A 56854-nucleotide genomic window follows, 5' to 3' on the forward strand; every position below is an offset into this window, starting at 1 on the left:
CTACCTGGTCCGCCCGTACGTCGTCTACCGCTCCCGGGGCGTTCCCGCCGCGCGCGCCAGGGCGGTGACGCGGCGTTAGCGGCACGCCCTCTACAGGTCGACGCCGGGGCGAGGGAAGCCCTCAGCCCCGGCGTCCGGCCCGGCCACGGTCAGTTCAGCGCGCCGTGCAGCGCTTCGACCGCGGAGGACGCGAGCTGCTGGGTCACGCTGTCCTTCTTTCCGATCAGGATGGAGTTGGACTGGCTAAGGCCCTGGTTGACGGTGCTGCCCAGCGGAGGGTTCGCCTCGGTCGCGAGAGCGGGAGCGGCGAGCGCGACGGGTGCGGCGGCGAGCGAGAGGACGACGAGAACACGCTTCACGGAATTCATACGCTGCAAACGATCACCCCACCGCGCCGTCACGCTCCGTGCGACGGCGGTCATGTTTCACGGTCGACGATCAAGGGGACTGGAGAGATCTCATCGCCGCTCACCCCCGTGGAACCGACAAAGGAGTCATCGTGCGCGCCTTGGCACTCGTCTGCACCCTGTCCCCCTCCCCCGCCGCGTCCAGCAGCGAGAAGCTGGCCGGGCAGGTCCTGGCCGAGCTGGAGAAGCGGGAGGTGGCCGTGGAGTCCGTGCGGGTCGCCGACCACGACGTGAAGCCGGGTGTCGAGGCGGACATGGGCCATGGCGACGCCTGGCCCGCACTGCGCGAGAAGGTCATCGCGGCCGACATCCTGCTCCTCGCCACGCCCATCTGGCTCGGCCACCCGGCGAGCATCTGCCAGCGCGTCCTTGAGCGCCTGAACGCCGACTCGTCCGAGACCGACGACCAGGGGCGCCCGCTGTACTACGGGAAGGCGGCGGCCGTGGCCGTGGTGGGCAACGAGGACGGTGCCCACAAGGTGAGCGCCGACGTCTTCCAGGGGCTCAACGACGTCGGCTTCTCCCTCGCTCCGGGCGCCGTGACGTACTGGGTGGGCGAGGCCATGCAGGGCACCGACTACCAGGACCTCGACGAGACGCCCGACGCCGTCGCCTCCACCACGCGGACCCTCGCCGCGAACACCGTGCACCTGGCCCGTCTGCTGCGGGGCGCCCCCTACCAGGCCCCGGCCCAGTAGTTCACGCGGTGGTTCAGCCGTTGGTTCAGCCGTTGGGCAGGATGACCGCCCGGCCGTTCACGCGGCCCTCGTGGAGCGCCTCGTACGCCTTGGGGGCGTCGTCCAGCGCGTACGTCTCCACATGTACGTCGATCACGCCGGACCTGGCGAGGTCCAGGACCTCGATCAGCTCGGCCCTGCTGCCCCAGTACGGGGAGCGGACCGCGGTGTCGTAGGGGGTCGTGCCGAAGCCGACGGCGACGGCCCCGCCGCCGATGCCGACGATGCTGACGTCCGCCTCCACCGCGGCGCACGCGATCGCCGTCGCCGCGGTGGGCGGTGCCCCGACGAAGTCGAACACCGCCTGGGCGCCGAGACCGTCGGTCAGCTCGCGGACCGTGCCTGCCGCCGCCGCGTCCGACAGGACGGCCTCGTGGGCGCCGACCGCGCGGGCCAGCCGCAGCTTCTCCTCGGTGACGTCGAGCGCGATCACCCGTGCCGGGGTCAGCGCGCGCAGCAGCTGGATGGCGACATGCCCGAGACCGCCGGTGCCGATGACCACGGCGGTGCTGCCGGGGGTCAGCTTGGGCAGCGAGGTCCTGATCGCGTGGTACGGGGTCAGTCCTGCGTCGGTGAGCGGTACGGCGGTCACCGGGTCGAGGCCGCCCAGCGGGACGAGGTGGCGCGGGTCGTCCACGATCATGTACTCGGCGATGGCGCCGGGCGCGCCGAGTCCGGGCGGACGGATGCCGAGCTCGGCGGCGCGCGTGCAGTAGTTCTCCTTGCCCTGCGCGCACATCAGGCAGCTGCCGCAGCCCCACGGCCCGTACACGGCCACGGAGTCGCCGAGCACGAACCCGGTGACGCCCTCGCCCAGCGCGGCGACGGTTCCGGCGCCCTCGTGCCCGAGGGTGAGCGGCAGCGGGAAGCCCAGGGCCTCGGCGGGGCTGCTCATCACGGCGATGTCGGAGTGGCAGACGCCGGCGGCGGTGACCTTGAGCAGCACCTGACCCGGGCCTGGCTCGGGGCGTGGGAGGGTGACGACCTCGGGCGCGGCGCCGACGCTGCGGTACTGGACGGCCTTCATCTCGGCGGGCAGGCCGGCGATTTCTTGTCCTGACATGTCTGGGTGCCTCCTCTTCTTGCTTCGGCTTCTTCTTGCTTCGGCTTCTTCTTGCTTCGGCCTCTTCTTGCTTGTCGTCCCGGTCAGCGGGCCGCGTAGCCTCCGTCGACCAGGTGGTAGCTGCCGTTGATGAAGGAGGCGTGGTCGGAGAGCAGGAACAGCGTGAGGTCGGCGACCTCGGCGGCGGTGCCGAGACGGCCCTGCGGGTGGAGCGCGACGAGGCCGGCGAGCTGCTCCTCGTCGCCCCTGAGCAGCGGGGTGTCGATGAAGCCGGGCGCGACGGCGTTCACACGGACGCCCCGGGCCGCGTACTCCACGGCGGCGGTCTTGGTCAGGCCGACGACCGCGTGCTTGGCGGCGGAGTACGCGGCGGAGCCCGCGAAGCCGTTGGTGCCGAGGATCGAGGACATGTTGACGACCGCGCCACCGCCCGCGGCGAGGAGCTGCGGCAGCTCGTACCGCAGGGAGTAGAAGACGCCGTTGAGGTTGGTGTCGATCACGCGCTGCCAGTCCTCGACCGTGTACTCGCCGGTCGGGGCGGTCGCCCCGGCGATCCCCGCGTTGTTCACGGCCAGCTGGAGGCCGCCGAAGGTCTCGACGGTGAAGTCGACCGCGTGGCGCACCGACTCGGGGTCGGTGACGTCGACGCGTACGGCGGCGGCCCGGCCGCCCGACCCGGTGAGCCGGCGGGCGACGTCGCGCGCGCCCTCTTCGTTGTGGTCGGCGACGACCACGGCCGCTCCGGCCGCGGCGAGGCGGCGGGCGACCTCCAGGCCGATGCCGGACGCGGCGCCGGTGACGAGGGCGGTCTTTCCGGCGAAATCGGCCGCCGCGGGGGCGACGGTGTGGGTGCTGGTGCTGACGCTCATGGTGGTGCCTGGTTTCAGGTGGTGGTACGGGGGGCGGGCTCGTCGGCCAGGGCCGCGAACGCCGTGTCGATGAGCTGCGGAAGCGGCGTGCGCGCGCCGGGGGCGATCCAGAACCGCACGGCGGTGCCGAACGCGCCGACCGCCAGCGAGACGGCCAGCGCGGGACGCAGATCGCGTCCGGCGTCGAGGCCGAGCCTGCGGGCGACGATCGCCACCGATGCGGTCTCGGCCTCGTCCTGCACCCGCAGGTAGGCGGGCAGCAGCGACGGCTCCTCGTGGAGCAGCCGCAGCAGGTCGGCCGAGCGGGGCAGGCGGTGCCAGGCGGTCGGTTCGTCGTCCAGCCAGTTCCGCAGGGCCCGGTAGTAGGCCGTGAGGGGGCTCTCGCCGGGGGGCCGGGCGGCGAGCGCCGCGTTGATCCGTGCGAAATCGGCGCGCAGGGCGTCGACGACGGCGTCCTCCTTGCCGGAGAAGTACCGGGAGAAGGTGCGGCGGGAGACGTCGGCGCGTTCACTGATCGTCTCGACGGTGACCTGGTCGAGGCCGTGGGCGAGGACCAGGTCCACGGCGGCGTTCGCCATCGCTTCCCGGCTCTCGCGGACCTTGCGGGTCCGTCGGCCCTGCTCGCTGCTCATGCTTCGACTGTACTCCTCGAAGTGTCCCAGTGAGACACGTGGCTCACTGGGACAGTTCTGAGGGCCGGGGAAGCCGTGCTTTCGGCGCAAACACGGTCCTGTCCGACGGCGTCCCGCATGCCATGGTGGGGAGCCCACTGGCCCGGACCAATCTTCGGCCGATGAGGAGCATGCGCATGCGCGGTACAACGGTCCTGCCGGGTGAGGGCAACAACGGAGAACCGGGCGAGGACGGCATGCCGACCCACCGGCTGCAGGTCCCGATGCCCAACGCCCTGCCCTTCGCCATCGGCACGTTCGACACCATCGGGCCCATGTCCCGCGCGCCGTTCCCGCACCGGCACACCTTCCACGAGATCGTCCACGTCACCGGAGGCACCGGCGGGCACGTCGTCGACCTGAGCCGTTTCACGCTCCGCCCGCCGAACCTGTGCTTCATCGCGCCCGGCCAGGTCCACCAGTGGCAGAACGTCACCGGTCTTGAGGGGCAGGTCATCCTCTTCACCGACGACTTCCTCGTGGACCACCCCGCCGACCGGTACGTCCTGCGGACGCTCGCCCGGCGCTCCTGGCTCGATCTGCCGGAGGACGCGGCGCGGTGGACCACGCGCCTGGTCGCCGACCTCGACGGCGAGTACCGGGCGGGGGCCCAGGGTTTCGAGAGTGTCCTGCGGGCCCTGCTGCACGTCCTGGTCGTGCGCGCGGCCCGGCTCCCGGCGCCCCGTGCGGCGGCGGTACCGCTCGCACCGCCCGACGAGGACGCAACCCTCGCTCCCCCGCACTCGCGCCCCGTCTCGGTGGCCGAGGACTTCGTGACACTGCTCGGCTCGGCGGAAGGCCCGTTGCAGTCCGTGCGCTCGTGCGCGGAACGGCTGGGCGTCTCGGTGAGCTACCTCAGTGAAGTGGTGAAGGCGGCGACCGGCCGCACCCCCGGCGAACTCATCCGGCAGGTCCGGGTGCACGAGGCCAAACGGCTGCTGCTGCGTACCGAGTTGTCGGTACGTCAGGTGGCGGGGCGGGTCGGCTTCGTGGACCCCGCCTACTTCTGCCGCTTCTTCCGGCGCGAGACCGGCGCGAGCCCCGGGAGCTTCCGGCGCGGTGGCGGCGATATTCACCACGACCACCGGCTGGAGTCCATCGCCGGGCCCTCCTCCCCCGCATAGCTTCATAGCCGATCCGGAACCCGCCCACCCCTTTGAGGCTCAGGAGGAGCGATGGACAACGAGATCGGCACGCCAGGAGACGACGGCACCCCCGCAGGGGGCGGCACCGGCGCCCCCGCCGTCAACGGTGGCAAGGGACCCAGCCGCAAGACCGTCCTGAGGGCCGCCGCCGCGATGGGCATCGCCGTGCCCGTCAGCCTCATGGGCGTCCCCGCGCTGGCCAGGACCGCAGGCGAGCGCGGCGAGGCCCCGGAGCTGACCCCCACCTGCGACGACGGTGACGACCCGACGATCCCTCAGACGGAGGGCCCGTACTTCAAGCCGAACTCCCCGCTGCGCACCTCGCTCGTCACGTCCGGCACACCGGGTACGCGGCTCACCGTCACCGGTTACGTCTTCGGACTCGCCTGCAAGCCGATAGCCCAGGCCCTGCTGGACTTCTGGCAGGCCGACACCTACGGGACGTACGACAACGCGGGCTACCGCTTCCGCGGCCACCAGTTCACCGACGCCAACGGCGCGTTCAAGCTCTCCACGATCGTGCCCGGCCTCTACCCGGGGCGCACCCGCCACCTGCACGTGAAGGTGCAGGCACCGGGCCGGCGGATCCTCACCACGCAGCTGTACTTCCCCGGTGAACCGCGCAACAACACGGACTCGATCTTCGACGCCCGGCTGCTGATGAACGTACGGAGCGTCGGCAACGCGAAGGAGGCGGACTTCGACTTCGTCCTGAACGTACCGCAGTAGCCGCCACGCGCCCGCCCCGGAACCTTCCCCGCCCTTGAGGCCTCCCCCGAGCACGAGGGAGGCCTCAGCCCGACATTCCCTCCCTTGTTACACACCTGTGTCATCTCATGCCGCAACGGACTTCGGGTCCGGGCTGTCTAGCAGGTGGAATTCAAGGAATCCGCCGGGACGCACCCGCGGACGGACGACGACGGAAGAGGGCAGCAGTGGGGGACATACGCAGACGAGGAGCCGTGGCGCTGGGCATCACCATGCTGGTGGCCCCGCTCACCATGGCGCTCGGCACCGGCAGCGCGCAGGCCGCGTCGTGCTCGACGCAGACCGGGCCGTACCAGAAGCAGGTCGAGAAGTTCCTCGGCCGCCCGGTGGACGGCAAGCAGTCGGCGGCCGACTGCAAGGCCATCAAGGCCTTCCAGACCAAGCACCAGATCACCCCGAACGCCGGGTACGCGGGCAGCGTCACCTGGGGGGTCATGAACCTCATGAACAAGCAGAAGGCGGTGGGCAACAACCCCAACAAGGCGGGCAAGTGCCCGACGGACAAGGGGCGCATCGCCTGTGTCGACCTCACGCTCCAGCTCAGCTGGATCCAGGACGGCAAGAACCTCAAGTACGGCCCCGTGCCGGTACGCACCGGCCGCAACGGCCACGAGACCCGCACGGGCCTGAAGAAGATCTACTGGCGGGACATCGACCACGTGTCGAGCCTGTACAACGTGCCGATGCCGTACAGCCAGTTCTTCGACGGCGGCCAGGCCTTCCACTCGGTCGGCATCAGCGTCTGGTCCCCGCCGGGCTCGCACGGCTGCGTCAACATGACGAAGAAGGACGCCACGAAGTACTGGAGCATGCTGCGCAAGGGCGACGACGTCTTCGTCTACGGCCGCAAGCCCGGCACCTGATAGCAAGAGCCGCCACGCTCCGGCTCCTCCTGCCGCCTTCGCTCAGGCCAGCACCGCCCGCACCGTCTTTCCGCCGCGGTGGGCGCCCACGACCTCCAGGCGGTACGCGAGCTCCCGCACCATGGCGAGGCCCCGTCCGCCCTCCCTGTCAGTACTCGGTTTCTTCAAACGGGGGCGTTCGGGGCTGGCGTCGGTGACCTCGACGGTCACCCGGTTGCCGGAGACCTCCACGCGAAGGCGGCAGCCGCCCTCGGCGTGCCGCACGGCGTTGGACACGAGCTCGGAGACGATCAAGGTGGCGTCGTCCACGCGCTCGGGGGCCACCTCCGTCTTGCGGCGTCGGGAACCGGCGAGGAACGCGGAGGCCAGCCCCCGTGCCCGGCCCGCCGATGCGAGCTCCTGCGGCAGCGCGTACTCCACCCGTTCCGTCGGCCGATGGGCGCGCTGGTGCGCACGCATGGCGACTCACTCCCCTCCCTGGGACAGACCGGCGTCCACCCGCGATCCACGTCGCCACCGGGGCCGCGGCATATGGTGCGCGACCGGTCCTGCCTCACGGTGATGCCCTCGCAGACTGATCCCCAATCCGCCCGCCGCCACTTCCCTCGGCACGTGTTGACCCTGACGTCGACTTCGACCGAGACTGGCTGATCGTCCGTCGGCACCGGTGTCCGAGGCGCCGGGCCCGCATCCGCCACGCCGGAAACACGCCGGAAAGGTGACTCCCATGAGCCCCGCGCCCCGCGCCTTCAAGGACTACCAGGACGAGATCTACCTCGGCGGTCTTGGCGGAGTCGTCCCCAAGTACCCTATAACGTTCGCCGAGTTGGAGGCGCGCGCCCATGCCGCGATGCCGCCGTCCGTCGTCTCGTACGTCGCCGGGGGCGCGGGCGACGAGCACACCCAGCGCGCCAATGTCCGCGCGTTCGAGGGCTGGGGACTGATCCCGCGCATGTTCGTGGGGGCCACCCGGCGCGATCTGTCCGTCGACCTGTTCGGCCTGCGGCTGCCCTCTCCCCTGTTCATGGCGCCCATCGGTGTCCTCGGTATCTGCGCGCAGGACGGGCACGGCGATCTGGCGACCGCGCGGGCGGCCGCGGAGACCGGCGTCCCGATGATCGCCTCCACCCTGTCCTCGGACCCGATGGAGGCGGTCGCCGCCGAGTTCGGCGAGACGCCCGGCTTCTTCCAGCTGTACACGCCGACCGACCGCGCGCTCGCCGAGAGCCTGGTGCGCCGGGCGGAGAAGTCCGGGTTCAAGGCGATCGTCGTCACCATGGACACCTGGATCACGGGGTGGCGCCCGCGCGACCTGAGCACCTCCAACTTTCCCCAGCTGCGCGGCCACTGCCTCGCCAACTACACGAGCGACCCGGTCTTCCGCGCCCAGCTGTCCACCGACCCCGAGCAGGACCCGCAGTCGGCGGTCCTGAAGTGGACGCAGGTCTTCGGCAACCCGCTCACCTGGGACGACCTGCCGTGGCTGCGCTCCCTGACGTCCCTGCCGCTGATCGTGAAGGGGCTGTGCCACCCCGAGGACGTACGACGGGCCAGGGACGGCGGCGTCGACGGCATCTACTGCTCCAACCACGGCGGCCGCCAGGCCAACGGCGGGCTCCCCGCGCTCGACGTACTCCCCGCGGTCGTCGAGGCCGCCGACGGGCTGCCCGTCCTCTTCGACTCGGGGGTACGCAGCGGCGCGGACATCGTCAAGGCCGTCGCGCTCGGCGCCACCGCCGTCGGCGTCGGCCGTCCGTACGCGTACGGCCTGGGCATCGGCGGGGCCGACGGCGTCATACACGTCCTGCGGTCGCTCCTCGCCGAGGCCGATCTGCTGATGGCCGTCGACGGCTACCCGACCCTCGCCGACCTCACCCGGGAGGCACTCCAGCGCGTGCGGTGACCGGGCGCGGACTCAGGGTGCGGGCTCTCAGGCCCACAGCCAGACCGCGGTGTCCTGCGGAAGCAGCCCCGTAGCCGTCAACGGGCCGCTGGCCAGCAGGGGTTCGGTGCCGGGCGGCAGCGGCACGGCGTCCGGGCCGAAGTTGACCAGGGTGATCCAGGTGGTGCCGGCACGCTCGCAGGCGCGCGCGAAGCAGAGCACCCCGGGCTCGTCCTCGCGCAGCCTCCGCAGCGGCCCCGCCTCACCCGCGCAGCGTCGCAGCCGCAGCGCCGTGCGGTACAGGGAGAGCATCGAGTCCGGGTCGCGCGCCTGCCGTGCGGCCGCGTACCCGGCCCAGCCGGGCGGCGCCGGCAGCCAGCCGGGGGCCGGGGCGCCGTCCCAGGGCAGCGGCACCCGGCAGCCGTCCCTGCCGGGATCGAGCCCGCCGGAGCGCGCATGCATCGGGTCCTGGATGAGTTCGCGGGGAATCTCCGCCTCGGGCAGGCCGAGCTCCTCGCCCTGGTAGAGGTAGACGGAGCCGGGCAGCGCCAGGGTGAGCAGGGCCGCGGCCCGTGCCCGGCGGGTGCCGAGTGCCAGGTCGGTGGGGACACCGAAGCGCTTGCGTGCGAAGGCGAAACCAGTGTCATCGGCGCGCCCGTACCGGGTGACCGTCCGCGTCACGTCGTGGTTGGCGAGGACCCAGGTGGCGGGAGCGCCGACCGGGGCGTGGGTGGTCAGGGTCAGGTCGATCGACTCCCACAGCTTCGCCGGGTCCCAGGGGCGGGAGAGGAAGTCGAAGTTGAACGCGGTGTGCAGCTCGTCCGGGCGCAGGTAGCGGGCGAAGCGTTCCGCGTCGGGCAGCCAGATCTCGCCGATCAGCGCGGCCCCGTACTCGTCGGCGATCCGCCGCCAGGAGCGGTAGATGTCGTGCAGCTCGGGCCGGTCGTGGAAGGGGTGCGGGCCGCCGCCGTCCATCGGGGGCAGGCCTTCGGCCTTGGCGAGCAGCGCCGCGGAGTCGATGCGGACGCCGGCCGCGCCGCGCTCGAACCAGAAGCGCAGCACCTCCTCGTGCTCCGCACGGACCTTCGGGTGGCTCCAGTTGAGGTCCGGCTGTTCGGGGGCGAAGAGGTGGAGGTACCACTCGCCGTCCGCCGTGCGGGACCACGGCACCCCGCCGAACTCGCCGACCCAGTCGTTGGGCGGTTCCTCGGAGTACGGCCGGAAGTGGAACAGCTCCCGCTCCGGCGAGCCGGGGCCCGCCGCGAGGGCCGCCTTGAACCATTCGTGCTGGTCGGATACGTGGTTCGGGACGATGTCCACGATGCAGCGAAGGCCGAGCTCCTGGGCCTCCGTCATCAGCTTCTCGGCCTCGCCGAGGGTGCCGAAGGCCGGGTCGACGGCGCGGTAGTCGGCGACGTCGTAGCCGCCGTCCGCCAGGGGCGAGAGATACCACGGGGTGAACCAGAGGGCGTCCACGCCCAGTTCGGCGAGGTAGGGCAGCCGGGCGCGGACGCCGGCCAGGTCGCCGGTGCCGTCGCCGTTCCCGTCGGCGAAGGAGCGGACGTACACCTGATAGATGGCAGCGCTGCGCCACCACTCCGTGCTGGACAAGAGGAAGTCCTTTCGAAGAAGGGCTCTCAGCCCTTGAGGCTGCCCGCGCCCAGCCCGGCGACGATCTGGCGCTGGAAGACCAGGAAGAGCGCGATCAGCGGAGTCGAGGCCATCACGAGCCCGGCCACCAGGGAGTTGAGCGGGGTGTCCTGCGCCACCCGCTGGAGGAAGACGCTCAGCGGTTGCGCCGCCGGGTCGGGCAGCACGAGGAGCGGCCAGAGGAAGTCCTTCCAGGCCGTGACGATGGACAGGATGGAGACCACCGCGAGGATCGGCCGGGACAGCGGGAGCACGATGCGCCACAGGGTCGTCAGCGTCCCCGCGCCGTCCATCTTCGCCGCGTCGAGCAGCTCGTCGGGGATCCGGTCGAAGAAGTTCTTGAGGATGTAGATGTTGAAGGCGTTGGCGGCGGCCGGGAGCCAGACCGCGCTCGGGCTGTTGATCAGGTTGCGGTTGAACAGGGGGACGTCCACGACGGTGAGGTAGACCGGCACGAGCAGCGCGGTCGTGGGCATCATCAGGGTCAGCAGCATCAGCGCGAGCACCGCGTTGCCGAACCGCGGGCGCAGCTTGGACAGGGCGTACGCGGCGGGCACCTGCACCGCGAGCTGCACCAGCCAGGCCCCGCCGGCCAGGACGACGGTGTTGAGGAAGTAGTCCGTCAGCTCCATCTCCCGCCACGCCTTGGCGTAGTTCTCGGGGTGCCAGGACTCCGGTACGTAGGTGGGCGGGTTCTGCGCCAGTTCCGTGGACGACTTCATGGCGCCGGTCGCCGCCCAGTACAGCGGCACGATGAAGGCCAGCGTGAACAGGGCGAGGGCCAGGGCGAGCGCCGACCAGTAGATCAGTCGTCCCTTACGGGTCCGCAGGACGGCGGGGCGGACGAGGGTACGCATGGAGGCGGACATCCCCTCACTCCTCGGCGGCGCGGGTGACCCGCAGGTAGAGGGCGGAGAAGGCGCCCAGGACGAGCAGGAGGAGCAGGCTGAGCGCGCTGGCGGTGCCGAAGTCGTCGTAGACGAAGGCGTACCGGTAGACCAGGAACATCACGGTCACCGTGGAGTCCTCGGGGCCGCCGCCGGTCATCACGTACGGCTCGGTGAACACCTGCATGGTGGCGACGATCTGCAACAGCAGCAGGACGAGGAGGACGAAGCGGGTCTGCGGGACGGTGACGTGGCGCAGGCGCTGCCACACGTTGGCGCCGTCGAGCTCCGCGGCTTCGTACAGCTCGCCGGGGATGGTCTGCAGGGCGGCCAGGTAGATCAGTGTCGTGGTGCCCATGTTGGCCCAGGTGGAGACGATGACCAGGGAGATCAGCGAGGTGGACGAGGAGTCGAGCCAGGCCGAGGCCGGCAGGTGGAGCGTGCGGAGGATTTCGTTGAGGAGTCCGGGGCCCGGGTCGTAGAACCACTTCCACATCAGGGCCACCACTACGGGAGGCAGCATGACCGGGAGGTAGACCAGGACCCGGAAGTACGCGCGCGCGTGGCGGAACTCGTTCAGGAGGACCGCTGTCAGGAACGGCACGGCGAAGCCGAGCAGCAGCGCGTACAGGGTGAAGAGGCCGGTGTTCTTCCAGGCGGTGAGGAAGAGCGGGTCGTTGAACAGCTTCTCGAAGTTGGCGAGGCCCGCCCAGGTGTTCCCGGTGGCGAAGTTGACGTGCTGGAAGCCGAGGATGACGTTGCGGACGATCGGCCACCACGAGAAGAGCGCGAAGATCACCACGGCGGCGCAGAGGAACCCGTACGCCGTCAGGTTCTCGCGCAGTGCGCGGCGCCGGGCCGCTGCCTGCCGCCGGGGAGCGGGCGGCGGCGGGGGCGCGGCCGTCTCCCGGGGCGGGGTCTTCAGGGACATGGCCATCAGGAGGCGTCGTAGATCGCGTCGACCTTGTCCTCGGCGCTGTCGAGGAGCGCGTCGATGTCGGCGCTCTTCTTGGTGAGGACGGCCTGCATCACGGAGTCGAGGACCGCGTAGACCTCTTGGGCCTTCGGGGGCTCGATGACGCCGGGCACCTTCGGCGCGGCGTCCATGAACGCCTGGTAGTTGCCGGTCGGCATGTTGGCGTGTCGCTGCTTGGCCTTCTCGATCCGGTCGCGGACCGGGCCCTCGAAGACGTCGGGGACGGTGGGCATCGGGATGCCGACCGGGAGCTCGGCCTGGGCGTAGTCGGCGACGTTCTTCTCGATGAGGTCGGGGTTGAGGTAGCGCCACTGGATCCACTTGACGCCGGCCTTGATCTTCTCCGGGGACGCCTTGGGGTTGAACATGTACCCCTCACCGCCGAGGAGCGTGGCCTTCGCGTCCGGCACCGGGGCGAGGGCGTAGTCCTTGTACTTCCCGCCGAACTGCTTGGCGATGACGGTGATGTTGTCGGCGGCCGAGACGTACATGCCGAGCTTGCCCGAGCCCATCATCCGCTGGACGTCCTCGACCTGGAGCAGCTGCTTGCTGCCCATCGAGTCGTCCTTCCAGCGCATGTCGTACAGGTCCTGGAGGGTGGCCCTGCCCTGCGCGGTGTTGAACGCGGCCTTCCGCTTGCCGCCGCTCTCCTGTGCGATCCGGCCGCCGCGCGAGTACAGCTCCGCGGTGAAGTGCCAGCCGCCCTGGTTGTTCTTGGAGAAGTCGGCGTAACCGACGTTGTTGTCACCGAGTCCGGCGATCCTCCTGGCCGCCTTGCGGACGTCCGCCCAGGTCTTCGGCGGCTGGTCGGGGTCGAGGCCCGCCTTCTCGAACAGCGCGCGGTTGTAGACGAGGCCCATCGAGTAGTTCGACGTCGGCAGGCCGTACTGGCGGCCCTGCTCGTCCTGGAAGATCTTCATCAGCGGTTCCTGGATGTCGCCGCGGCGCGGCATGTCCTTGACGGCGTCCGTGATGTCCGCGGCCTGCTTCTTCTCGATCAGGGACCGGGTGTCGGTGAAGTAGACGTAGAAGACGTCCTCCAACTTGCCGCCCGCCAGCTTGGCGTTGAAGGTCTTCGGGTCCATGAAGCCCTCGTGCGGCACGATGTCGATGTCCGGGTTGGCCTTCTCGAACCGCGCCACGTGCCGGTCGAAGAGTTCGCGTTCGAAGGCCTGGGTCTTGGGCGGCTGCCCGTTGACGTCGAGCTTCACCCTGCCGCCCGAGTCCGAGTCGGACGTGTCGCTGCTGGTGCCGCAGGCGGACGCCGCGACCAGTGCGAGAACGGTGACGGTGGCCAGTGCGAGCGTACGGCTGCTCGTGGATGTCATCGGGAGACCCCCTCCGGGTCGTGCTGCACGGTGCGAGGACGCGCCGGGTCGGCGGCGCGAGGGCGGCCCTTGAGGGGCGCGGCCGGTCCGCCGCGGTGCTGTGACTGTCGGGTGCGGCGCACACTCAACCACCGGCGACAGCGCGGCACAATATTCTGCGCAGACATTGCAAAATGCTGATAGCCGTTGCCGGCAGGGGTGTTGAGCCGGTCAGCTGTGGCGGGCCGGAACCTCCGCACGCCCCTTCCCGATGCGGCGCCACATGGCCCAACCAGCGATAACGCGTGCCGGGCAGAGGCAGCGTCACAACTTCGGCCGTCGCTGTAGTCAGATCGACAGTTCTCTGCAACTCTCCAGCATCGCAGCGCGAAAAGTTGCGCACCGATCCCATGTGAGGGAGCTGTGAGACTCGTGAGCCACCTCAGACCCGCACCGAGCACGAGGCCGACGCCGACGCCGACGCCGACGCGAAGACCTCATGGGCTCCGGCCGACCGGCCGCAGGTGGCGGACCTTCGCCGCCGCCCTCACCGCCGCCCTCCTCCTCCTCGGGCTGCCCGCCCTGTCCGCTACCGCGGCGGGCGGCCCCGACCTCGCCGCGGGCAGACCGGCCAAGGCGAGCAGCGCCAAGAGCGAGTACGGGGCGGGGAACATCACCGACGGCAACCCGGCGACGTACTGGGAGAGCTCGGGCAGCGATCTGCCGCAATGGGTGCAGGTGGACCTCGGCCGCACCGTGCGCGTGGACGAGGTGGTCCTCGAACTGCCGCCGTCCTGGGAGGCCCGCAAGCAGACCCTTTCGGTCCAGGGCAGCCCCGACGGCACCGGCTTCAACACCCTGTCCGCGTCGGCCGCGCGCTCCTTCGAGCCCGGCGGCTCCAACGCGGTGAAGGTCGCGTTCCCCGCCGCGCAGGCCCGCTTCGTCCGCGTGCACATCACCGCCAACACCGGTTGGCCCGCAGCCCAGTTGTCCGGGTTGCAGGTGCACGCGGCGGAGGACGTCTCGGGGAATCTGGCTCGGGGCAAGACCCTCAAGGCCAGTAGTGACACCGGGACGCACCTCGCCGCCCTCGCGGGCGACGGCAACCGCGACACCTACTGGGAGAGCGAGAACGGCAAGCTGCCGCAGTGGATCCAGGCCGACCTCGGCGCCTCCCTCCGCGTCAACCAGGTGGTTCTGCGCGTGCCCACCAGTTGGGAGGCCCGCACCCAGACCCTGAAACTCCAAGGCAGCACCGACGGCACGGACTTCACCGACCTGTCCGCCGCCAAGGACCACGTCTTCAGCGACGCGACGGGCCGTTCCGCCACGCTCTCCTTCGACACCGCCACCACCCGTTACGTACGCGTACTGATCAGCGCCAACACCGGCAGACCCGCCGGGCAACTGGCCGAGCTGGAGATCTACGGCCCCACGGGCGGGGACACCCAGGCGCCCACCGCGCCCAAGAACCTCACCCTCACCGAGTCGGAGCCGGGCCGTCCCAAGCTCACCTGGGACGCGGCCACCGACGACAAGGGCGTGACCGCCTACGACGTGTACGCGAACGGGGAGCTGCGCACCAGCGTCGAAGGCGCCGTGCACACGTACACGGACACGCAGCCCACGAGCTCCACCGTCACCTACCACGTCCGGGCGCGCGACGCGGCGGGCAACGCGTCGCCGAACAGCAACACCGTGACCCGCAGGGGCGATTCGGGCGACACCCAGGCGCCGACGGCCCCTTCCCACCTCGCGCTCACCCAGCCCTCGCGCGGCGAGGTCAAGCTGACCTGGGGCGCCTCCACGGACAACGTGAAGGTCACGGCGTACGACGTGTACGCCGACGGCAAGCCGCTCAAGTCCGTCGGCGGCGACGCGACGGCGTACACCGATCAGCGGGCGGCCGGCGAGACGGTCTCCTACGCGGTGCGCGCCCGCGACGCCGCGGGGAACGTCTCGGCCTTCAGCAACACCGTGACACGCCCCGGAGCGGACGACGGCGCGAACCTGGCTCAGGGCAAGCCCATCGCCGCCTCCTCGGTGACCCAGACCTACGCGGCGGAGAACGCCAACGACGGCCTGACGTCCACCTATTGGGAGGGCGCCGCCGGGAGCTACCCCAACACCCTGACCGTGAAGCTCCGGGCCAACGCGGACGTCGACGCGGTCGTCGTCAAGCTGAACCCGGACCCCGCCTGGAGCCCGCGCACCCAGACCGTGGAGGTCCTCGGCCGGGAGCAGAAGGCCACGGACTTCACCACGCTCAAGGAGGCCAAGGAGTACTCCTTCAGCCCGTCCGGCAACCAGAACACCGTCACCGTTCCGGTCTCGGCCCGGGTCGCCGACGTCCGCCTCAAATTCACCGCGAACAGCGGGGCGACGGCGGGGCAGGTCGCCGAGCTCCAGGTCATGGGCACACCCGCGCCCAACCCCGACCTGGAGATCACCAAGCTGGCGTACGACCCTGCCGCGCCGGACGAGACCGACGAGCTGACCCTGGCCGCGACCGTGCGCAACAGCGGCAGGGAGGCGTCCGCCGCCTCCGACGTGACGTTCCGGCTCGGCGGCGACAAGGCGGGCAGGGCCCCGGTGGGCGCCCTCGGGGCGGGCGAGTCGGCGACCGTGGACGTCAAGGTCCCGGCACGCGGGGCGGGTTCGTACTCCTTCGCCGCGACCGTCGACGAGGCGGACGGGATCATCGAGCAGGACGAGGGGAACAACACCCTCACCAGCCCGACGCCGCTGACCGTCAAGCAGGTGCGCAGCTCCGACCTCCTCGCGTCCCCGGTGAGCTGGACGCCGAGCGCCCCCGCGAACGGCAAGGAGGCCGCGTTCAGCGTCGCGCTCAAGAACCAGGGCACGCAGGACTCCGCGTCCGGCGGCCACCGGATCACGCTGACCGTGCAGAACGCCAAGGGCGACACGGTGAAGACCCTGACCGCGACGTACGACGGGACCATCGGCGCGGGTGACACCACCGCCCCGGTCAAGCTCGGCACCTGGACGGCGGCCAACGGCCGCTACACGGTCAAGGTCGTCATCGACGACGACGCCAACGAGATCCCGGCCAAGCGCGTGAACAACACCAGCACCCGGCCGCTGTTCGTCGGTCGCGGCGCCGCCATGCCGTACGACACGTACGAGGCGGAGGCCGGTGTGCTCGCCGGCGGTGCGAAGGTGGTCGGCCCCAACCGCACCATCGGTGACCTGGCGGGCGAGGCGTCCGGCCGCCGGGCCGTCACCCTCGAATCGACCGGTGCCTCAGTGGAGTTCATCGCCGACCGGCCCACGAACACCCTTGTCACGCGCTTCTCCATCCCGGACGCGCCGGGCGGCGGCGGCACCGAGGCGACGCTGAACGTGTACGTCGACGGGGTCTTCCGCAAGGCGATCGACCTCACCTCCAAGTACGCCTGGCTGTACGGCGCGGAGGCCGGGCCGGGCAACTCGCCCGGGGACGGCCCGGCCCGGCACATCTACGACGAGGCGCACGTCCTGCTCGGCGAGACGGTTGCGGCGGGCAGCAAAATCAAACTGCAGAAGGACGGCACCAACACCTCCCGGTACGCCATCGACTTCGTCGACCTGGAGAAGGCCGAGCCCAAGGCGAACCCGGATCCGGCCGCGTACGTCGTGCCGGCCGGGTTCGGGCACCAGGACGTGCAGAACGCCCTGGACAAGGTCCGCATGGACACCACGGGCAAGCTGACCGGCGTCTACCTGCCGCCCGGCGACTACGAGACGTCCGGCAAGTTCCAGGTCTACGGCAAGGCCGTGCGGGTCGCGGGCGCGGGTCCCTGGTTCACGCGCTTCCACGCACCGGCGTCCCAGCAGAACACCGACGTCGGGTTCCGCGCCGACGCCGACGCCGAGGGCTCGTCCTTCACGGGCTTCGCCTACTTCGGCAACTACACGTCACGCATCGACGGCCCCGGCAAGGTGTTCGACTTCCAGAACGTCTCCGACCTCACCATCGACGACATCTGGAACGAACACATGGTGTGCCTGTACTGGGGCGCCAACACGGACCGCATGACCATCAAGAACTCCCGGATCCGCGACATGTTCGCCGACGGGATCAACATGACCAACGGCAGCACGGACAACCTCGTCGCGAACAACGAGGCACGGGCGACGGGCGACGACAGCTTCGCCCTCTTCTCGGCCATCGACGCCGGTGGCGCGGACATGAAGAACAACGTCTACGAGAACCTGACCTCCCTGCTGACCTGGCGCGCGGCGGGCATCGCAGTCTACGGCGGCTACAACAACACCTTCCGCAACATCCGTATCGCCGACACCCTCGTGTACTCCGGGATCACGGTCAGCTCCCTGGACTTCGGCTACCCGATGAACGGCTTCGGCACCGATCCGACGACCCTGGAGAACATCTCCGTCGAGCGGGCCGGCGGTCACTTCTGGAACGGGCAGACCTTCCCCGGAATCTGGCTGTTCTCCGCGTCCAAGGTCTTCCAGGGGATCCGGATCAACAACGTGGACATCACCGACCCGACGTACCACGGCATCATGTTCCAGACGAACTACGTGGGCGGCAGGCCGCAGTTCCCGATCAAGGACACGGTCCTGCGGGACATCACCGTCACGGGGGCCCACAAGAGCGGTGACGCCTACGACCACAAGTCGGGGTTCGGTGTCTGGGCCAACGAGATGCCCGAGGACGGGCAGGGCCCGGCGGTCGGCGAAGCGACCTTCCACAACCTGAGGTTGAGCGACAACGCACAGGACATCAAGAACACCACGTCCACCTTCAGGATGGACGTACAGCCCTGACCGACGACCGCCACCGAGGGGAGCACGGCCCCGGCCGACCGGAGACGGGCGGCCGGGGCCTCCCGGCCTGCAACGCGACAACAGCCGAGCGAACAAAATCCGGCACAGGACCGTAACTGGCTTGCGCTGCTTGCTATACGCTTGCGCATATGACGCGACGACTTGCTCAAGTTGCGAAGAAGGTGGGGGTGAGCGAGGCCACGGTGAGCCGTGTCCTCAACGGCAAGCCCGGTGTCTCCGCAGCGACTCGACAGTCCGTACTGACGGCGCTGGACGTCCTCGGGTACGAGCGGCCGACGCAGCTGCGCGGAGAGCGTGCCCGGCTCGTCGGTCTCGTGCTCCCGGAGCTGCAGAACCCCATCTTCCCCGCGTTCGCCGAGGTGATCGGCGGCGCGCTCGCCCAGCAGGGGCTCACGCCCGTGCTGTGCACGCAGACCAGGGGCGGCGTCTCTGAGGCGGACTACGTGGACCTCCTGCTCCAGCAGCAGGTCTCCGGTGTCGTGTTCGCGGGGGGCTTCTTCGCGGAGACCGACGCCCCGCACGACCACTACCACCAGCTGGCGGAGCGGAAGATCCCGGTCGTCCTCATCAACGCGTCGATCGAGGGCCTGGACTTCCCCTGTGTCGCATGCGACGACGCCGTCGCCGTCGAACAGGCCTGGCGCCACCTCGCCTCACTCGGACACGAGCGGATCGGCCTGCTGCTCGGCCCGTCCGACCACATGCCCTCGCGTCGCAAGCTGGAGGCGGCCCGGGGCATCGCGAAGGCAGCGGGCACCCAGCTGGCCGACGAATACGTCGAACGGTCGATCTTCTCCCTGGAGGGCGGCCAGGCCGCGGCCACCCGGCTGCTCGGGCGCGGGGTCACCGGCATCGTCTGCGGAAGCGACCCGCTCGCGCTCGGCGCGATCAGGGCGGCCCGTCGGCGCGGGCTCTCGGTCCCCTTTGACGTGTCGGTCGTCGGGTACGACGACTCGGCCTTCATGACCTGCACGGAGCCGCCGCTCTCCACGGTGCGTCAGCCCATCGAGGCGATGGGGCGCGCGGCGGTCGACCTGCTGTGCGCCCAGATCCAGGGCCACCAGACCCATCCCGGCGAACTCCTCTTCGAACCCGAGCTCGTCGTCCGCGGGTCGACGGCGCAGCGGTCCACCGGCTGATCACCCGAGTAGCCCGAGTAGTACGCGGAGGTCGGGTGCCGCGGGGAGCGCCGGCCGGCGGCTACAGTCACCAGCGATCAGAGCCTGTCTTTGAACCCTCGCTCACCTGGGAGAAGCTCGGACCATGGCCGTCGACGCACTCGACACCCGCATCCTGCGGCTGCTCCTGGAGCAGCCGCGCACCAGTCTGCGCGAGTACGCGCGCGTCCTCGGTATCGCCCGCGGCACCCTGCAGGCCCGGCTCGACCGCATGGAGCGCGAGGGCGTGATCACCGGCACGGGTCCGTTCCTCTCCCCCGCGGCGCTCGGCCACCCCGTGCTCGCCTTCGTCCACATCGAGGTCACGCAGGGGTACCTGGACGAGGTCGGGGACGCGCTGGCCGCCGTGCCCGAGATCATCGAGGCGTACTCGATCACGGGCGGCGGCGATCTGCTGACGCGTGTCGCGGCCCGGGACAACGGCCACCTCGAAGACGTCATCCAGCAGCTGATCAACCTGCCGGGTGTGGTGCGCACGCGTACGGAGATGGCGCTGCGGGAGCGGGTTCCGCACCGGCTGCTGCCGCTGGTCGAGTCGGTCGGCAGGTCGGCCGCCGGGCAGGGATGACCAACTCGTCCGGCATGCTGGAGGTCATGGTCGGCGTGCGGTCACCCCGCATGACGGGGATGGTCTTCTCCCGCTCAGAGCCTGTGTCATATCCCCGGTCGGATCAGTGGGCGTCGTCTGGTGCGTGCGATCGCAAGGCGCCGGGAAGTCCTCGGTGGGGGTCCCCCCGGGCCGTTCAGGCCTGGGGGAGGAGCTACTAGGGCTTTTCGGCAACGCGGCGAGCGTGCGTGCCAGGCGGCGACCACCCGGCCGGGGATATGACACAGGCTCTCAGGCGGCGCCGGCCACCCGCTCGGGGGTGAGCAGCTCCGCGAGCCGCTCCGGTGGCAACAGGCCCTTCTCCAGGACGAGTTCGGCGACGCCGCGCCCCGTGGCCAGTGCCTCGCGCGCGATCTCCGTCGCAGCCGTGTAGCCGATGTGCGGGTTGAGCGCGGTGACCAGGCCGATGGAGGTCTCCACCGAGTGCCGCAGCACCTCCGTGTTGGCCGTGATCCCCGCCACGCACCGCTCGGCGAGCGTCGTGCAGGCCGCGCGCAGCGAGGTGATGCTCTTCGCCAGCGAGTGCAGGATGACCGGCTCGAAGGCGTTGAGCTGGAGCTGGCCCGCCTCCGCGGCCATGGTGATCGTGACGTCGTTGCCGATCACCTCGAAGGCGACCTGGTTGACGACCTCGGGGATGACCGGGTTGACCTTGCCGGGCATGATGCTCGAACCGGCCTGCACCGGCGGCAGGTTGATCTCGTTGAAGCCCGCGCGCGGACCCGATGACAGCAGCCGCAAGTCGTTGCAGCTCTTGGAGAGCTTGACCGCGATCCGCTTCAGGACGCCGGAAAGGTGCACGAAGGCGCCGCAGTCCTGGGTCGCCTCGACCAGGTTGGCGGCCGTCACCAGTGGCATGCCGGTGATTTCGGCGAGGTGGCGGCGGGCGGTCTCGGCGTAACCGGCGGGGGCGTTGAGGCCCGTGCCGATGGCGGTGGCGCCGAGGTTGATCTCGTGGATCAGCTCGACGGCCTCGGCGAGGCGCATACGGTCCTCGTCGAGCATCACGGCGTACGCGGAGAACTCCTGGCCGAGCGTCATCGGCACCGCGTCCTGCAACTGCGTGCGCCCCATCTTCAGGACGTCGCGGAACTCCAGGGCCTTGGCCGCGAACGCGTCCTGCACGACCGCCATCGCACGCAGCAGCCCGTGCACGGCGCTGATGGTCGCGATCTTCACGGCCGTCGGGTAGACGTCGTTGGTGGACTGGCTGAGGTTGACGTCCTCGTTGGGGTGGAGGTGCTCGTACGCGCCCTTGGGGTGCCCGAGGAGTTCCAGCGCCCGGTTGGCGACGACCTCGTTGGCGTTCATGTTGGTCGAGGTGCCCGCGCCGCCCTGGATGACGTCGACGACGAACTGGTCGTGCAGGCGCCCCGCGCGGATCTCCCGGCAGGCGGCGGCGATCGCGTCGGCCTTGGCCTTCGGGAGCAGCCCGAGCTCCTCGTTGGCGCGGGCCGCGGCCTCCTTGACGGCGGCGAGCGCGTCGATGAGCTGCGGGTACACGGAGATCGGGATGCCCGTGATGGGGAAGTTCTCCGTGGCGCGCAGGGAGTGGATGCCCCAGTAGGCGTCGGCGGGGACGTCCCGGTCGCCGAGCAGGTCGTGCTCGCGGCGCGGGGCGGGGGCGGGGATGGTACTCATGATGCTTGATCTCTTCCGGGGCACAAGCGCCCCACCAGGGGCGCGAGGAACTGCGCGGCCGGCCATGACCGGCCCGCAGACGAACACACTCAGGCGGCAGCGGCCTCGTCCGATGTCTCCGGCTCACCGACGAGGCGCCGCAGGATCGCCGTACGCTCCGCAGGCTCCGGCGCGGCGAGCAGCGCCGCGAGCACCGCGCTGCGCACCTGACCGGCGCGCAGCGTGCCGGTGAGGACCGCTCCGGCGGCCGAGAGGTCGACGGCTCCGCCGTGCGTGTAGATCTCGGTGACGGGGCCGGCCGGGACCCGGGTGGTGAGGGCGACGACGACGCCGCGCTCGATGGCGGCGGTGACGGCGGTGACGAACTCGGGGGTCGCGTTGCCCGCGCCGGTGGCGACGAGCACGATGCCCTCGGCACCTGCCTCGACCGCCGTCTCCAGGAACAGCGGGTCGGCGTCGACGTGGTGCATGACCATGTCGATCCGCGGCAGGGACCCGGGTGCGACGGCCGGGGGCGGCGGCAGCGGCGCGGGGCGGACCGGGCGGTGCAGGACCGAGACCTTGCCGAAGCCGACCTTGCCGACGGGCGGCCCGGACGGGTCGGCGAACGCGTCGGCGGCCAGCGTCTGGCTCTTCACGGTGCCGCGCGCGGCGTGCACCTTGCCGTCGAAGACGACGAGGACCCCGAGGTCACGCACGGTGGCGGCGGTGAGGAGCGCGTCGTAGAGGTTGCCGGGACCGTCGCCGTCCTCGGCACCGAGCGGCTTCTGGGCCCCGGTGAAGACGACCGGGCGGGGGTCGTCGTGGTGCAGGTCGAGCAGGAAGGCGGACTCTTCGAGAGTGTCCGTGCCGTGGGTGATGACAATGCCGTCGACTGCGGGGTCCGCGAACACCTCGCGCACGGTGCGCAACAGGGTGACCTGCTGGGCGGAGGTGAGGCGCGGGCTGTTGACGTTGAAGAGGTCGATGACCTCGGAGGCTATGCCGTGGGGTATCGACGCCGTGGCGAGCACCTCGCGGCCGGGGGCGTCGGCGGCGAAGCCGGTCCCCTGCCAGCGGCTGGCGATCGTCCCGCCGGTGCTGATGACCACGACCCGTCGCGCCTGTGCTTCCACGTCTGCGTCCCTCCCAGGAGCCCTGAATACCGTCAGCCCCCGGAGTGGTGGGCAGTCTCGGCGCAAGGATAGGTCGAACACCGCGCAATGTGTTTGCCAAAAACAGGCGTCTGCGCAATATACCTGGTGGATAATTGCGCCATGGATGACATTGACCGCAGTATCTTGCGCGAGCTGCAGAAGGACGGCCGGCTGACCAACCAGGAGCTGGCCGCACGGGTCGGCCTCAGCCCGTCGCCCTGCATGCGGCGGGTGCGCCAGCTGGAACTGGACGGCGTGATCCAGGGCTATCGCGCGGTCGTCGCCCCGGAGGCCGTCGGCCGCGGCTTCGAGGTGCTCGTCTCCATCGAGGTGCGGCGCGACCGCGAGACGGTCGAGACGTTCGAGGCGGCGCTGCAGGACATCCCGGACGTCATCGAGGCGCACCGCCTGTTCGGCAGCCCCGGCTGTCTGCTGCGCATCGCCGTCGCGGACCTCGCGGCGTACGAAAGGCTCTGGATCGAACGGCTCACGGCGCTGGCGGGGGTCACCGAGGTCAACTCGCAGATCATCATGAAGCGGATCAAGGAGCCGCAGGGGCTCCCGGTGGACGGCTGACGCCGGACCGCAACCCGGCCGCCGACCGTTCACCTCCCGGGCGACCCCCGCACCCAACTCCACTTTGGTACAGACCTATTGACGCCTGGTCTGCACCAGCCTAAGTTGACGCACCGCACGAGGCTCGTCTCCAGATCCCCCTCCGCCCCCAGGGAGCACAGTGTGATCGGTCGGACGTTACGCCTGCTGGGATCCGCCCTGGCACTGGTCTGTGCCGCGCAGCTGCCGGCCGCCGCCGCGGCTTCGGGCCCGGCCGCGCCGCAGGGCGACACCTGCGCGACCAAGCCGAGGCCCTCGGGCAAGGTGCTCCAGGGGTACTGGGAGAACTGGGACGGCGCCTCCAACGGCGTGCACCCGCCGTTCGGCTGGACCCCGATCACCGACAGCCGCATGAAGCAGCACGGCTACAACGTGATCAACGCGGCCTTCCCCGTGATCCGCTCGGACGGCACCGTCCTGTGGGAGGACGGGATGGACGCGACGGTGAAGGTCGCGACGCCCGCGGAGATGTGCCAGGCCAAGGCCGACGGCGCCACGATCCTCATGTCCATCGGCGGCGCGGCGGCCGGCATCGACCTGAACTCCACGAACGTCGCCGACCGCTTCGTCGAGACGATCGTGCCGATCCTGAAGAAGTACAACTTCGACGGCATCGACATCGACATCGAGACCGGCCTCGTCGGCGGTGGCGGCATCAACCAGCTCTCCGCCTCGCAGTCCAACCTCATCCGCATCATCGACGGCGTGCTCGCCAGGATGCCCGCGGGCTTCGGCCTCACGATGGCTCCCGAGACGGCGTACGTCACCGGCGGCAGCGTCGTGTACGGATCGATCTGGGGCGCGTACCTGCCCATCGTCAAGAAGTACGCGGACAACGGCCGCCTGTGGTGGCTCAACATGCAGTACTACAACGGCAGCATGTACGGCTGCGCCGGGGACTCCTACTCCGCGGGCACTGTCCAGGGCTTCATCGCCCAGACGGACTGCCTCAACAAGGGCCTGGTCATCCAGGGCACCACCATCAAGGTCCCCTACGACAAGCAGGTCCCCGGTCTCCCCGCCCAGCCCGGCGCAGGCGGCGGCTACATGTCCCCCAGCCTGGTCGGCCAGGCCTGGAACCACTACAACGGCGCCCTGAAGGGCCTGATGACCTGGTCCATCAACTGGGACGGGTCGAAGGGCTGGACCTTCGGGGACAACTTCAACCGGCTCAGGTAGCCGCCGCCGGGTGCTCAGAGCCTGTCTTTGAACCCCCGCCTGAAGACCGCCACCGTCCGCGCCGGGACGGTGAAGGTCCCCGAACTCCGGTCGTACCGTGCCGACTTGACCACTCGGTCGGCGCCCGAACGCTGCACAGGATGCAGGGCGTACGCGGTGCCCTCGAGCGCCGCGACGCGCTGCTGCTGTGCGTGCGGGCTCGCGTTGATGACCACCACGAGGTCGGCCAGCTGCATGGTGATGACACCGGGCGTCTCGGCCGCGGTGCCGGAGAGCGGGAAGGAGAGCGCCGACTGGACCCGGTCGGCCGTGGCGAGGGAGAAGGCGGGCTCGGTGGTACGGATCTTCAGCAGGTCCCGGTACGCGGCCGACGTGCCGTTGATCTCCGCGCAGCCGGGGATCAGTGTCGGTGAGGACGACAGCAGGGGCTTCGCGTACGGCCACTTGGACTGGTTGTCGGCGGCCCGAGGCAGACCGCGGCCGAAGCCGTTGCCCGCGCGGCAGTCCCAGTGGACGGCGTTGAACCAGTCGCCGCTGTCGAAGGAGTTGCGGTCGAGCGACTTGGATCGCAGCAGGTCCGTGCCCGCCAGGGAGAGCGCCGGCCCCTGGGAAAGGGAGGCCGTGGCCATCGCGAGGAGCTGCATGCGGGCGCGGTCGGCCGGTGCGGTGTCCGTGGGCAGCTTGAAGGCGAGCGCGTCGTAGAGCGTTTCGTTGTCGTGCGCGTCCGCGTAGGAGAGCGCGTCGCCGGGAGCCACCGCGTACCCGGCGGGGGCGCCGTTGTAGTCGACGTCCGCGCCCTTGACCGTACGACCGGCAAAGTCCCTGAAGGTGAAGGCGGCGAGGTTGCCTGACAGGCCCACCTTGATGAGGTCCTGGTAGTGCAGCAGCCGGACCTTCTGCTCGGCCGGAGTGCCGTTCGCCTTGGAGGAGTTGGGGTCGGTGTACAGACCGCTGGCGAAGCCCTGCACACCCGGGTCCTCGTCGAAGGGGCCGCCGCCGCGCAGCGCGTCGCGGGAGCGGTCGGAGAACGTCGCGACGCCGGTGCCCGCCATGTTCTTCTGGGTGGCCTGCACGAAGCGGGCGTCGTCGGCGACCTCGCCGAAGTTCCATCCCTCCCCGTACAGGACGATGTCCTTCCCGTCGACGCCGTCCTTCTCCACGCTCAGCGCGTCGAGGGCCTTGCGGACGGCGAGGATGTTCGCCTTGGGGTGGTGGCCCATCAGGTCGAAGCGGAAGCCGTCGACCTTGTACTCCCTGGCCCAGGTGACGACCGAGTCGACGACGAGCTTGCCCATCATGGCGTTCTCGGGCGCCGTGTTGGCGCAGCACGTGGAGGTGGCGACCGTGCCGTCGGCCTCGAGGCGCTGGTAGTAGCCGGGCACGATCCTGTCGAGCACGGACCTGTCGGCCTGGCCGCTCGCGACGGTGTGGTTGTAGACGACGTCCATGACGGTACGCAGACCCGAGCCGTTCAGGCCCTGCACCATCCTGCGGAACTCGACCGTGCGGCGTGCGCCGTCGGGATCGCTCGCGTACGAACCCTCGGGAACGGTGAAGTGCAGCGGGTCGTAGCCCCAGTTGTACGCGTCGTCGGCGGCGCTCCTGGTGACGCAGGCCTGCTGCTCGTCGGAGTCGGGCGCGTACGACGGCAGGTCGCAGTCGGGGGTGGCCCGGTCGGAGGCGCGCTCGGGGATGGTGCCGATGTCGAAGGCGGGCAGCAGGTGCACGTAGGACGTGCCGGAGCGGGCGAGGCCGCGCAGGTGCCGCATCCCGTCGGACCGCTTGTCCGTGAAGGCGAGGTACTGGCCCGGGTGCTTCGACGTGCGGTCCGCCACGGAGAAGTCGCGGATGTGCAGTTCCTGGATCTGCGCGTCGCGCAGCGGGACCGGCTTCGGCTTGCGCAGCCCGGCCCAGCCCGTGGGGGCGAGCTGCGGGTCGTCCAGGTCGACGGCGAGGCTGCGCCGGGAGTCGCTGGTGAGGGCGGTCGAGTACGGGTCGGTGACCTTGTTGGTGACGATCTTCCGGACGCTCGGCGCCCACACCTTCACCACATAGCGGTACGCCTTGCCCTGCCAGCTACGGGGGCCCGTCGCGGACCACACGCCGGAAGCGGGGTCGCGGCGCATCGGGACCGTGCGGCCGCCGATGTCGAGGGAGACTTCCTGAGCGGTGGGGGCCCAGACGGAGAGGGCCGTGCGGCCGTGGGCGAACCGGGGGCCGAGGACCGCCCCGGCGGCGGCGGTGGCGTACAGGTCGTCGAGGACGCCCTGCGTCTGGACACCGGTGGCGGAGCGCAGGGTGCCGTCGGCGGACCGTGCGGTGGCGACGAGCTGGCCGGTGAGGGCGGTGCGGATCCGGTCGCGGTCCCGGCGGTCGACGGTGTAGGCGGCATAGCCCTTGAGGTGCGGGAACTTGGTCTTCTGGGCGTCGGTGAGACCGCCCTCGACCGGAGTGAGGCGCAGTCGGCGGGCCTTGCCCTCGATGTCGCCGTCCTTGACGGTGAGGCCGCCGCGGGGCGCGTAGAGGAGTTCGTGGACGGTGCCCGGGCCGGCGTCCCGTACGAGGGTGTCCCGGTCGATCCACTGCGCCCTCGACTTCGACAGGTCCAGGGCGTCGGCGGGCCCGGCCGTGGCGGACGGTGTCGGCGGGTCGAGCGGCACGGCCGTCGCCGTCGCGGTCAGGGGCACCACCGCGGCGAGCAGGACGGTCGCCACGGTCACGGCGGTACGGCGCGGGGAGCCGGTCACGAAGGGTTCTCCTTGGGGAGGGCGGGAGTCCGGAGCGAGAGGAAGGGTGTGGCCGCCCGGCTGCGGGGACTTGGACGGGCCGGGCGGCCGGGCAGGGGGGAGAATCGGCCGGAGAGGAGGACCGGTCAGCAGTTCTTGGCCCCGGGGCGCAGCGCGAGGGCGGTGTTCGGGGCGACCGAGGCGGTGAACCGGCCCGAGCCGTCCACACCGACCCTCCTGCCGCTCTGCACGTCGCAGTACGTGCCCGCGGCCAGGGAGGTCTGGAAGGTGCGGTCGACGGGGGCGCCCTCGTGGTTGATGACCACGTACCCCTTGTTCCCCCGGCCGAAGGCGATGGCGTCGTTGCCGTTGTCCCACCAGTCGGTGACGGCGGTGCCGCGCGCGGCGTTGCGGAACGCGACCATGCGGCGGATCTCCGGCCAGGCGTGCTGGCACTTCCAGCCGTCGCTGTAACAGGCCTTCACCTGGCCGCCGTCGGGCGATCCGGCGTCGGTGTCGCTGAACTCGTAGCCGGAGTGGACGTCGGGGGAACCGTAGGGCCAGGCGAGCATGAAGACGTGCGCGAGGGTGTAGTCGGCGCCGTCCTTGTAGCTGAGGGTCTGGCCGTGGCGCTCGGTGTCGTGGTTGGTGACGAACACCGACGACGTGCCGCCCGGCATATAGCCCCAGCCCTCGCCGAAGTTCTTGAGGTAGGCGAGCTTCTCGCCCTTGAAGACCCTCTTGAGGTCCCAGGCGTAGCGGAACTCCTGGGCGTCACCGGTGGCGGTGTACTCGCTCGGGGAGACCGCCTCGCCGGCGCCGTACAAGGTCTCCTGCTTCCAGTAGACGCCCGGGTTGCTCAGCCGCGACTTGATGTTCTTCAGGTCGTCGACGGGCATGTGCTTGGCCGCGTCGATCCGGAAGCCGTCGACGCCGAGCGAGAGGAGGTCGTTCAGGTACCCGGCGATGCGGCCGCGTACGTACTCCTCGCCGGTGTCCAGGTCGGCCAGGCCGCCCAGCTCGCAGTGCTGGACGTTCCAGCGGTCCTGGTAGTTGCTGATGTCGGCCTTGCAGTCGTCCATGTCGGCGGCCGAGTACGTGCCGGGGTAGTCGTACTTGGAGAAGGACGAGCCCGCCGAGCCGGTGCCGGAGGCGTTGGTCATGTGGTTGATCACCGTGTCGGCGACGACCTTGACCCCGGCCGAGTGGCAGGTGTCGACCATGTGCTTGAAGGCGGCGCGGTCACCGAGCCGGGTCCCGATGCGGTAGCTGACGGGCTGGTACGCGGCCCACCAGGCGTCGCCCTTCAGGCGTTCCTGGGGCGGCGACACCTGGACGTACCCGTAGCCGTCCGGTCCGAGCCGGTCCGTGCAGGCCCTGGCCACCGAAGCGAAGTTCCACTCGAAGAGGACGGCGGTGACGTCCTTGGCGCCGGGCGGGGCGGCCTGGGCGCCGGGGGCGGCGACGACACCGCCTGCGACGCCCGCGAGGAGGGCGAGCGCGGTCGCTACGGGCCTGCGGCGTCTGACGGTCCGGCCGGTCATGGGTACCTCCTGCGGTTGGGGGGAGAACCTCCAGCAACTTCTTGCAGCAAGTCGGCACAAGTTGTTGCGGGTTGGACCGTATGGCGCCCCAAGGGCGGGGTCAACCCTCTGGACAGACCCCGGTGGACCCGCGTACGACCAGCTCCGGCTGGAAGACGAACTCCATGCGCTGCACGGGGTTTCCGTCGATCTCCTCCAGGAGGGCGCCCACCGCGGCGGTCGCCATCGCCTGCACCGGCTGGCGCACCGTGGTCAGCGGCGGGTCGGTGAAGGCGATGAGCTGGGAGTCGTCGAAGCCGACCACGGAGACGTCGCCGGGCACGGTCAGACCGCGCTCGCGCACCGTCCTGACGGCACCGAGCGCCATCAGGTCGCTGCCGCAGACCATCGCGGTGCACCCCAGGTCGAGGAGGGCACCGGCCGCGGCCTGGCCGCCCTCGACCGTGAACAGCGTGCGCTGCACGAGGCGTTCGACCTCCGCGGGGGCCAGGCCGAACGTGCTGCGCAGCGCCGCCCGGAACGCCTCCGCCTTGCGCAGGGAGGGGACGTACCGCGGCGGTCCGACGGCCAGGCCGATCCGCTCGTGCCCCAGCTCGGCCAGGTGCCGTACCGCCATGCGTACCGCCGAGCGGTCGTCGGGCGACACGAAGGAGGCCGGGATGGCCTCGTTGTAGCCGTTGACGAGGACGAAGGGCACCTTGCGGTGGGCCAGTTCGCGGTAGCGCGCGGTGTCGGCCGTCAGGTCGGCGTGCAGCCCCGAGAGGAAGATGATGCCGCTGACCCCGCGGTCCTCCAGCTGCTCGACCAGCTCGTCCTCGGTGGCGCCGCCCGGCATCTGCGTACAGAGCATCGGGGTGTAGCCGTGCCCGGCCAGGACCTGCTCGATGACCTGCGCGAAGGCCGGGAAGATCGGGTTGGTGAGCTCGGGGATGACGAGGCCGACGAGACCGGCACTGCGCCGCCCGAGGCGGCTGGGGCGCTCGTAGCCGAGGACGTCGAGGGCTGCGAGGACCCGGCGCCTGGTGCCCGCCGCCACCCCCGCCTTCTCGTTGAGCACCCGGCTCGCGGTGGCCTCGCTGACGCCGGCCTGGGCGGCGATGTCCACGAGCCGCGGGGCGCCGCGGTGGGCGGCGTCCCGCGGCACGGAGGGCAACGTCACACCGCCCACCAGACGGTGGTGTCGGCGGGCAGCCGCACGGTCCCTTCGACGATCTCCGCCTCCTCGGTGGCGAGCAGGACGCGGCCGGGTGCGGTGATCCGGACGGCCTGCGCGGTGGTGTTCACCGTGCAGACGAAGCCGTCGCGGGCGAAGGCGAGCACGCCTTCGGGGGCGTCGAGCCACTCGATCGCCGCGCCCGCGCCGAGTCCCGGCTCCGCGCGGCGCACGGCGAGGGCCCTGCGGTACAGCTCCAGTGTCGAGCCGGGGTCGCCGGTCTGCGCCTGCACGCTCAGCTTGCCCCAGCCGGCCGGCTGCGGGAGCCAGCTGCCGCCCCCGCCGAAGCCGTACGACGGACCCTCGGTGGTCCACGGAATGGGCACCCGGCAGCCGTCGCGGAACCCGTCCTGACCGTCGGCGCGGTGGAACGACGGGTCCTGACGCGCCTCGTCGGGCAGGTCGGTGACGTCGGGCAGGCCGAGCTCCTCGCCCTGGTACAGATAGGCGGAGCCGGGCAGGGCCAGCATCAGCAGGGTCGCGGCGCGGGCCCGGCGCAGGCCGAGTTCGCGGTCGCCCGCGGTGCGCAGCTGGGTGCCCATGCCCTGCGGGTTGGCGTAGCGCGTGGCGTGCCTGGTCACGTCGTGGTTGGAGAGCACCCAGGTGGCGGGCGCGCCCACGGGACGCATCGCGGCGAGCGACGCGTCGATGACCTCGCGCAGCTCGGCGGCGTCCCACGAGGTGCCGAGGTACTGGAAGTTGAAGGCCTGGTGCATCTCGTCGGGGCGCACGTAGTGGGCGGAGCGCTCGACGGTCGGGGTCCACGCCTCGGCGACGAGGATGCGAGCGCCCTCGTACTCCTGGAGGACCTGCCGCCAGCTGCGGTAGATGTCGTGCACGCCGTCCTGGTCGAAGAACGGCATGACGTCGTTGCCGAGCAGCTTCAGCTGGTCGCGGCTGCCGATGTCGGGCAGACCGGCCGCCTTGACCAGGCCGTGCGCCACGTCGACCCGGAAGCCGTCGACGCCCATGTCGAGCCAGAAGCGCAGGATGGAGCGGAACTCGTCCCGCACTGCGGGGTGTTCCCAGTTGAAGTCGGGCTGCTCGGGGGCGAAGAGGTGCAGGTACCACTCGCCGTCGGGGAGCCGGGTCCAGGCGGGGCCGCCGAAGATGGACTCCCAGTCGTTGGGCGGGAGTTCGCCGTCGGCGCCCTTGCCCGGGCGGAAGTGGTAGCGCTCGCGGAGCGGGGATCCCGGTCCCTCGCTCAGCGCGCGCCGGAACCAGTCGTGGCGGTCGGAGGAGTGGTTGGGCACCAGGTCCACGATGATGCGCAGGCCGAGCTCGTGGGCGTCGCGGATGACCGCGTCGGCGTCCAGGAGGCTGCCGAACATGGGGTCGATGGCCCGGTAGTCGGCGACGTCGTAGCCGGCGTCGGCCTGCGGGGACGCGTAGAACGGGCTGAGCCAGACGGCGTCGACGCCGAGGTCCCTGAGGTACGGCAGCCGGCTGCGGATGCCCGCCAGGTCGCCCATGCCGTCGCCGTTGCCGTCGGCGAAGCTGCGCGGGTACACCTGGTAGATCACCGCGCCGCGCCACCAGTCCGTGTGCGTCTCGGTGGCGGGGGTGGCAGGGGCAGCGAGATGCTGGGTCATGTCTTCCCTGGGGATCGAGTGTGGTGGGGGCGGCGTGAGAGCCTGTCTTTGAACCCCCGTCGTCCGCGCGAGGCGCGGGCGCAGCGGTGTTCGGTGCGTTCCGTGCGTTCCGTGCGTGCGTGCCGGGCGCCGGGGCGCAGGCGGGGGTTCAAAGACAGGCTCTGAGGCCCGCGGACGGGACGCCTCGGGACGGATGCCTGGTCAGGACTTCGTCGCGCCCGCCGTGAGGCCGGAGACGAGGTGGCGCTGGGCGAAGCCGAAGATGACCGCGGCGGGCACCGCGACGATCACCGCGGACGCGGTCAGCGAACCCCAGTCGCTGGTGTACTGGTTGACGAAGGTCTGGAGTCCCCCGGCGAGCGTCAGGTTCTCCTCGCCGGTCATGAAGGCGGAGGCGTAGGCGACCTCGGCCCACCCGGTGATGAAGCTGTAGAACCCGGTGACGGCGAGACCCGGCTTGGCGAGCGGCACGATGAGCCGCCAGAAGGTGCCGAAGGGGTTGAGTCCGTCCACCCGTCCGGCCTCGTCGATCTCGACCGGGATGGTGTCGAAGTACCCCTTCATCATCCAGGCGCAGAACGGCACGGCGATGGTCAGATAGGTGACGACGAGGCCGATGGGCTGGTTCAGCAGGCCGAGGTCGGCCAGCAGGTTGTACAGCGGCACGATGAGTACCGCGACGGGGAACATCTGGGTGATCAGGAGCAGCCACATCAGCGGCCGCATGCCGGGGAACTTGAAGCGGCTCACCGCGTAGCCGGTGGTGGCGGCGATGAAGACGCCGATCACCGTGGTCAGGCCCACCACGATGAGGGAGTTGAGGAGCCAGTTCGGGAACTCGGTGTCGTTGAGCACGTGGTCGTAGTTGCCGAGCGTGAAGTCCTTGACCAGGTCGGTGGTGAAGGCCTCGCTCTCCGGCTTGAACGAGGTGACCAGGAGCCACAGCGGTGGCCCCACCGCGATGGCGCTCGTGATCAGCAGTGTCAGGTGCAGGGCGATGGAGGCCAGCGGCCCGCGCTCGTCGCGCCCCCTGGGCTTCCGCCGCGGCTTCTTCCCGGTTTCGGTCGGCACGGTTTCGGTCGGCACGGTTCTGGTCGGCACGGTGGTCACCACACCTCTCCCTGCTTGCGGAGCGCGCGGCGGTAGGCCACGGCGATGATCGACAGGAGGGCCAGGATGAGCACGCCCCAGGCCGCGGAGCCCGCGAAGTCGCGGGGGCTGACGACGAACGAGAGCCGGTAGGCGTACGTCACCAGGATCTCGGTGGCGTCTCCCGGGCCGCCCCTGGTAAGGAGGAAGATCACCGGGAACATGTTGAAGGTCCAGATGCCGCTGATCAGGATCACCGTGCTGGCGACGGAGCGCAGCCCCGGCAGCGTGATGTGCCGGAAGCGCTGCCAGGCGCCCGCGCCGTCCATCTCGGCGGCCTCGTACAGCTCGCCCGGAATGGACTGCAGGCCGCCCAACATGGCCACCAGCATGAACGGCACGCCGAGCCAGACATTGACGGTGATCACCGAGATCTTCGCCCAGGTCGGGTCGTTGAGCCACGGGACCGCGTCGATGCCGCCGCCTTCGAGGATCTTGTTGAGGAGGCCCTTCTTCTCGTTGAAGAGCAGCCGCCAGGTGAAGACGGAGACGAAGGCCGGCACCGCCCACGGCAGGATCAGCGCCATCCGGTAGAAGGAGCGCCCGGCCAGCTTGCGGTTGAGCATCGTGGCGAGCGTGAGGCCGAGCACGAAGGAGAGCGCGACGCAGGAGACGGTCCACACCACGGTCCAGGTGAGCCGGTCCCAGAAGACGCCGTCGGAGAGGATCGACGAGTAGTTGTCGAGACCGACGGACTTGTACGTGGCCGGGATGTCGTTGACACCGATGTGCCGTTCGACGTTCGCCTCATTGGCGTCGGTCGTCGACAGGTACATGCCGCGCACGAGCGGGTACCCGACGATCACGCCAATCACGATCACCACGGGGGCCACCATGGCCCACGCGTACCAGTGGGTGGCCAGCGCCCTGCGCAGCGGCCCCGGGGTTGTGCCGGGCCGGTGGCCGCGGCCGCGGACGCTCTGCGCGTCCACGGCCTTCGCCACCGACCGGCCGGTCTCGACAGCCATGGGTCGGTCGGCCCTCCTTCTTACTTGTAGCCCTTGAGGAGCTTGCGGTAGGCGTCACCGATGCCCTTGGCGCCCTGCTCGGGCGAGGACTTGCCGCTGAGCACCTTCTCCAGCTGCAGGCGGATCGGCTCGAAGAGCGCGTTGGCCTCCGGAATCCACGGCCGCTGCACGGACTTGGCCACGGCGGGCTTGAAGAACTGCACCATCCGGTTGTCCTTGACGGACTTCACGTCGTAGACGGACGTACGGGTCGGCAGCAGGCTGAGCTGCTCGGTGGTCTGCTGCTGCACCTTGGCGGAGCTCATGTACTTGATGAACTCGTACGCCGCGTCGAGGTTGCCGGACCCGGCGTACGCGGCGAGGTTCCAGCCGCCCTGCGGGGCACCCTGGCGCGCGCTGCCCGCCGGAGCGGGGGCGACACCGAGGTTGCCCTTGTCGGCCTTGAACTCCTTGCCCTTCAGGGCGCCTTCGATGGACCAGGGGCCGTCGAGCGCCATCGCGACGTCGCCGTCCTTGAAGGCGTTGAGCTGGTTGTTGTAGCCGTCGCTCGCGTCGGTGACCGCCGCCTTGGAGTCGAGAAGGTCCTTCATCACCGAGAACGCCTTGGCGCCCTCGGGGTCGTCGACGGTGACCTTCCTGCTCTTGGTGTCCAGGAGGTCGCCGCCCTCTCCGTAGAGGTACGGGAGGTAGTAGTACGGGTCGTCGCCGCGCAGGTAGAGACCGGTCTTGCCGGTCTTGGACCTGATCTTCTTCGCGACGGACTTCACCTCGTCGAAGGACTTCGGCACGTCGGCGCCCGCGGCCTTCAGCATCTTCTTGTTGTAGAAGAGCGCGAGGGTGTCGATGGTCTGCGGCGCGGCGTAGGTCTTGCCCTTGAACTTGGTGCTCGCGGCGGCCTGCGGGAGGTAGTCGTCCGGCTTGTCGAGCGCGGCGGTGCCGTCGAGCGCGGCGAGGTAGCCGAGCGAGGCGAAGTCCTGGGTCCAGGCGACCTCGGTGCGCATCACGTCGGGGGCGCCGGAGTTGCCGCCCGCGGCGTTCTTGAACTTGGCGTTGGCCTCGCCGAACGGGACGTTCACATAGTTGACCTTGACATCCGGGTGGAGCTTCTCGAACCCCTTGGCGATCTGTTCGTACGCGCCCTTCTCGGCGTCGTTCGAGGTGTCCCAGAAGGTGACGGTGCCGGAGATCTTCCCCGAGCCCTTGCTGCCGCCGCCGTCGTCGCCCCCGCACGCTGCCGCTGTCATGGCCAGGGCCGCGATCAGCCCGGTGGCCGCTATGCCACGCCGCATGTGAACTCCTTCAACTGATCCCGGAATCACGGGGAGACGAAGAGGTGCCTCCTGCTGGCCGCTCTGGACGCGGCGCCGGGTTGCCAGGAACGTAACAGCGTTGCAAGAGCGTCGAAAGAGCTTGCGGAATATTTCTGCAAGAGCCGGTGATCGTTACATCTGCGTGTCCTTTCCGTTGCCGCTCCCGCGCTTGACACCTCTGTGAGCTGCGGACCAGGGGAAGTTGGGCGCGGTGCACGCGATGACGACCGGTGTCGCACAGGTGCTGAAACCGGCTGAAAGGTTCTTGCACGACAGCTCTTTCCGCAAGCTTTCAGAGCCGGTGTGCAATCTTCGCGATGACAGGTACAGTCCAGTGCCATGACCGCACGGCTTGTCGACATCGCAGCCCACGCGGGGGTCAGCGAAGCCACCGTGAGCCGCGTCCTCAACGGCAAGCCCGGAGTGGCCGCGGCCACCCGCGAGGCGGTGCTCGCCGCCCTCGACGTCCTCGGATACGAACGCCCCGTGCGGCTGCGCCGCCGCAGCGCCGGACTCATCGGCCTCATCACGCCGGAGCTCGACAACCCCATCTTCCCCGCCTTCGCCCAGGTCATCGCGCAGGCGCTGACGCGCCAGGGCTACACCCCGGTGCTCGCGACGCAGACCCCGGGCGGCTCCACCGAGGACGAGCTCACCGAGATGCTGGTGGACCGGGGTGTCAGCGGCATCATCTTCGTCTCCGGACTGCACGCCGACACCACCGCCGACATGGCGCGCTACGATGCGCTGCGCGGCCAGGACGTTCCCTATGTGCTGGTCAACGGCTTCTCCGCGGAGGTGGCCGCACCCTTCGTCTCCACCGACGACCGGGCCGCCATGCGCCTCGCCGTCACCCACCTGACGTCGCTCGGCCACACCCGTATCGGACTCGCGGTCGGCCCGAAGCGGTTCGTCCCCGTGGTGCGCAAGATCGAGGGCTTCCGGCTCGCACTGCAGGAGCGCCTCAACCTCACGGACGAGGACGCGGCGGAGCTGATCCAGCACTCCCTCTACACCCTGGAGGGCGGCCAGGCCGCCGCCACCACCCTCATCAACCGCGGCTGCACCGCCCTCGTGTGCGCCAGCGACATGATGGCGCTCGGCGCCATCCGGGCCGCCCGCGACCTGGGCCTCTCCGTACCCACGGACATCTCCGTGGTCGGCTTCGACGACTCCCCGCTCATCGCGTTCACCGACCCGCCGCTGACCACGATCCGCCAGCCGGTGCAGGCGATGGGCCAGGCGGCGGTCCGGGCGCTGCTCGAGGAGATCGGCGGAACGCCCGCACCGCACGGCGAGTTCGTCTTCATGCCGGAGCTGGTGGTGCGGGGTTCCACGGGGTCGGGGCGGCGCACACCGCAGTGAACGGCCGGCGGGCGCGGCCGGGGCGGCATGCCCCTTCATTGACGCCCCGCTCACCTGCCCGTACAAACGCGGCATGCGTACACCCTCTCCCCTCCCCCTCACCGGCATCACCGTCGTCAGCCTGGAGCAGGCCGTCGCCGCGCCCTTCGCCACGCGTCAGCTCGCCGATCTAGGGGCCCGTGTCATCAAGGTCGAGCGTCCCGGCGGCGGTGACTTCGCCCGTCGCTACGACACGACCGTGCACGGCCAGGCCAGCTACTTCGTCTGGCTCAACCGCTCCAAGGAGTCGCTCACCCTCGACCTCAAGTCGACGGACGGCAGGGAGATCCTGGAGGAACTCCTCGCAGGGGCCGACGTGTTCGTGCAGAACCTCGCCCCCGGCGCCGCCACCCGCATGGGCCTGGGCGCCGAGGAGCTGCAGGGCCGCCATCCGTCCCTGATCCCCTGCACCGTCAGCGGCTACGGCACGGACGGGCCGTGGGCGGACCGCAAGGCCTACGACCTGCTGGTGCAGTGCCAGACCGGGCTGCTCCAGCTCACCGGCTCCCCGGACGAGTGCGCGCGCGTCGGCATCTCGGTGGCCGACATCGCGGGCGGGATGTACGCGTACAGCGGCATCCTGTCGGCGCTCTTCACACGGGCGACGACGGGGCGGGCGCCCGCCGTCGAGGTGTCCCTCTTCGACGCGCTCGCCGAATGGATGAGCCAGCCCGCGTACTACACGCGCTACGGCGGCACCCAGCCGCCCCGCGTCGGCGCCCGCCACGCGACGATCGCGCCGTACGGTCCCTTCACCGCGTCCGACGGCAACGACGTGCTGCTCTCCGTGCAGAACGAACGCGAATGGGCGGCGCTGTGCCGGGAGTTCATCGGCCGCCCCGAGCTGACGGACGATCCGCGCTTCGCCACCGGGTCCGACCGCGTGGCCCACCGAGACGCGCTCGACGCGATCATCTCCGCACGCTTCGCCGAACTCGGCAGCGACGAGGCGACGGAGCTGCTCGACCGCACGGGCATCGCCAACGCGGGGGTCAGCTCCGTCCACGCGTTCCTGGCCCACCCCGTGCTCACCGGGCGCGACCGCTGGCAGGACATCCAGGTGCCCGGCGCGCCGGAGCCCGTCCAGGCCCTGCTGCCCCCGGCCAACCTCTCCGGGGTCACCCCGCGCATGGGCCCGGTGCCGTCGGCGGGCGAGCACACGGCCGCGATCCTCGCCGAACTCGGCCGCACTCCGGACGACGTCGCCCGGCTGCGCGAGGAGGGCGTCTGCCGGTGAGCGGCCCGCGCGTTCGGCCGGCGGTCAGCCGTCGACGGCGACGCCGAGCCCTTCCAGGACGACCGCGTTCGGCAGTTGCGCGAACACCTTGCCCGGCACGATGAGCTTGCCGCGCCGGCTGCCGCTGCCCACCAGGACGTGCGGCAGGTCCGCCACCGCGGCGTCGACGAGGAGCGGCCACGCGGCGGGCAGCCCGATCGGCGTGATGCCGCCGTACTCCATCCCCGTCTCACCCGTGGCCGTCTCCATCGGGGCGAACGACGCCTTGCGCGCGCCCAGTTGGCGGCGCACCGTGCCGTTCACGTCGACGCGCGTACCGGACAGGACGACGCACGCGGCGAGCGTGGTCTCACCACCGCGCTTGCCCGCCACGACGACGCAGTTGGCGGACCGGCTGAGGAGCTCGGGGCCGTAGTGCTCGAGGAACGTGGCGGTGTCGGCCCACTCGGGCGCCGTGTCGACGTGGATCAGCTCGTCGGCCGGGACGGGCCCGCCCCAGGCCTGTACGGCGTCCGCGACGGACGGTACGAGCAGGTCGAGGGCTTCGGGGGCGGGGCTGACGACGTCGAAATCACCGAGAGGAGCGCGCATGGCGGCACGTTAAGAGCCTGTCTTTGAACCCCCGTCGTCCGCGCGAAGCGCGGGCGCAGCGGTGTTCGGTGCGTGCGATCGGTGTGCGGAGTCCCAGGTCATGTGGCGGAGCCACCTGTCCTGGGGCTCCGTGCGCCGAGCGTGCGTGCCGGGCGCCGGGGCGCAGACGGGGGTTCAAAGACAGGCTCTAACAGCCGCCGTGGAGGGGCCTGTTGACGGCACCGGCCGTCAGCGGCCTCGGAGCAGGGCTGCCTCTCACCCCTCCCCCAACTCCCCGAGCGCGATCAGCTGCTGCGGTGTGATGCCGTCGGGGATCGGCACCGGTGCGGGGGTGCGCAGTGGGGGCTGCCAGCCCTGGTCGGGGTGCCAGGTGCGGACGACCCGGGCGGGCGCCCCCGCCACCACCGCGTGGTCGGGGACCTCGCCGCGGACGACCGCGCCCGCGGCGACCACCACGTTGCGGCCGATCCGGGCGCCGGGCAGGATCACCGCGCCCGTCCCTATCCAGCAGCCGGAGCCGATCTCCACCGGGTCCATGCGGGGCCACTGCTTGCCGATGGGGGTGTGCGGGTCGTCGTAGGAGTGGTTGGTGGAGGTCACGTACACGTAGGGGCCGAAGTAGCAGTCGGCGCCGATGGAGACCGTCGTGTCGGCGATGACGTGGCTGCCGCGGCCGAGGACGACGCCGTTGCCGATGCGGAGTATCGGGTCGGGGCCGAGGTCGAGGTCCGGCATCATCCCGGCGGTGAGCGTGACGTGCTGGCCCACGATGCAGTGGTCGCCGATCGTGATCCACGGCTCACCGAAGACCGTGCCCTGCGGGAAGGCGAGCTTCGTGCCCTCGCCGATCGCGCCGAACCGTAGCCGCCCGGGATGCGCGGCGGTCACCGCGCCGGTGCGCTGCACCCACTCCCACCCCGCGTGGACGGCGCGCTGCGCCAGGCGGCGGGGCCCGGCGGCAAGCGATGAGAACGTGTTCCTGTTCTTCGGCACGCGCTCACGTTACTCAGTGCCGAGGTGCCCCGCAGGCCGCCCGCCTGTGATCTTCGCCCCACGCGCCCGCTGCCGCCGCGGCGTCCCGTACGGTGCCGTCAGGCGCGACGCGTCGCGGACGGATACAAGAGTGACGGATACAAGAGAGGCGGACCCGATGGGCCACGAGGCACTCGTCACCGGCATCGGCGGCAAGGTTCCGGAGATCGACCCGGACGCCTTCACCGCGCCGACGTCCGTCGTGCTCGGCGAGGTGACCCTGCGCGCCGGGGCGAGCACCTGGTACGGCGCGGTGCTGCGCGCCGACTGCGGGCCCATCGTCGTGGGCGCCGACAGCAACATCCAGGACAACTGCACCCTGCACGTCGACCCCGGCTTCCCCCTCACGATCGGGGAGCGCGTCTCGGTCGGGCACAACGCCGTCCTGCACGGCTGCACCGTCGAGGACGACAGCCTGATCGGCATGGGCGCGACCGTCCTCAACGGCGCGGTGATCGGCGCCGGTTCCCTGGTGGCGGCGCAGGCCCTCGTGCCGCAGGGCATGGAGGTGCCGCCGGGGTCGCTCGTCGCGGGGGTGCCCGCGAAGGTGCGCAGGGCGCTCACCGACGAGGAGCGCGCGGGGATCACCCTCAACGGCACGATGTACCTGGAGCTGGTCAAAGCCCACCGCGACGCGCACGCGGCGGGCTGACCGGGCAGGTCAGTCGGTGGCGGTGAGGGGGCGCGGATCGGCCGCCGCGGTCCCGGCCGCCGCCGCGGCTTCCTCGGCCTCCAGCTCCGCCGCCGCCTTCTTCGCCCGCCGCTTGACCAGCAGCATCGAGCCGATGCCGATCAGCACGGCGATGCCGAGTCCCACGTACGAGAAGCGCTTGAGCCAGTCCTCGGCGACCACGCCGATGTAGTAGATGACGGCGGTGGTGCCGCCCGCCCAGATGACGCCGCCGAGGACGTTGGCGATCAGGAACTTCCAGTACGGCATGCGCAGGACGCCCGCGAGGGGTCCTGCGAAGATCCGCAGGAGGGCGACGAAGCGGCCGAAGAAGACCGCCCACATGCCCCACTTCTGGAAGGAGCGCTCGGCGCTCGCCACATGGGCGGCGCTGAAGTGCTTGGGGAACTTGCGCTCCAGCCAGGCGAGGAGCGGCCTGCCGCCCTTGCGTCCGATGGCGTATCCGATGGAGTCGCCGACGATGGCGCCCACGGTGGCGCACGCCCCGAGGATCACCGGGTTGAGGTCGCCGTGCTGGGAGGAGAGGAGCGCCGCGGAGACCAGGACGATCTCACCGGGCAGTGGGATGCCCAGGCTCTCCAGTCCGATGACGAGACCCACCAGCGCGTAGATGCTGACGGCTGGTACGTGCTCCAGCCACTCCTGAACGTGCAACGCCGGTTCCTCCCGTGGTCCAAGTGTGTGTGCCCGGCGTGCGCTCCCCCCTCGGTCGCGCACGCCGGGCAGCCTACCCGGACGGGCTCACCCGGCCGGAACGGCGTCGTCCCAGAGCCCGCACCGGTGCTCCTCGCGCACCGTCGTACTGATCGCGTTCCCGCCCGCCGAGGCGGTACGCAGGGAAAGCACCTGCCCCGGCCTGACGCGCTGGTCGGGCGCGGGGGGCCCGGCCGCGGCGCGCGGCACCCCGGTCCTGATGAAGGAACCCCAGTACTGGACCATCTGCCGGGCCAGCGCGCGCTGCTCCGCGTCGAACGGCGAGTCGAGGCCGAAGTGCTTGAAGAGGTACTGGACTTCGTTGACATGGGTCGCGCCGAAGTCGAAGTCGGTGCCGAGGTTCCGCAGCGACGCGAAGGGCGGCGAGGTCCGGTCCGCGAATTCGTAGGCGTAGACGGGCCCGCGGCCCGCGAGGGCCGTGTCAAGGCGCAGCGCCGTGCAGGCGAACATCCGGTCGCCGAGCGCCGCGGCGTACGCGTGCGTGGGCGAGGCGTAGTGCGCGAGCGGGTAGGCCCTAAGGACCCGCCGTCCGAGCTCGGGGCCGTACGCCTCGGTGAGCGCGGCCGGATACCGCTCGGCGGTCAGCGGTCTGCCCTGCCCGTCGAACTGCCCGAAGGCGAAGAGCCGTCCCTCGTCGCTGTTGGCGCCGTTCAGGACGGGTACGCGGGCCGCGCTCCCCTTCCGGTACGCCTCCTCGGGCTGCACCGGCAGGAACGCGCCGCCCACGACCGGGCCCCAGTCGAAGCCGGCCTGCGCGGTGAGGATGTCCTTGGCGGGTTTGCGCCGCAGGCAGGCGAGTGCGGTCTTCGGGTCCGGGCAGCCGGCCTTCTTCGCGAACGCCGCGCCGTCGCCGGCCGCCCGCCGTCGCTCGCGGGCCGCGCAGTCGCCGTACGCGCCGCTCTCGATGATGCCCGCGCGGAACAGGCCGCGGGCCGTCGGCGAGGCGAGCAGCGTGCAGACCGAACGGCCGCCCGCCGACTCACCGGCGATGGTGACGCGGTCCGGGTCGCCGCCGAACGCTCCGACGTTGGCGCGCACCCAGCGCAGCGCGGCCTGCTGGTCGAGCAGGCCGTAGTTGCCCGACACGCCGTCGGAGGCCTCGCCGTCGAGGCCTTCCGCGGCGAGGAAGCCCATCGCTCCGAGCCGGTAGTTGACGGTCACGACGACGGTGCCGGTCTGGCGGGCGAAGGCGTCGGGCACGATGTCCTCGCCCGCGCCCGCGGTCAGCCCGCCGCCGTGCAGCCACACCATGACGGGGCGGTGCGCGGCGCGGCCCCTCGGGGTGTAGACGTTGAGGTCGAGGCAGTCCTCGGTGTGGCTTGGGTTCTCGTAGCCGGGGTCCCAGCTCGCGCTCTGCACGCAGCGGTGGCCGAACGCCGTCGCCCGGCGCACGCCCTGCCAGGGCTCTGCGGGGCGCGGCTCCTGCCAGCGGAGCCGTCCGACGGGCTGCCGCGCGTAGGGGACGCCGAGGAACTGGCGGCCCTCGGCGGTGGACGCGCCCCTGATCCAGCCGGCGTCGGTGCGCACCAGCGTGCTGTCCGCGCCGGCCGGGCCGCCGTGGGCCGCTGCCTGGACGGGTACGAGTGCGGCCGCGGCAGTCGCCGCCAGTGCGGCGCCGACCGACACGGCCCGGCGTATCCCGCCGGCTCTTCCCCTCATGATTTGCCTCCCTTGATGACGGTGGTCGTGGAGAGGATCAACTCACGTACGGACGTGCCTACTTGAACGGTACGCCGGCCCGTGCCGCGCACCCAGCCGTGGCGCTCGACGTCCCACGCCGACAGGGAACGCCCGTCGACGTGGACGGTGACGCGCCGCCGCTGACCCGCGCGCAGGGCGAGCCGCCGGTAGCCGCCGAGCGCCCGCTCGGCCTGCGCCATTCCCAAGTCGGGCGAGGGCCCGAGGTACACCTGCGCGACGGTGATGCCGTCGCGTCGGCCGGTGTTGCGCACGGTGAAGCTCACGTCCAGCCCCTGCCCCGACCTGCGGACGGTGAGATCGCGGTAGGAGAACGTCGTGTACGAGAGGCCGTGCCCGAAGGGGAAGAGCGGCCGCACCCCTTCGGCGTCGTACCAGCGGTAGCCGACGTGGATGCCCTCCGAGTACTCCTCGACGCCGTCGACCCCGGGGTAGCGGCGCCGGTCCCCCGCCATCGGGTGGTGGTCGTCGTCCACCGGGAAGGACTGGGTGAGCCGGCCGCCGGGGTCGCAGTCGCCGAACAGGACGGCGGCGGTGGCGGCCGCGCCCTCCTGGCCGGGGTAGTACATCTGCAGCACGGCGGCAGTCCGCTCCAGCCACGGCATGGAGGTGGCCGACGACGTGTTCAGGACGACGGTGGTACGCGGGTTGGCGGCGGTCACCGCCCGGATCAGGTCCTCCTGGTGGCCGGGGAGCGCGACGGTCGTGCGGTCCTGGCCCTCGGTCGCGTCCTCGTACGCGAAGAGGAGAACGCTGTGCGCGCCGCGCGCCGCCCGCACCGCCGCGGCGACGTCCGCGGCCAGGGTCGCGCCGGTGACGCGGCGGAGCCGGAACGTCTGCCCCTTGTCGCCGCCCTTCGCCCTGATCCGCAGCCGGTGCCGGGCGCCGTCGAGGCGCAGCGTCGCGCGGCGCACGTTGAGGCCGTCGGGCGCGGTGGAGGCGAGACCGCCGGAGAAGTACTCGCCGACGCCCGGCAGCGTCGGGTAGAGCTCGACGCCGTCCAGCTCCACCTTGGGCCGCTCGCCCGAGTAGTGGATGACGAGTGTCCATTCGTCCGCTTCCCCGGGCGTCAGCGTCCCTTCGTACGTCCACTCCTTCCCGGCAGCGACCCGCTGGCCCTCCGTGTCGAAGGCGGGACTGAGCGCGCGCCGCGGGACGGCCTTGCCGTAGAGGTCCTCGCCCAGCGCGTAGGTGACGTCGGCGTGGCGTCCGGCGCGCGCCCTGATGGCGTGGAGCGGGCTGTCGGCCCGGTCGGGGACGACGTGGGCGCTGCCGCCCCCGCTGACGAACGGGTGGCGGGCGGTGGGTCCGACGACGGCGATGTCGCGGGCGGCGCGGCCGGTCAGCGGCAGGGTCCTGTGCGTGTTGCGCAGCAGGGTGGCGCCCGCCTTGGCGACCTCCAGGGCGACCGCCGCACCGGCCTCCGCGTCGCGCTCCGGACGCGGCGGCGCGCTCCTGCCGAGCAGCCCGAACCGGTCCATGACGCCGAGGACGCGGCGCACCGAGCGGTCCACCTGCGCTTCGGGGACGCTGCCGTTCCTGACGGCCTTCTTCAGGGCGGCGCCGTAGTAGGCGTCGTCGGGCATCTCCATGTCGAGTCCGGCGGCGAGGGCGGCGGCGGTACTGTGCTGCGCGAACCAGTCGGTCATCACCAGGCCGTCGAAGCCCCAGCGCTCGCGCAGGATGTCGTCGAGCAGTTCCTTGTTCTCGCAGGCGAAGGTGCCGTTGACCTTGTTGTACGCGCCCATGACGGCGCCGGCGCCCGCGGCGACGGCCGCCTCGAATCCACGCAGTTCGCTCTCGTGCATGGTCCGTTCGCCGGCCCACACGTCGATGGACATGCGGTCCTTCTCCTGGTTGTTCAGGGCGAAGTGCTTGACGGTCGCGATGAGGCCCTCGCCCTGGATGCCCTTGATCTCCGCGGAGACGATGTCGGCGGCGAGCAGCGGATCCTCGGCGAAGGTCTCGAAGTTGCGGCCCGCGTACGGGGTGCGGATCAGGTTGACCATGGGCGAGAGCAGCACGTCCTGCCCAAGGGCGCGGCCCTCGCGGCCGATGACGCGGCCGTAGCGGCGGGCGAGCGCCGGGTCGAAGGCGGAGGCGAGCAGGACGGGGGCCGGCAGGGCGGTGGCACGGGCCGTGACGCGGACGCCCGCGGGACCGTCGGCGAGCCGCAGCGGCGGGATCTTCAGGCGCGGCACCCCGGGGACGTATCCGGCCTGGCCGAGGCTCTCGGGGTCGGTGGCGCCGTGCAGCAGGGAGATCTTCTCGTCGAGAGTGAGTCTGACGATGAGGGATTCGACGCGGGGGCCCGCGCCGGGACCCTGCCGGGCGCGGGCCGCGTACGACGGCGCCGGCACACCGGCGGTGGCCGCGGCCGCCACGGTGATCGCACCGCCGACCAGCCTGAGCGCTGACCGCCGGGACACGGAGTCGGACATGAGCCGTCACTTCCTTCTGTGCCTTGTGCGCGAACACGACTGTGCGAAGCGAAGCGTGTACACGTGCCAGTGGCGGGTCGACGTTCGCTCTTTGAACGCACTATGGGGCAGAGCCGACTTGACACGCCGTTAGGCACCAGGTGTGGCGGCGGGAAAACTATGACCGTGGATGACTCGTGTCAATGAGTTGAACGGAAAGCGCCGTCAGCCCCAGTCGCCATTCACCCAGGAGACGAGGCGGGCACGCTCCTTGTACGAGCACACACTGAGGGTGGAGGTGAACGTCTGGTCCATGACGCGCGGCTCGACGATCTCGTATCCGTAGCCGGACGGGCCGTACTCACCGTCCCGGTAGCCGTCGAGATCGTCGGCCCAGTCCTGCAGACCCCGGAGCTTTCCGGTGGCCCGGTCCAGATAGCGGCCTGGTTCGCCGGGCTCCGTCAGCCGCCCGCCCGCGTCGGAGCGGCCGTACTGGCCTTGGGCGGCCGAGTCCTCGATGCAGCCGTCGGAGCGTACGGGCCGGCCTAACCACCAGCCGGAGACGAAGACGGCGTAAAGGGCGGCGGCGGCGCCGAGTCGGCGCGGAGTGATCCATGCGGGCATCGGCGGAGTCTCGCACGACGGGGGGCCCGTGGCGGCACCGGGGCTCCTCGCCACGATCCTCAACCACGGGCCCACGCAGGCCTGTTCGGCACCCGGAGCGTACGGAACCGGCGCGTCCGGCGCCGGTTCCGCCGACGCGGGTCAGCTGGGGTTGTTCGGCCTCAGCGTCCATACGACGGTCATCTCGCCGGTGACGGCGCCGTCCTCGCGCCGGATCTCGACGGCGACGGGGAACTCCGGGCGCTCACCCGCGTCGAGTTCGGCGATCACGTCGGCGGCCGGGCGGCCGAGGGTCGCCGTGGCCGTCACGGGCCCCATCGCCAGCTTCTTGTACGCGATCTCGGCGCTGACGGCGAGCGGCACGGCCCGCTGCAGCTCGGCCCCGAACGCGGCGAGGACGATGGCGCCGCTCGCGGACTCGCCCAGCGTGAACATGGCGCCGGCGTGCGGGCCGCCGACGTGGTTGTGGTACTCGCTCTGGTCGGGCAGGGCCACCACGGCCCTGCTCGGCGAGGTCTCCCGGAATTCGAGGTTCAGGGTCCTGGCCATCGGAACCGTGGCGGCGAGCATCTCGCCGATCGACATCTGGTCTGCGCTCATGCCGTGATGTTACCCACGAGTAGCGATTCTTGACCAGGACCTGTCTTGGCGTGGATCACCGTCACCTATCGTTGACACCCATGTGGCAAGGAGAGCAGCCGCCCGGGGGCGAACAGAACCAGCGTGGCCAGGGACATCAGGGCGCGGGACAGAACCAGGGCGCGGGGCAGAACCCGGGCGTGGGGCAGAACCCGGGCGTGGGGCAGAACCCGTACCACCAGCCCGGGTACCAGCAGTCGGCCCCGTACGGGCAGCAGGCCCCGTGGAACGCGCCGACCATGCCCGGCGGCCCGCAGGGCGCGGCACCCGAGCCTCCGCGCGAGGGCAAGGGCAACGGCAACGGCAACCGCATCAAGCTGATCGCTCTCGTCGCCGCCGGCGCCGTCGTGGTGGCCGCGGGCGTCACCGGCTACCTGCTCCTCGGCGGTGACGGGGACGACACCGCGAAGCCGGGACCGACCGGCTCCGCGTCCGCCTCGGCCGACCCGGCCGACGATGACGCCAACCCCCGTACCGGTGACGGCATGCCGGAGCCGACCGTGGCCGGCTGGAAGGTCGTCGTCAATCCCAAGCGCGGCCTCGCGTTCGACGTGCCGGCCGGGTGGTCCCTGGAGTCGCGGGACTGGGCCGGCGGGGTCGTGGAGGACAAGGACGCCGAGGACGAGTCGGCCGAGTTCCTCGCCGCGTACGCCGCTCCCGCCTACTTCAAGGAGAAGTGGTGCGCGAGCGACGACGACCGGGACGGCACGAAGGACTACACGGCGCTGGCGGCCGCGGGCACCCGGGGCAACCGCGGTGTCAGGAGCACCGAGGAGGCCGCGCGGCACGACGCGGCCAACTGGGTCTACGGCGCGTACACGCAGCCCGACAGGGAGAAGGTCACCACCGGGCCGACCGAGACGTACACGACGAAGTCAGGTCTCAAGGGCAGCCTGGTGAGCGCGAGTTCGTCCGGTGCCGAGAAGCCGGGCAAGTGCGACTCGGACGGCAAGGCGACGGTGTTCGCCTTCAAGGACTCCGAGGGGGAGTTCGCGTCCTGGTCCTTCCACGGTGCCAAGGGTGTGAAGGACGAGGTCCCTGACGCGACCGTGAAGAAGATCCTCTCGACGGTGCGCGAGTACGAGGCTTCGGAGAACTGAGCCGCCACCGACCCGCCCGCGGCTCCGCTTCCCGGTCCGGTCCGCGCCCCACAGGGGGCGCGGATGGCACCGCGCCCCGGGCCCCTCTATGGTTACTGGCCATGTGGCCAGAAAAGCAGCCGCCCGGGGGCGAGCAGAACCCGCAGGACCAGAGTCAGAACCCGTACCAGCAGCCGGGGTACCAGCAGCCGAACCCTTATCAGCAGCCGGGATACCAGCAGCAACCGGGCTACCAGCAGCCTGCGGGGGGCTACCAGCAGCCGCATTCGGCCGGGTTCTCGCAGCCCGAGCAGCCGCAGCAGTGGGCGGCCCCGACGCCGCCGCCCATGCCGCCGCCGCAGAACGGTGGCGGTCAGGGCGGTGGCGACGGCAAGAAGACGAAGATCACGGCCATCGTGGCCGCGCTCGCCGTGGTGGTGGCCGCCGGCGTCACCGGCTACCTCGTCCTCGGCGGTGACAAGGACGACGAGGCGGGCCCGGCGAAGCCGTCCCCGGCGAAGTCCGTGTCCAAGGATCCGAGCCCGAAGCCCAGCGACGACGGGAACGCGCGCGGCGAGGGCGGCGAGGACAAGCCGACGATCGACGGCTGGCAGGTGGTCGTGAACCCCAAGTGGGGCACCGCGTTCGACGTGCCGCCCGACTGGAAGGTCGAGACGCCGGACACCCTCATCGGCTTCGACGACCGCAAGGACAACGGCGCGAAGTCGATCATCATCATGACCGCGCCCGCGATCCTCAAGGAGAAGTGGTGCTCGTCCGACGACGACAAGGACGGTGAGATGGACGACACCAAGCTCGCCGCGGTCGGCACGAAGGGCCAGAACGGCGCCAAGAACACCGAGGACATCGCGCGCAACGACTCCGCCTGGTGGGTCTACGGCGGCTACACCGAGCAGACGAAGGCCGACAAGAAGAAGATCAAGATCAGCAAGATCGAGGACTACACCACCGCGTCGGGCATCAAGGGCAGCCTCGCGACGTCGACGACGTCCGGCGCCGCAACCTCGGCCAAGTGCGACTCCGAGGGCAAGGCCACCACGTTCGGCTTCAAGAACGAGGCCGGCGAATACGTGGCCTGGACCCTCTACGGCGCCAAGGGCGTCAAGGACGAGGTCCCCGACGCCACGGTGAAGAAGATCCTGAGCACGGTCCGGTGGAGCGAGGCGGCGTCCGAGGACTCCCCCTCCTGATCCACCGGCACCCCCGGGCGGAGCCGGACAAACGGTTTGGCAGGCAGGCCGCCCGTCGTGGATAGTCCCGGGGTGACCACTGCCGCCCCCGCACCGCGCCGCCGTCCCTCCTGGGCGGGCCGCAACTACACCCTGCTCACCGCCGCCGCGATCGTGACGAACCTCGGAAGCCACGGGGCGTTGATCGCGGCGGCGTTCGCGGTTCTCGACGCGGGCGGCGACGGCGGTGACGTCGGTCTGGTGGCCGCCGCGCGGACGCTGCCGCTCGTCCTGTTCCTGCTGATCGGCGGCGCGGTGGCCGACCGGCTGCCGCGCCACCACGTCATGGTCGCGGCCAACGCCCTCAACTGCCTCTCGCAGGCCGCCTTCGCCGCGCTCGTCCTCGCGGGCGAACCCCGGCTGTGGCAGATGATGGTCCTCGCCGGGCTCGGCGGAGCGGGCCAGGCCTTCTTCGGGCCGGCCGCCGAGGGCATGCTGATGTCGTCGGTCACCGGCGAGCAGGCGGGCCGGGCGTTCGCGGTGTACCGGATGGCGATGCAGGGCGCGGGGCTCGGCGGGGCCGCGCTCGGCGGTCTGATGGTCGCGGCGATCGGGCCCGGCTGGGTGCTCGCCGTGGACGCCGCGGCGTTCGCCGTCTCCGGTGCGCTGCGCTCCTTCCTCGACGTCGGTCACATACCGGAGCGCGCGCCCGGCGGCGGGCTCCTCGCCGATCTGCGGGACGGCTGGCGGGAGTTCACCGGGCGGCCCTGGCTGTGGTCGATCGTGGCGCAGTTCTCGGTGGTGGTCGCCGTGGTCGGCGCCGCCGAGTCGGTGTTCGGGCCGTTGGTGGCGCGCGACGAACTGGGCGGCGCGGGGCCGTGGGGCCTGGCGCTCGGCGCGTTCGGCGCGGGCACGGTCGGCGGGGCGTTCCTGATGACGTGGTGGAAGCCGCGGCGGCTGCTGTTCGCGGGCACGCTCTGCGTCTTCCCGCTGGCCGCCCCTTCGGCGGCGCTCGCCGTGCCGCTGCCGGTGGCCGGTCTCGCCGCGGTGATGTTCGTCAGCGGGGTGGCGATCGAGGTGTTCGGCGTCTCGTGGATGACCGCGCAACACCTCGGCGAACGTAGCCTTTCCATCCTCCGGGCTCGCTCGCCCTGGGTACCCATAGGTACGGTCGTGGTCGTGTCCGGTGCGCGCCGGGGTGGTCGCCCGTGGGCGTGCGCCGGTTGATCGCGCGCGACGAGGGAGCTGGTACGGGCATGGCGGTTGAGGCTGCTCAGGCATCGGGTGAGGGGTTCACGTCGGCGAGCGCGGTGCGGGTGATGACTGCCGCATGCCAGGCTGCGGGGCTCGACGACAGAGGCGCGGAGTTGATCCGCCTCGGAGAGAACGCGCTCTTCCGGCTGGCGTCGGTGCCGGTGATCGTGCGCATTGCGCGGTCTGTTGAGTATCTGCCGATGTCGCGCAATGAGGTCGCGGTATCGCGCTGGCTTGCGGAGGAGGGGTTCCCGGCCGCACGGGTCGTCGACGACCTGGAGCAGCCGCTGTTGATAGACGGGCATCCGGTGACCTTCTGGCATTTGATCGTCGAAGGTGACCGGAAGGCAACCTATGGGGAGCTGGGTGCAATCCTGCGGGATCTGCACTCCATGACCTTGCCGGACGGCTTGGATCTGCCTCCTTACAGTGTCTTCGGGAAGACAGGGTTGCGGCTCGAACGGCCGACGGGTGTGCCGCAGGACGACATCGAGTTCCTGCGGAAGCGGGATCGCGAACTGCGAGATAAGTTCGCGGAGCTGCGGTTCGACTCGCCCAAGGGCCCCGTGCACGGTGACGCGCACGTGCAGAACCTCATGGTGGACGATCAAGGGCAAGTGATCCTGATCGACTTCGAGAGCTTCGCCTTCGATCATCCTGAATGGGATCTCATGGTGACGTCCGTGGAGCATCACAGCCTTGGGTGGCAGACCGCAGCACAGTACGCCGACTTCGTCACCGCGTACGGACGTGATCTCTATGACTGGCACGGGTACGACACGCTGCGTGGGATTCAAGAATTCCACATGACGACGTGGCTCATGCAGAACGTCGCTGAGGACGAGAAGACAGCGGCCGAGTACCGACGCCGTATCTCCGGGCTGCGGAACAATGATGGGCCTCGGGACTGGCGACCCTGGTGACCGTTACTCGTCGTCCATGCGGGCAACGGCGTCCCGGACCCTCTCGTTGAACGCTGCCACGGCCGGGTTGGGTGAGTGGGCGCTGACCTCGCGTTGGAAGTCGGTCACGTAACGCTGGAATCGGGCGGATTGGAGGGAGTCCCCTCCGTCCACTGCCAGGCTGGCGGTCGTGACGGCGGCTTCCAACTCGCCGTTCAGTAGCTGGCTCTGGGCGAGCACCATGCGGCAGAAGCCGAGCGTCCGCGCATACTGCGGGTCTGTGTTGGCTACGGCTCGCTGCGCGTGTGCGAGAGCTTCGCGGCGTTGCCTGAGGTCTCGGAAACAGTGGCAGAACTCGCCCATGAGCTCGGCGTCGTCAAAGTACCCGAGCCATTCGGGGTCTTCGGCTGTGTCGGCTTGCTCGAACGATCGCTCGGCCTCGTTCATGGCTCGACCCGCGCCGATGGGGTCCCCGGCGTTGGAGAGGGCGCGGGCCTCCATCGCTGAGAACAGGGCCATAGCGCGCGGAGTGGCCTTGCCGTGGGCACCCTCGACGCCTGCGCGGGCGAGCTGGATCGCTTGAGCGTGGTTGCCGAGGTAGTTCGCCTGGTGGCTGAGGTTGGACAGGATGCGGGCGCCGAACATCCGATCGTCGACGACCTTCGTCAGGCGGAGTGTGGAGACCAGGTAGCGGTGTGAGAGCTGGTGGTTGCCGGTGTCGTAGGCCGTCCATGCGAGCAGTTGCGAGATCTCGGCGGCTGCCCCGTAGAGGGAGTTGCCAACCTTCTCGCTGTAGCTGGCGCTGAGCAGTGGCAAGACCTCATGGCGGAAGTAGTGGCGCAGTGCCTTGTGGCCGTGGCCTCCGCCGTAGAGGAAGTCCAGTCGCATGAACATGTCGGCGGCGGTTCTGACCGCTCGCACGTCGCGCATGCCGACTCGCTGGGACGCGGGCCTGTCGGCGTGGATGCCGTCGGGTCGCGCGACCATCCATGAAAGGACGGCTGCGCTCAAGTCTCCGTCAGCCACGATCAACCCGTCACCGGTCGCCGACTCCGGGCGCTCCTGGGCGAGGCTGTCGAGCATGGTCAGTGCGTCGGGTAGCGACTGCTGGTAGCCGACACCCAGGGGCGGAATCTGTTCGGACTGATCGGCGAATCCGAGATCGGCCGCGGTGACCCGACGGCCGAGTTTGGCGCTTAGCGCATCCGCCATGATCACGGCAGTACGCGTCTGGATGCCCGATCCTGATCGCCACCGCTGTACCGCAACGTGCGTCGTCCCGAGATCGGTTCCGCGTTGCTGTGCAAGATCACGCATGCGCTTGGCGAGGCCCTTGTTCGAAACCTTGGCTTCGTCCATTACAGAGATCAATTGCACGTTCGGCTCTCGGTTCATGCTCCCCTGCCAGCCCGAGAATGACGGCGAGTATTCATCGTGGCACAGCCCGCTGACATCAGGGGGTCCATTGGTGAACCCCCTTTTCGTTTGCCGGTGTTCACGTGAACCCCTCGGTGGACACTGCCGGTCGACCTGCGCGCGCCGTTCACTGTCTGGCATGCAGCGGCGGGCTAACCGGGCCCGTCGACAGTCGGGAGGAGACGCAATGGATGCTCGGCAGAGCAAACCCAGAGCGAACACCCCGGTGGAGATCGCGCCGGATGACCCGACGCACGATCCGTCGCTCGGTCACTTCCGGGCGCTCACGCTCTTCGTTGAGTCCACCGACCCTGTGCGCGTCGCGCGAGACATGGTGCGGTCGTGCCTTCAGGACTGGGGCCTTGGCCACATGGTTGATGATGCGCGACTCGCCGTCTCGGAACTGGTCGGCAACGTCGTGCACCACGCGGTACCGGACCACAGTGTGACGCGGCCGGGGGGCGCTCGGCGCGTCGACGTACTCGTGAAGGTGTGGCCGAACTGGCTCTTCATCGGCGTCGCCGATGAGGACTCGACTCCGCCGGATCTGCCGGTGGGTGAGTTCGTCTCACCCGAGCTGGTGGGCGACTTCGCGGAAGCGTTGTTGCCGGATCGTGGGCGCGGGTTGCTGATCGTTCAGCGGCTTGCCGACGCGGTGTGGTGGTCGCCGGAAGAGCCGGGCGGCAAGACCGTGTGGTGTCGCTTCGACCTCGACGCGGTGTCGTAGAGACGCCCGGCCCGTCGCCTCCCGGGATCTCCCACGCGATCGGGAGCGGGGGCGACGGACCGGCGGCGCGGTCGAGTCGACCAACTCGGCCGCAAGGGGCGCGGCCTCTCATCCTCGTTGCTCTGGAGAGGCCGCGCTTCACAACCAAATACGCAAGTCCGGACCACCCCCGCGCCTGGCAGCAACCGGGGTGGTCCGGGTGGGGACAGCGGTCCCCGGTGCCTGATGGTACCGGGGCCGCTGTGCTGCGTTTCTGCCCTGGGCCAAGGAAGTTGACGAGCCGTTACCTAGATCAGGGTTGAGGTGGGCAAAGTGACTGGCGCGGGTGAGGACTGGCTGAGTGACGGTCTCGGCGTCGCGGGCGCGAACTTCGGTCTGTGGGTGTCCGGCGTCGACTACGTGGCGGGCTGGCGCGAGGCGCGGGAGGCTGCGGACCGGCTGAACCGTGCGCTCCTCGGGGCGGGGATGGAGCTGTCGGAAGTGCGGGCGGTCGCCTCGACGGACGAGGGCGGGCGCGGGGTCGTGCGGGTGGCGGGTTGGCCGGACGCCGTGGAGCGGCTCGCCTCTCTCCTGGAGGCGACCACAGCTGGCGGCGGCGGTGCGGCATGAGGTGTCTTTCCCCTGGTGAGCGGCGCGCGTGGGCACGTCGCCGGCCGCAGAGACTTTGGGCGGTAGCTGCCATGGGGCGAGTGAACAGGGGGCCTTACGCTCGCCCGGCGAATCGGGCAGGTACTGGACCTGCCCGCTGGTGTGCCCGATGGGCCCCCTGTTCTTCGAGGCTCGCCCCATGGGAGCTGCCTAAAGTCTCGGAGGCCGTCGACCCCCAGCCCCGCGGGCCTCGGCCCACGCCGTCCGGTGGACGCCTCGCCTCCTTGGGCGCGGTGCGGACCAGGGCGCCGGGCGACCGGCCGGGACCGGCGGCCACGCCGCATGCCCGGCCGGGGCGGCCGGGCTGCCCGGTGCGCCGCAGGCGCGCCCTTGAGGAAGTGGAGAAAGTTTCGACCGATCTACGGCTCTCAGGCGCGGGCGCGCCGCGCGGGCTCCTTGTCGGCGGTGATCCGGTAGGCCAGTTCGGCACGGTCCGCACCGGTGCGGAGTTCTTCGAGGATCAGCGGGCGGTCGTCGGTGCCGTGCGTGACGCGGGCGACGTGCAGGATCGGGGTCGCGTCCGGCAGGCGGAGAGTGATCCGCTCGTCGTGGAGCGGCATGCGGGCGCGGACCGTCTCGGACCACCACAGCTTGTGCCCGGCCTGCGTCATGAGCTCGTACGCGGCTGCCGGGGGTGGACCTGGCGGCTCCTCGCCAAGAGCCGGGATGTCCGCCGCTACGGCGAGCGGGGTGACGGTGCGGTGCATGGCCCGGGTGCCGCTTGCAGGGTTGATGAGCAGCCGGTCACATACGAAGAGATCTTCCTCTTCGCCGATGCCGAGCAGCTGGCCGTTCTCCTTTGTGGAGCGGGCGCGGTACGGAGTCGGTTCCTCGGCCTCGTCCCAGACGGCGCCGCTGGGCATGAGGAACTTCCCGTCCCCGGCGCGGCTGATCCGGCGCTCGATGGTGACGGCGGGCTGGCCATCGGAGCGTACAAAGCTGCCTTTGCCGTGGCGGACATCGATCAAGCCCTCTGCCCGCAGGGCGGCGACAGCGTTGCGGACGGTCGGGCGGGAGACCCGGTAGCGCTGGATGAGCTGGGCTTCTGAGGGAAGCGGCGCGCCGGGCTCGAACTCGCCCGCAAGGATCGCTTCGCGGATCGCGGAGGCAACCTGCTGGTAGAGCGCTCCGGGGCGTTGGATCTCCGTCATCTCAGCACCTTCGCGTTGAGGTCGTAGGCACGTCGCACGCGCGACATCACTCGTCAGCATAAGTACTTGACCCCTCGCCGTACAGGATCGCATAGTCATCACTCGTCAGGACAAGTGACGTCCGGGTAAGCCTGGCGTCGTAACGGCCAAGGAGGCCAACGCAATGCAGTCCATTCCTGTGGACACGGCGCGACTGGGCGTACTGCGGTGCGCCATCGCACCCGAAGTGAAGATCAGCAACCCCGAGACCAAGGAGGCCAAGAAGGACCGCGACGGCAACACGATCTACACCGTGGCCGTCACGGTGCGACAAGACCGGCGGCGAATCTCCGTGATCGAAATCGCCGTCACGGGCGAGCCCAAGGGCATCGAGGAAGGACAGACCCTCAAGGTCACCGGCCTAATGGCGTTCGCCTGGGCCATGGGCGACCGACACGGGATCAGCTTCCGGGCCGATGCGATCACCCCCGTACACAGTGCTGCGACCCCGGCCCCCGCTGCGGCTTCGCCCAAGGCAGGTGGGGCGTGATGAGTGCGATCCTGCTGGCCCTCGGGCTCGCTGCACTCGCGTGGGTGCTCGTCGTCGCCGACCTGCTGCGGCGCCACCGTCCGGCCTGGCACTGGTACGTCACCGGCTACCCCCTCACCGCGTTCCGGGTGCTCTGCACCTGGCGCAAGGTCGCCATGCTCAACGACCTTGCCGTGTCCCGGCGTCCCCCGCGCGGGCTGCTCGGAGACGTGATCGTCAAGGGTGATCCGCTGCGTCCGGTGGCTCCGCGCCTCTCCTTCCCGCGCGCTACCCGTCTGGGCCTGACCGTGATCGTGCGCCTGCATGCCGGGCAGACCCCGGCGACGTACATGAAGGCGGCTGACGCGCTCACCCACGCCTGGAAGGTCCACGCCGTACGCGTCACCTCGCCCGAACGCGGCGTCGTGCTGCTGACGGCAACCGCCAGTGACCCACTGGCCCGGCCCGGCCTGGCGACGGCTCCCGTCGCACTGCTGTCCGCGCTCATCGGCGCACTGGAGAGCGGCGGGGCCTGGGTGATGGACCTGCGGATGGTGCCGCACTGGCTCATCGCCGGGGCCACCCGCTCAGGCAAGTCCACCTTGCTGGCACGGCTGATCACTCAGCTCGCCCCTCAACCCGTCGCCCTGGTCGGCATCGACTGCAAGGGCGGCATGGAACTCGGCCTGTTCTCGGGTCGGTTAAGCGCGCTCACCACATGCCGACGTGAGGCAGTCGCCGTACTGGCGGCACTCGTCGTCGACATGCAGGGGCGCATGCAAGCTTGCCGGTCGGCTGGTGTTCGCTCGATCTGGGAGCTTCCCGACCTGCTGCGTCCCGTGCCGGTCGTGGTGATCGTCGATGAGCTGGCAGAGCTGTACCTCTCCGACGGCACCCGCGAGGGCAAGGCGGAAGCAGACCAGTGCTCGACCCTGCTCCTGCGCCTGGCCCAACTCGGTGCCGCACTCGGCATGCACCTCGTCGTCGCCGGTCAACGGGTCGGCTCCGATCTCGGCCCCGGAGTCACCGCCCTGCGGGCCCAGCTCGGCGGCCGTATCTGCCACCGGGTCAACGACCCCGGCACGGCAGAGATGACCCTCGGTGATCTCAACAAGGATGCCGTGGCCGTCGCTCAGTCGATCACTGCGCAGGAACAGGGTGTCGCGGTGTGCACCGGACCGGACGGCGGATGGGGCCGCGCTCGCTCTCACCTCACGCCGACCGAAGAGGCGGTCACGACGGCCATGAAGTACGCGGCCATGACGCCCGAACTGCCCGCCATAGACCGCGCTCTTGCGGCGCTGGAGGGAGACGGCAAGTGATCAGCGAAGGAACGGCATTCACGCTCTCGGTGATCTTCGGGATCATCACCGTCCTCCTCGTCCGCTCCCGCGACGTACGCGCCTGGGAAGCGGTCTGTGTCGGCCTCTTCGGGGTCTACCTCGGACAGACCCCGGTGGTCTTCACCATCCACGGCCTCGTGACCTGGCTGATCAACGGCTTCTCCCATCCCTGAGCAGGAAGGACAGGACATGCCCATGAGTCGCGTGAGGTGCCCGAACTGCAAGGGCGAAGGCGCCCGTAGGACCTGGACCGGAATGCGCCACCGCTGCCGCCTCTGCCGGGGCACCGGAACCATCCGCTGAGCACGATCCACACCACCTGATCGAGCAAGGAGCGACCCCATGGACGACCACGCGCCACCACCCATCAACCGTGCCGCTTCGGCGGCCCACCCCGGAAGGTCCCCACCATCGCCCCGGAATTCACCCCGGCTGACAGGCGCACCGCCCTCGACCGTGCGGCGCGCCTGCGTCAGCTCTCCGAAGCAGACCGTGACGCGATACGCATCGCGCAAGATCCCCAGTTCGCCCGTTGGTTGGACCAGATCACCGCCACGGGCGGCTGCGCCCACCCGATCCACCTCACCGGCTCGACCGCCACCCTGGACGCGACGACCGGCGAGATCCTGCACCACTACGACACCCGAGACGAACCCGGCGAACGGCTCTCCGTACGCTGCCGCAACCG

General features: G+C 70.6%; 49 protein-coding genes and 2 pseudogenes (2 of these 51 cut by a window edge). 24 read left to right on the plus strand and 27 right to left on the minus strand.

The window, feature by feature from the left end:
- Positions 1–79 carry the final stretch of a respiratory nitrate reductase subunit gamma gene (narI, locus tag AC07DI_RS14850; RefSeq protein ID WP_384251984.1) on the plus strand. It extends 635 nt beyond the left edge of the window, so the window shows 79 of its 714 coding nt (coding positions 636–714); the start codon falls outside the window, past its left edge; it ends in the stop codon at positions 77–79.
- 70 nt (positions 80–149) lie between these two features.
- Here narI and AC07DI_RS14855 read toward each other — a convergent pair whose 3' ends face one another.
- Positions 150–359: a hypothetical protein gene (locus tag AC07DI_RS14855; protein ID WP_384251982.1), complete on the minus strand. Its 210-nt coding sequence runs from the start codon at positions 357–359 to the stop codon at positions 150–152.
- Positions 360–499: 140 nt separating this feature from the next.
- On the opposite strand from AC07DI_RS14855, the gene AC07DI_RS14860 reads away from it, so the two are divergent.
- On the plus strand, positions 500–1105 hold the full coding sequence (locus AC07DI_RS14860; RefSeq protein ID WP_384251979.1) for a flavodoxin family protein: 606 nt from the start codon (positions 500–502) through the stop codon (positions 1103–1105).
- Positions 1106–1130: 25 nt separating this feature from the next.
- Here AC07DI_RS14860 and AC07DI_RS14865 read toward each other — a convergent pair whose 3' ends face one another.
- The 3 genes from AC07DI_RS14865 to AC07DI_RS14875 all read right to left on the minus strand — a co-directional run bounded on the left by AC07DI_RS14865 (position 1131) and on the right by AC07DI_RS14875 (position 3708).
- Positions 1131–2171: an NAD(P)-dependent alcohol dehydrogenase gene (locus AC07DI_RS14865; RefSeq protein ID WP_478904815.1), complete on the minus strand. Its 1041-nt coding sequence runs from the start codon at positions 2169–2171 to the stop codon at positions 1131–1133.
- A 119-nt stretch (positions 2172–2290) separates the two neighbouring features.
- A complete protein-coding gene (locus tag AC07DI_RS14870; RefSeq protein WP_384251977.1) occupies positions 2291–3076 on the minus strand; it encodes an SDR family NAD(P)-dependent oxidoreductase in 786 nt (261 codons plus the stop codon).
- 14 nt (positions 3077–3090) lie between these two features.
- Positions 3091–3708, minus strand: a complete 618-nt coding sequence (locus AC07DI_RS14875) for an acyl-CoA-like ligand-binding transcription factor (RefSeq protein WP_478904715.1) — start codon at positions 3706–3708, stop codon at positions 3091–3093.
- Positions 3709–3884: 176 nt separating this feature from the next.
- Between AC07DI_RS14875 and AC07DI_RS14880 the strand changes: the two genes are divergently transcribed.
- The 3 genes and pseudogenes from AC07DI_RS14880 to AC07DI_RS14890 all read left to right on the plus strand — a co-directional run bounded on the left by AC07DI_RS14880 (position 3885) and on the right by AC07DI_RS14890 (position 6523).
- Positions 3885–4871 (plus strand): AraC family transcriptional regulator, encoded by a 987-nt coding sequence (locus AC07DI_RS14880; protein ID WP_384251972.1) that lies wholly within the window; start codon positions 3885–3887, stop codon positions 4869–4871.
- A 51-nt stretch (positions 4872–4922) separates the two neighbouring features.
- A pseudogene (locus tag AC07DI_RS14885) lies at positions 4923–5618 on the plus strand (dioxygenase family protein); the annotation flags it as partial.
- Positions 5619–5827: 209 nt separating this feature from the next.
- Positions 5828–6523 (plus strand): L,D-transpeptidase family protein, encoded by a 696-nt coding sequence (locus tag AC07DI_RS14890; RefSeq protein ID WP_478904716.1) that lies wholly within the window; start codon positions 5828–5830, stop codon positions 6521–6523.
- 42 nt (positions 6524–6565) lie between these two features.
- Here the strand turns inward: AC07DI_RS14890 and AC07DI_RS14895 are convergent, their stop codons facing one another.
- Positions 6566–6982, minus strand: a complete 417-nt coding sequence (locus tag AC07DI_RS14895; RefSeq protein WP_478904717.1) for an ATP-binding protein — start codon at positions 6980–6982, stop codon at positions 6566–6568.
- 268 nt (positions 6983–7250) lie between these two features.
- Between AC07DI_RS14895 and AC07DI_RS14900 the strand changes: the two genes are divergently transcribed.
- Positions 7251–8426, plus strand: a complete 1176-nt coding sequence (locus tag AC07DI_RS14900) for a lactate 2-monooxygenase (protein ID WP_478904718.1) — start codon at positions 7251–7253, stop codon at positions 8424–8426.
- A gap of 27 nt (positions 8427–8453) precedes the next feature.
- Here AC07DI_RS14900 and AC07DI_RS14905 read toward each other — a convergent pair whose 3' ends face one another.
- From AC07DI_RS14905 to AC07DI_RS14920, 4 genes are read right to left on the minus strand one after another with little or no spacing between them, the layout of a single operon-like run.
- Positions 8454–10016, minus strand: coding sequence for a glycoside hydrolase family 13 protein (locus AC07DI_RS14905; RefSeq protein ID WP_478904719.1), 1563 nt, complete (start codon positions 10014–10016; stop codon positions 8454–8456).
- Positions 10017–10042: 26 nt separating this feature from the next.
- Complete coding sequence (locus AC07DI_RS14910; protein ID WP_478904720.1) at positions 10043–10924, minus strand: carbohydrate ABC transporter permease; 882 nt, start codon at positions 10922–10924, stop codon at positions 10043–10045.
- Between the two features lie 4 nt (positions 10925–10928).
- Positions 10929–11873 carry a carbohydrate ABC transporter permease gene (locus AC07DI_RS14915; protein WP_478904721.1) on the minus strand — a complete coding sequence of 315 codons (945 nt, stop codon included), beginning with the start codon at positions 11871–11873 and terminating at the stop codon, positions 10929–10931.
- A gap of 5 nt (positions 11874–11878) precedes the next feature.
- On the minus strand, positions 11879–13246 hold the full coding sequence (locus tag AC07DI_RS14920) for an ABC transporter substrate-binding protein (RefSeq protein ID WP_478904722.1): 1368 nt from the start codon (positions 13244–13246) through the stop codon (positions 11879–11881).
- Positions 13247–13657: 411 nt separating this feature from the next.
- Between AC07DI_RS14920 and AC07DI_RS14925 the strand changes: the two genes are divergently transcribed.
- The 3 genes from AC07DI_RS14925 to AC07DI_RS14935 all read left to right on the plus strand — a co-directional run bounded on the left by AC07DI_RS14925 (position 13658) and on the right by AC07DI_RS14935 (position 19786).
- A complete protein-coding gene (locus AC07DI_RS14925; RefSeq protein WP_478904723.1) occupies positions 13658–18019 on the plus strand; it encodes a discoidin domain-containing protein in 4362 nt (1453 codons plus the stop codon).
- Between the two features lie 149 nt (positions 18020–18168).
- Positions 18169–19179 (plus strand): LacI family DNA-binding transcriptional regulator, encoded by a 1011-nt coding sequence (locus AC07DI_RS14930; protein ID WP_478904724.1) that lies wholly within the window; start codon positions 18169–18171, stop codon positions 19177–19179.
- Positions 19180–19303: 124 nt separating this feature from the next.
- Positions 19304–19786, plus strand: coding sequence for an Lrp/AsnC family transcriptional regulator (locus tag AC07DI_RS14935; protein ID WP_384251949.1), 483 nt, complete (start codon positions 19304–19306; stop codon positions 19784–19786).
- 270 nt (positions 19787–20056) lie between these two features.
- On the opposite strand, the gene aspA is transcribed toward AC07DI_RS14935, so the two are convergent.
- Positions 20057–21466: an aspartate ammonia-lyase gene (aspA, locus tag AC07DI_RS14940; RefSeq protein WP_478904725.1), complete on the minus strand. Its 1410-nt coding sequence runs from the start codon at positions 21464–21466 to the stop codon at positions 20057–20059.
- Positions 21467–21555: 89 nt separating this feature from the next.
- Positions 21556–22581 carry an asparaginase gene (locus AC07DI_RS14945; protein WP_478904726.1) on the minus strand — a complete coding sequence of 342 codons (1026 nt, stop codon included), beginning with the start codon at positions 22579–22581 and terminating at the stop codon, positions 21556–21558.
- Between the two features lie 141 nt (positions 22582–22722).
- Between AC07DI_RS14945 and AC07DI_RS14950 the strand changes: the two genes are divergently transcribed.
- The gene (locus AC07DI_RS14950) at positions 22723–23178 is read left to right on the plus strand and encodes an Lrp/AsnC family transcriptional regulator (protein ID WP_478904727.1); all 456 of its coding nucleotides are present in this window, start codon (positions 22723–22725) and stop codon (positions 23176–23178) included.
- Between the two features lie 162 nt (positions 23179–23340).
- Positions 23341–24396, plus strand: coding sequence for a chitinase (locus tag AC07DI_RS14955; protein WP_478904728.1), 1056 nt, complete (start codon positions 23341–23343; stop codon positions 24394–24396).
- Between the two features lie 14 nt (positions 24397–24410).
- Here the strand turns inward: AC07DI_RS14955 and pulA are convergent, their stop codons facing one another.
- From pulA to AC07DI_RS14990, 7 genes and pseudogenes are all read right to left on the minus strand, one after another.
- The gene (pulA, locus tag AC07DI_RS14960) at positions 24411–27143 is read right to left on the minus strand and encodes a pullulanase-type alpha-1,6-glucosidase (RefSeq protein ID WP_478904729.1); all 2733 of its coding nucleotides are present in this window, start codon (positions 27141–27143) and stop codon (positions 24411–24413) included.
- A 128-nt stretch (positions 27144–27271) separates the two neighbouring features.
- Positions 27272–28666 (minus strand): annotated as a pseudogene (locus AC07DI_RS14965) (alpha-amylase); the annotation flags it as partial.
- 100 nt (positions 28667–28766) lie between these two features.
- Positions 28767–29834 (minus strand): LacI family DNA-binding transcriptional regulator, encoded by a 1068-nt coding sequence (locus AC07DI_RS14970; protein WP_478904730.1) that lies wholly within the window; start codon positions 29832–29834, stop codon positions 28767–28769.
- Entirely contained in the window at positions 29822–31471 is a 1650-nt protein-coding gene (locus tag AC07DI_RS14975) for a glycoside hydrolase family 13 protein (RefSeq protein WP_478904731.1), read from the minus strand. Before AC07DI_RS14975 ends, AC07DI_RS14970 begins: the two co-directional genes overlap by 13 nt.
- Before the next feature lie 201 nt (positions 31472–31672).
- Positions 31673–32542: a sugar ABC transporter permease gene (locus tag AC07DI_RS14980; RefSeq protein WP_478904816.1), complete on the minus strand. Its 870-nt coding sequence runs from the start codon at positions 32540–32542 to the stop codon at positions 31673–31675.
- A gap of 35 nt (positions 32543–32577) precedes the next feature.
- Positions 32578–33588 (minus strand): carbohydrate ABC transporter permease, encoded by a 1011-nt coding sequence (locus AC07DI_RS14985; RefSeq protein ID WP_384251931.1) that lies wholly within the window; start codon positions 33586–33588, stop codon positions 32578–32580.
- Positions 33589–33608: 20 nt separating this feature from the next.
- Positions 33609–34877 (minus strand): extracellular solute-binding protein, encoded by a 1269-nt coding sequence (locus AC07DI_RS14990; protein ID WP_478904732.1) that lies wholly within the window; start codon positions 34875–34877, stop codon positions 33609–33611.
- A 360-nt stretch (positions 34878–35237) separates the two neighbouring features.
- Between AC07DI_RS14990 and AC07DI_RS14995 the strand changes: the two genes are divergently transcribed.
- Together AC07DI_RS14995 and AC07DI_RS15000 are read left to right on the plus strand one after the other, a co-directional pair.
- Complete coding sequence (locus AC07DI_RS14995; protein ID WP_384251926.1) at positions 35238–36263, plus strand: LacI family DNA-binding transcriptional regulator; 1026 nt, start codon at positions 35238–35240, stop codon at positions 36261–36263.
- Between the two features lie 73 nt (positions 36264–36336).
- Positions 36337–37539 (plus strand): CaiB/BaiF CoA transferase family protein, encoded by a 1203-nt coding sequence (locus AC07DI_RS15000; protein ID WP_478904733.1) that lies wholly within the window; start codon positions 36337–36339, stop codon positions 37537–37539.
- A gap of 24 nt (positions 37540–37563) precedes the next feature.
- Here AC07DI_RS15000 and AC07DI_RS15005 read toward each other — a convergent pair whose 3' ends face one another.
- Together AC07DI_RS15005 and AC07DI_RS15010 are read right to left on the minus strand one after the other, a co-directional pair.
- Positions 37564–38130: a YbaK/EbsC family protein gene (locus tag AC07DI_RS15005; RefSeq protein ID WP_478904734.1), complete on the minus strand. Its 567-nt coding sequence runs from the start codon at positions 38128–38130 to the stop codon at positions 37564–37566.
- Positions 38131–38385: 255 nt separating this feature from the next.
- Positions 38386–39123, minus strand: coding sequence for an acyltransferase (locus tag AC07DI_RS15010; protein WP_478904735.1), 738 nt, complete (start codon positions 39121–39123; stop codon positions 38386–38388).
- A gap of 157 nt (positions 39124–39280) precedes the next feature.
- Between AC07DI_RS15010 and AC07DI_RS15015 the strand changes: the two genes are divergently transcribed.
- Positions 39281–39814, plus strand: coding sequence for a gamma carbonic anhydrase family protein (locus AC07DI_RS15015; RefSeq protein WP_478904817.1), 534 nt, complete (start codon positions 39281–39283; stop codon positions 39812–39814).
- 9 nt (positions 39815–39823) lie between these two features.
- Here the strand turns inward: AC07DI_RS15015 and AC07DI_RS15020 are convergent, their stop codons facing one another.
- The 5 genes from AC07DI_RS15020 to AC07DI_RS15040 all read right to left on the minus strand — a co-directional run bounded on the left by AC07DI_RS15020 (position 39824) and on the right by AC07DI_RS15040 (position 45909).
- Positions 39824–40507 carry a DedA family protein gene (locus AC07DI_RS15020; protein WP_478904736.1) on the minus strand — a complete coding sequence of 228 codons (684 nt, stop codon included), beginning with the start codon at positions 40505–40507 and terminating at the stop codon, positions 39824–39826.
- Between the two features lie 87 nt (positions 40508–40594).
- Positions 40595–42226, minus strand: coding sequence for a carboxylesterase/lipase family protein (locus AC07DI_RS15025; protein ID WP_478904737.1), 1632 nt, complete (start codon positions 42224–42226; stop codon positions 40595–40597).
- The gene (locus tag AC07DI_RS15030; RefSeq protein WP_478904738.1) at positions 42223–44706 is read right to left on the minus strand and encodes a beta-glucosidase; all 2484 of its coding nucleotides are present in this window, start codon (positions 44704–44706) and stop codon (positions 42223–42225) included. Before AC07DI_RS15030 ends, AC07DI_RS15025 begins: the two co-directional genes overlap by 4 nt.
- Before the next feature lie 204 nt (positions 44707–44910).
- Positions 44911–45309, minus strand: coding sequence for a hypothetical protein (locus AC07DI_RS15035; protein WP_478904739.1), 399 nt, complete (start codon positions 45307–45309; stop codon positions 44911–44913).
- 141 nt (positions 45310–45450) lie between these two features.
- A complete protein-coding gene (locus AC07DI_RS15040) occupies positions 45451–45909 on the minus strand; it encodes a DUF4442 domain-containing protein (protein WP_384251907.1) in 459 nt (152 codons plus the stop codon).
- Between the two features lie 80 nt (positions 45910–45989).
- Between AC07DI_RS15040 and AC07DI_RS15045 the strand changes: the two genes are divergently transcribed.
- The 4 genes from AC07DI_RS15045 (at position 45990) to AC07DI_RS15060 (ending at position 50394) form a co-directional block, all read left to right on the plus strand.
- Entirely contained in the window at positions 45990–47048 is a 1059-nt protein-coding gene (locus AC07DI_RS15045) for a DUF8017 domain-containing protein (protein ID WP_478904740.1), read from the plus strand.
- Between the two features lie 101 nt (positions 47049–47149).
- The gene (locus AC07DI_RS15050) at positions 47150–48238 is read left to right on the plus strand and encodes a DUF8017 domain-containing protein (protein WP_478904741.1); all 1089 of its coding nucleotides are present in this window, start codon (positions 47150–47152) and stop codon (positions 48236–48238) included.
- A gap of 72 nt (positions 48239–48310) precedes the next feature.
- A complete protein-coding gene (locus AC07DI_RS15055) occupies positions 48311–49444 on the plus strand; it encodes an MFS transporter (RefSeq protein ID WP_478904742.1) in 1134 nt (377 codons plus the stop codon).
- A 29-nt stretch (positions 49445–49473) separates the two neighbouring features.
- A complete protein-coding gene (locus AC07DI_RS15060; RefSeq protein WP_478904743.1) occupies positions 49474–50394 on the plus strand; it encodes a phosphotransferase enzyme family protein in 921 nt (306 codons plus the stop codon).
- Between the two features lie 3 nt (positions 50395–50397).
- On the opposite strand, the gene AC07DI_RS15065 is transcribed toward AC07DI_RS15060, so the two are convergent.
- Positions 50398–51768 (minus strand): sporulation protein, encoded by a 1371-nt coding sequence (locus tag AC07DI_RS15065; protein WP_478904744.1) that lies wholly within the window; start codon positions 51766–51768, stop codon positions 50398–50400.
- Between the two features lie 208 nt (positions 51769–51976).
- On the opposite strand from AC07DI_RS15065, the gene AC07DI_RS15070 reads away from it, so the two are divergent.
- Both AC07DI_RS15070 and AC07DI_RS15075 read left to right on the plus strand, forming a co-directional pair.
- The gene (locus AC07DI_RS15070) at positions 51977–52516 is read left to right on the plus strand and encodes an ATP-binding protein (protein WP_478904745.1); all 540 of its coding nucleotides are present in this window, start codon (positions 51977–51979) and stop codon (positions 52514–52516) included.
- Between the two features lie 312 nt (positions 52517–52828).
- Positions 52829–53125 carry a hypothetical protein gene (locus AC07DI_RS15075; RefSeq protein ID WP_478904746.1) on the plus strand — a complete coding sequence of 99 codons (297 nt, stop codon included), beginning with the start codon at positions 52829–52831 and terminating at the stop codon, positions 53123–53125.
- A gap of 407 nt (positions 53126–53532) precedes the next feature.
- On the opposite strand, the gene AC07DI_RS15080 is transcribed toward AC07DI_RS15075, so the two are convergent.
- Positions 53533–54315 carry a GntR family transcriptional regulator gene (locus tag AC07DI_RS15080; protein WP_478904747.1) on the minus strand — a complete coding sequence of 261 codons (783 nt, stop codon included), beginning with the start codon at positions 54313–54315 and terminating at the stop codon, positions 53533–53535.
- 163 nt (positions 54316–54478) lie between these two features.
- Here AC07DI_RS15080 and AC07DI_RS15085 point away from each other — a divergent pair, with 163 nt between their 5' ends.
- From AC07DI_RS15085 to AC07DI_RS15100, 4 genes are all read left to right on the plus strand, one after another.
- On the plus strand, positions 54479–54844 hold the full coding sequence (locus tag AC07DI_RS15085; RefSeq protein ID WP_478904748.1) for an SCO3933 family regulatory protein: 366 nt from the start codon (positions 54479–54481) through the stop codon (positions 54842–54844).
- Complete coding sequence (locus AC07DI_RS15090; protein ID WP_478904749.1) at positions 54844–56145, plus strand: FtsK/SpoIIIE domain-containing protein; 1302 nt, start codon at positions 54844–54846, stop codon at positions 56143–56145. Before AC07DI_RS15085 ends, AC07DI_RS15090 begins: the two co-directional genes overlap by 1 nt.
- Positions 56142–56339 carry a hypothetical protein gene (locus AC07DI_RS15095; RefSeq protein ID WP_478904750.1) on the plus strand — a complete coding sequence of 66 codons (198 nt, stop codon included), beginning with the start codon at positions 56142–56144 and terminating at the stop codon, positions 56337–56339. Before AC07DI_RS15090 ends, AC07DI_RS15095 begins: the two co-directional genes overlap by 4 nt.
- Before the next feature lie 294 nt (positions 56340–56633).
- Positions 56634–56854, plus strand: partial view of a replication initiator gene (locus tag AC07DI_RS15100; RefSeq protein ID WP_478904818.1) — the 5' portion only. It continues 1159 nt past the right edge of the window; only the first 221 of its 1380 coding nucleotides appear in the window; its start codon is at positions 56634–56636; the stop codon falls past the right edge of the window.

It is taken from the genome of Streptomyces sp. NPDC044106 (assembly GCF_056433985.1).

Bases quoted from the DNA above. Each gene is read 5' to 3' on its own strand.
- AC07DI_RS14865 (WP_478904815.1), bottom strand. From the start codon at position 2,171: ATGAAGGCCGTCCAGTACCGCAGCGTCGGCGCCGCGCCCGAGGTCGTC.
- AC07DI_RS14870 (WP_384251977.1), bottom strand. From the start codon at position 3,076: ATGAGCGTCAGCACCAGCACCCACACCGTCGCCCCCGCGGCGGCCGAT.
- AC07DI_RS14875 (WP_478904715.1), bottom strand. From the start codon at position 3,708: ATGAGCAGCGAGCAGGGCCGACGGACCCGCAAGGTCCGCGAGAGCCGG.
- AC07DI_RS14880 (WP_384251972.1), top strand. From the start codon at position 3,885: ATGCGCGGTACAACGGTCCTGCCGGGTGAGGGCAACAACGGAGAACCG.
- AC07DI_RS14895 (WP_478904717.1), bottom strand. From the start codon at position 6,982: ATGCGTGCGCACCAGCGCGCCCATCGGCCGACGGAACGGGTGGAGTAC.
- AC07DI_RS14900 (WP_478904718.1), top strand. From the start codon at position 7,251: ATGAGCCCCGCGCCCCGCGCCTTCAAGGACTACCAGGACGAGATCTAC.
- AC07DI_RS14910 (WP_478904720.1), bottom strand. From the start codon at position 10,924: ATGTCCGCCTCCATGCGTACCCTCGTCCGCCCCGCCGTCCTGCGGACC.
- AC07DI_RS14915 (WP_478904721.1), bottom strand. From the start codon at position 11,873: ATGTCCCTGAAGACCCCGCCCCGGGAGACGGCCGCGCCCCCGCCGCCG.
- AC07DI_RS14920 (WP_478904722.1), bottom strand. From the start codon at position 13,246: ATGACATCCACGAGCAGCCGTACGCTCGCACTGGCCACCGTCACCGTT.
- AC07DI_RS14930 (WP_478904724.1), top strand. From the start codon at position 18,169: ATGACGCGACGACTTGCTCAAGTTGCGAAGAAGGTGGGGGTGAGCGAG.
- AC07DI_RS14935 (WP_384251949.1), top strand. From the start codon at position 19,304: ATGGCCGTCGACGCACTCGACACCCGCATCCTGCGGCTGCTCCTGGAG.
- aspA (WP_478904725.1), bottom strand. From the start codon at position 21,466: ATGAGTACCATCCCCGCCCCCGCCCCGCGCCGCGAGCACGACCTGCTC.
- AC07DI_RS14950 (WP_478904727.1), top strand. From the start codon at position 22,723: ATGGATGACATTGACCGCAGTATCTTGCGCGAGCTGCAGAAGGACGGC.
- AC07DI_RS14975 (WP_478904731.1), bottom strand. From the start codon at position 31,471: ATGACCCAGCATCTCGCTGCCCCTGCCACCCCCGCCACCGAGACGCAC.
- AC07DI_RS14985 (WP_384251931.1), bottom strand. From the start codon at position 33,588: ATGGCTGTCGAGACCGGCCGGTCGGTGGCGAAGGCCGTGGACGCGCAG.
- AC07DI_RS14990 (WP_478904732.1), bottom strand. From the start codon at position 34,877: ATGCGGCGTGGCATAGCGGCCACCGGGCTGATCGCGGCCCTGGCCATG.
- AC07DI_RS14995 (WP_384251926.1), top strand. From the start codon at position 35,238: ATGACCGCACGGCTTGTCGACATCGCAGCCCACGCGGGGGTCAGCGAA.
- AC07DI_RS15000 (WP_478904733.1), top strand. From the start codon at position 36,337: ATGCGTACACCCTCTCCCCTCCCCCTCACCGGCATCACCGTCGTCAGC.
- AC07DI_RS15005 (WP_478904734.1), bottom strand. From the start codon at position 38,130: ATGCGCGCTCCTCTCGGTGATTTCGACGTCGTCAGCCCCGCCCCCGAA.
- AC07DI_RS15015 (WP_478904817.1), top strand. From the start codon at position 39,281: ATGGGCCACGAGGCACTCGTCACCGGCATCGGCGGCAAGGTTCCGGAG.
- AC07DI_RS15025 (WP_478904737.1), bottom strand. From the start codon at position 42,226: ATGAGGGGAAGAGCCGGCGGGATACGCCGGGCCGTGTCGGTCGGCGCC.
- AC07DI_RS15030 (WP_478904738.1), bottom strand. From the start codon at position 44,706: ATGTCCGACTCCGTGTCCCGGCGGTCAGCGCTCAGGCTGGTCGGCGGT.
- AC07DI_RS15035 (WP_478904739.1), bottom strand. From the start codon at position 45,309: ATGCCCGCATGGATCACTCCGCGCCGACTCGGCGCCGCCGCCGCCCTT.
- AC07DI_RS15040 (WP_384251907.1), bottom strand. From the start codon at position 45,909: ATGAGCGCAGACCAGATGTCGATCGGCGAGATGCTCGCCGCCACGGTT.
- AC07DI_RS15045 (WP_478904740.1), top strand. From the start codon at position 45,990: ATGTGGCAAGGAGAGCAGCCGCCCGGGGGCGAACAGAACCAGCGTGGC.
- AC07DI_RS15050 (WP_478904741.1), top strand. From the start codon at position 47,150: ATGTGGCCAGAAAAGCAGCCGCCCGGGGGCGAGCAGAACCCGCAGGAC.
- AC07DI_RS15060 (WP_478904743.1), top strand. From the start codon at position 49,474: ATGGCGGTTGAGGCTGCTCAGGCATCGGGTGAGGGGTTCACGTCGGCG.
- AC07DI_RS15065 (WP_478904744.1), bottom strand. From the start codon at position 51,768: ATGAACCGAGAGCCGAACGTGCAATTGATCTCTGTAATGGACGAAGCC.
- AC07DI_RS15070 (WP_478904745.1), top strand. From the start codon at position 51,977: ATGGATGCTCGGCAGAGCAAACCCAGAGCGAACACCCCGGTGGAGATC.
- AC07DI_RS15080 (WP_478904747.1), bottom strand. From the start codon at position 54,315: ATGACGGAGATCCAACGCCCCGGAGCGCTCTACCAGCAGGTTGCCTCC.
- AC07DI_RS15085 (WP_478904748.1), top strand. From the start codon at position 54,479: ATGCAGTCCATTCCTGTGGACACGGCGCGACTGGGCGTACTGCGGTGC.
- AC07DI_RS15090 (WP_478904749.1), top strand. From the start codon at position 54,844: ATGAGTGCGATCCTGCTGGCCCTCGGGCTCGCTGCACTCGCGTGGGTG.